We start from the raw sequence: 57,671 nt of genomic DNA on the forward strand, positions 1-57,671 counted from the left end.
CGCTTCGCTTACCGGAGCCGGGGCGCTAAACGTCCTCACCACAAACACCTCGCCCGAATAAAAATCTTTCGGCACGTTCGTCACTTCATGTCCCTTGCTCTCGTGAATCGCCCGCCAGTCCGGCGTATGATCGACCTCGGAGCGGATCGTCAGCGGCGACGCTTCAAGCGTCTTGGTGACGCGGCTTTCCGCGAAACCGTCGGACACCGTCAGCGTGACCGTGTACGTCCCCGGCACGGCGGTAAACGCCGGTACCGTTGTCGTTCCATACGAGCGGATCGTCCCGTCCGGCTGTCGGATTTCCCACGCCGACGTCAGCGCGTCGCCATCCGGATCGGTCGACAAATTCGTCAGCTGCACCGCGTCGCCTTCCCAGATCGGCTTTGGCGTCCAATCGAAGTCCGCCGTCGGCGGCCGGTTGGTGAATATCCATTTGTCTCCCGACCAGCCCGACCAGACGTAGCCGTCGAACGTCCGCGCGCGCACCCGCAGCTTCTGTCCGGCCGGAAGCGCACGTTCCACCTGATGGCTTTGCTCCATGGCCGTCGTCTGCTGCGAGCGTTCTCCCGTATCGTAGACGACCGTCGTATTGGCTTCGTTTACTACTTGAAGCTGGTATTTGGAGAACATCGTGTTCGGGTCCGGATCGTACTGGTTAAAGCGCAGCAGCGGCTCCGGGCCGTCAATCGTCGGATTCGCCTGCGTACCGGACGGATACGTCACCTCGGCGGTTGGCGCCATGTTAATGCGCAGCCAGCCGATGTTCGACCAGTCCGACCATAGCATCCCGTCGCTCACCTGCACCTGCACTTGCAGCGGCTCGCCGGTTGGCAAGTCTGCCGTCACGGTCATGCTCTGCGCGGTCGCCTGCGTCCACTGAGCAGCACCGTAGTCGTAGACGAGCGAACCGTCTTCACGGCGAATCTGCACCCGGTACTGCTGGAATACTGCGCCGTAAGGCAAATCCGGGTCGTACTGGTTCCACGTCAGCTGCGGGCGCCGGTTGTCCTGAATCAGATTCGCGGCCGCGGCGTTCGGTCCGTTCGGGAACGTCAGCACCGCTCTCGGCGGGCTGTTGACGATCATCCAGCCGATGTTGGACCAGTCCGACCACGTTTCGCCGTCACTAGCGCGGACCTGCACCTGCAGCTTGGTACCGGCCGGCAAATCGATCGGCACGTCCCAGGTTGCGTTGTTGGCCGTCGTCCATTGCGGCCGTTCGCCGCTCTCCGCGACGATCGAGCCGGAGGCGTCGGATATTTTGACATGATAGCCCTGGAAGACGGTTCCCGGCGTATCGTACTGCTCCCACGCGATTGTCGGCCGCGGTGTGAAGATCAGGGTCGGATTCGCCTGTGTTCCGGATGGGTATGTGAGCTGCACGGTTGGCTTGCCGTTCGGCGTTGGGATCGTCCCGACGTTTACCGTGGCGGATACCGGATAGCTCCAGGCTCCGTACTCGTCGCGTACCATAAGCCAGATTTCGTAAGGACCCTTCTCGGTCGGCCGCGTCAGCTTGCTCTCGACAAACTGGCCGCTTGGCGATACGTAGTAATATTTTCGCTCCATGATACCGCGAGTGACCCCATAGTCGATGCCGGTCGTATCCGGCGGCGAATAGTTCGTAGGACTGATCCAGCGGTCAGGATCATAGCTTTCGTCCGTGTAACCGATCGTGCCGTCCGCGTTCGCCCAGGCGGTCATGACGGCGATCGGCCGGCGATGGACGATCAGCCGTTTGGCATAGGCGTTCGAATCTTTCCGGTAGCTGTCGAACGTCATGTTCGGGTACAGATAGTACGGATTCGGGTCGTCACGTGCCTGAAGCGTAATCCAGTATTCGCCCACTTTATCGAAATACAGCTGCTCGCTGGAATACGTTTGCCCGTTCAGCGCGGAGACGCCATGGTTATTGAGAAACTTCGGCGTATGTGTCAAGCTCCAACGGAAGGAACCGGACATCGGATCGTTTTCGGGATCGCTGTAAACGATGTTCTCGTATCTGGCCTCCGCCCGGGCTGTATCGCTCTCCCAGATGGCGTACTGCGTCAGCCAATCGACGCTTTGCCTTGGAACGTTCTTCAGAGAGACGGCCTTGAAGTCTACATACGATTTGGTCGTAAACGGACCGATTTTACCGCTAGGGAACGTTCCGTCCGTCACGGACAAATAAGGGATGCCGCCAAGCGTTACATCCAGTTGATCGCCGGACATGCTTACTTTGAACGCATAGTCGGTTCCCGGCTGGAACGGGTACGGGATGCTTTGCAGCACCGTACGATTGCCGGCAATGTACCTCGATACGTACAAGGTGGAGGCGTCCATTTCGACTGCATACCGGTTCATCGGGTCTTGCATGCGGAACGAGAAACCGGCCAAGCCGGTGTCGATATGCGGACGATGCATATTAATCGTGAAGCTCAGCTGCGTATCGTCGTAGGATGTGGAAGAAACAAGCTGCCCGAGCTGGAAGCCATTGCGTACCACTTGGTTATTTACGGTTCCAGGTGCAAGATACATGTAGCGATCTGACGTCATATTGTCGTCGCCAAATGGCCCGGAAATGTTTTGCTTCCACGTCTGGTATATGCCCAGATATACCCCGTCGGCAATATATCCTCCGTTTACTAAATATCTCATTTGTTCTTGCGATAGAAAGTTTAGATCCTCCCGCTTGGAAATGAGATTTCCATTCCCCCATGTGCGGGTCGTGCCGGAATCGGCCGTGATCGAACTCGGTCCGCTTGCAGGGCCGTAGCTGCCGTCCGGATTAATGGTGAAGCCCGGTCCCATGTTATTGATCGCTGGACCACCCCAAGCTGTTAGTGCCCCTGTTGCGCCATCCAGCAGCTCCTGGTAATCCGTCACGGTTGGCGTAGAGCAGCCATTGCAATAGGTCTGCGTATAACTCCGTGTGATGAGCTGATTGGTCACCGGGTTGTAAGCCGCCACCTGCTTTGTTTCCCAGTTAGCCTCGTACGGACCCACGTCGCGACGGAAATCGGTTCCGCGCAGTTTCGTCATCCAAGCCACATCCAAGTCCGCATTCACCTTGAGTGCGTAGTACGCGGTTTTCACATAGCTAGTCTGGCTGCTCGCTTTGCAGCTTTGGTTTACAAAGGTGAAATATTCCCCGTTCAATCCTTTGTATAGCCCAGTAGCATTATGATATATACAACTTTTCCCGTTCTCGATGCTGACAGGGAGTGTGATGTCCTTTTTCCGAACCGTTTCCCCTTTCGGGCCAATCTCCAGCTGCCGGATCGTGAAATCCCCGCCATAATTGGTCCCCGGAGCGCTCAAAACAAGCAAGTTTTCTCCTTTATCCATTAACGTAAAGGATCTGCTCTGCCGTCCCGTCTCATAGAACGGCGCTCCGGCCATCGTGGCAAAGTCCGCGTTGTCCAGCTTCGTTGCTTTTAACGCCCCGGTGTAGGAGTCGTATATCATGACGCCGATAACGGGGAGCGCCGGCAATGTGGATGACTGATAAGAAGCGGTGGTCATGCAATTGCAGCCGGAATTGGACTCCTCATCGTAGTACTCGAAGGTATCGTAAAAGGCTTGGGACCGGCTGCCGCCGCTAACCAACTTGTAGATGTTCTCCCCTGCAACCTCAAAGCCTTCGCTGTTGTAAAACTTGTACGTGGTCGGCGACACGACACGTGCGCCGGAATAGTCGCCCTGGCGAATCTTCGCTTCATTTGCAGCAGCCTCACTCCAGCTCGTATAAACGGGAGCCCAATAGGTAACCGTCTTGGAGCCGTCCTCCGCAGCCTGGATGATGTAATCGTATGGGTTGCTCCCGAGCTCCGGCCATGTATACTCCAGATGTCGTGCAAATTGCGATGTCTGCACCGTCTTTGCTTCCATCTTCGGAATCTTAGACAAGTTATAACCGTACAAGGCCGTGCTGTACTTGTCCCAATTGTTAATCGTATCAAAGATCAGGTGCGTTTTGTTTGTTCGCACAAGGTTTCCGTATTGAACAGGTTCCAACACCGTCTCGTTGTTTTGCGTCTTTGGCACGAGTACAGGCTGCATCCGGGCCGTATCGACCGTGTCGATACCTTTGTACGGCGAAATGCGGTTTGCACCGAATCCGTTATCCTCGTAAGGATTGAAGTATGGACGGTACGTATTGATTTGACCCAGAGAAAATGACGCGGATACATCGACTTTGCGCTCCATTCCTTTGCCGAGCCCCGCGCTCAGGACCCCGTTGCGATTGGCCCAACCAAAAATCGGGTTGGCCAGCTGCTTGTTCGTGTTCACATCGTACAGCGTCCAGTTCATCATCGCTTGCGCGTTGAATGCTATCGGCACGTTAATCTCCGGCTGCTCGTTTTTGCCGATTATATCGAACGAAACGGTAGGCGCGAGATTGATCGTATCCAGCACGAGCAGGCTGATCGTCTGCGTGGCCGACGCGTACGCGCACATGCCGTAGTCCTCGCACACATAGACATCGAACAAATATTTTCCTACCCGGTTTGGCGTAAAGGTTGTCGCGTTTAACGTTCCGGGCATAGCCTGCCACGGATCGTCATCAAAACCATTGTTCCCCGCATCGTACTTGTACCGGTAGGCCGCGCTGACGATTATGTCGCCGTCTGGGCTGTACGATTTATTGAACAGGGTGTAGGTCTGTCCCCGCAAGCCGAGCGGCGGAACGTCAAGCTTACCGACAGGCGGCTGATCCGGCTGAACGACGATGTTGCAGGTGTCCGCAAAGAGTGACTTCAACCCTGCATTGTCATACACCCACAGACTGGCTTGCACGGTAATATTGGCCCCTGTCAAGTTGGTGTAGGCCGTTAGTCGATTCGTCCATTCACTGCGGCTATGATCGATCATGTGGCCGGCTGGGCTGTAGCTGCCCGCCGAGCTGAATTTCGTTTGATCGACCGGACGGCCGGATTTTACGGGTGAAGGGCATTTGGCGACAGGAATCGGGTTCGGCGGAATAACGTTCAGGAAGACGGTTTGGCTCGCGGATGCCCCGCGCCGATCCGTGCCGGTAACGCGAATGGCGAAGTTGCCGGCCTGATCTGCCGTAATGTTATAAAAATGATCCTCCCGGTTGTCGAACTTGTATTTGGCGGGAAGCCCTTGAATCCAACTGCTTGCGCTGCCCGCGAAATCCCAGCTCCATGTAATCGGATAATCATTTTCCGCATCGTACGGCGACGGCGGATTGGAATGCGGATCTTGAATGATCCGCAAGTTCACCTGCGAGCCGACGATAACTTGCGAGACAGGATACGTACCGGTACGGTCGTTTTCCAAAAAGAAGCCTGCTCGGAATTCTGGCGGGGTGTTCGGTCTATCCGATTCTTCCACCACCAGCGGTTTGTCTCTAATCCATCCAGAGTCTCCACAGCTTGTGTAAATTTGCATGGACACTATGCTTGTTCCCACCGATAAATTGTCCGGATAATTGGGATAAGCAAAGGGCGATGCCATCGTTTTCCCATTAACTCTCGGTGTAATCCATGTACTCCCGTTTTGAACGAAACGATATTGATGGCCTTTGTACGTGCACCCATTCGGGATATCCATGTCCTTGGGGACCACAGAAAAATTATCCGTATACTTTATTTTGGATGGAATGATATCAAAATCTCCATCGATACCTATATTGACGGGAAATTCGTAGTCAGCCGTGTTGTTCAGCTTTCCGTTCGGAGGCTGCTCGTCAATGTCATTATTGTAGTCAACAATCAGTCTAAACTTTAGAGTCTGTGGACTTGAAGCCGTAAAAGTAAAGGTACCGGATACTATTTGATTCGTAGCTGCTTGATTAAAACTAGCCTGAGTGACCTTCCCGCCCGTGTTTAGATTTTGAACGTAAACGACAAAGGACTTGTTAACGATGGACTTGCCGATGTTCGTAAAATTGAAAGTGTATGTTTTAGATTCGCCCAATTTCACCGGGCCGTTTGTCGTTATGCTGACGGGTGTCAAGTCTGGCAAGGCATTATCTAGTTGCTCGTACTCGACTTCTAGGGTGTAGGGGTATTGGTAGGTGTATGCTGTAATATCTACAGTGAATGCAGAGAAATACACCATCAGTTTAGCTCCATACGCTTGAAGGTTTTTTGCATACGGCGATACTTCCATAAAGCTTTGTGTAAAACGGACCAAAATGCTAAAATCCGGTGTTAAATGGACTGGTTTGTCGTGAAGGGTGATAGTGGAAGAGTTCACATACCCATCAACTCCTTCTGGACCCGGAACTTCTTGGCCATCTATAATTTTTGCAGTTCCATTGGCTAGAGAACGATCCACTACGTCCAAGTTCACTTTCTTCTGTGTAGCGTTAGTCGTAAAGAAATCTTTCTGTAGCGCACCCTTCATCGCCAGATTTGTATCTTCACACCCAGGAGATGCCGGCATTCCAATCTCATCCAATTCGTTTGATTTACATAAGCGATACTCCCCATACTCGGTATAGCTATCGTCCCATCTAAAAAAATTGGCGCGCCAATTGTCATTTCCGCTAGCCTTAGCATACCGATACCAGGCATAATATCCTTGAGTCGATTGATTGTTTTGGGATTTGATTTCAACCACTTCGCCAGTCAATATTTCAGCTACATTATACTGTAACTGCCCAGCAGCTCCATTCAACACTTTAGAAGGTGTGCCATTCTTTATGATGGTTACTTTTTTAATTTTATAACCGTCTCTGCCAATAGACGTATTTGTTGTTAAGGTTGCATATTTACTGAATTGTCCATCAGCCTGCCAACTGTCATTTGGTGAGTATGTAAGTGGTATGGACTCAGCAAAAACCGTGGAAGATGAGGAAGGCATCAGAACGAGTGTGCCAACAAAAAGTAGAACCAGCAAGATAGAGAGGCTGGATATCCACTTTTTTTTGATCTGCATAATACGGCTCCTTATCGGTTTTGTTTAATCGGATTCGCCCAAAGTAGCGTCTTACTGTATGTTGGGTTTGGCGGAATTGCGGATGACCGAATTTCTATGAATAAACTATCATCTGTTTTAACTTTCTTAGAAATTACAATCCCAGGAAATATACCATTGTTGAAATCTCGATAGGTAGTTGGAGCAAAACTAACCATGTTACCTTTTTTGGCTTCATCCCGTTCAAACTCAAAACCGATTAAACTAAAAAGTACGTATTCCTTTGTATTACTGTATATATTTGTATCTCGGTTGAATACAACTCGTCCTTTGAAATAGAGCAAATATGCTTCATTTATATCACTTACCGGCTGCACTTTTGATGTTGCAAGATTCAACCACTTCAAATCCGATAGGTTTACCAGTTGCCGATTAGGATCATTGGGATCGTCCAGATCGATTGCGACAAGTGCATCGAGTTCCCCCCTGTACAATCCATCCGAAGTTTCTACGAACATATCATCCGGATTCCATTTGCTAGATGAGTGTAGTTTCATAAAAAACTGTGGCATAACCGTAAATATATTCGTCTTATGCCAAGCCAGCTCCGCACGGTTGACTGCATACTTATCAACCTCCAGATTTCCCCCGCCGTTCACGGTCAAAATTCGCTCAATGACGGTGACCGACTGTGCACGTGTCGTCGCTTCGCCCTCCCCCAACTCGCCGCCGCTCAAACCTTGAATAAGTCCAGCCTTAGCCGCAAGATACAACAACTCGCTATCCGTTTTTTTCACATCCTCCTTCTGCAGCTCCTTATCGGTCGCCCGAACGATCATGCGAGCCATTTCCTGTCGCGTTATCGGCGTATTCCAATCCCCGGTAGAGAAATCGCTCCAACGATGTATACCGGCCTGGACCGCAGCATTGACGTATGGCAAATACCAGTCCGTACCCGATGTTGAGCCGCTTACCTTAAGCTTCAGTGCGGTTACGGCCATCTTCACGAATTCGGCACGCGTTACGGACATGTCCGGACGGAACGTCAGGTCCTCATATCCGTCCACGTAGCCTTTGCCAACCGCCTTTTGAATCGATTCCTTCGCCCAGTGACTGGTACTGTCGGCAAATGTTTTCGATTCGGCATGTGCGCTAAACGAAATGAGAGCCGCCCCCAACATAATAGGCACTGCAAGCTTTTTCCACATGATCTGTTCCCCTTTTCTCTTAAGTGTATTTGTAAACGTAGTATCACATGAACCCGCCAATTCGTCCACATTTTTCCACGTCAAGCGATTCATCGTACTCCCGGATTCCAGCTCCTATTGGAAAACAAAAAAGCCATTATCCGCGTTCTCTAGAACGCAGCATAATGGCGGTGCTTCCGCTAATAATTTCATATATTCCAAAAAATAGCATATCACTTGATATCTTGTCAAGAGAAAACGAAACTCTTCTATCATTTCGAGCCCAATCGACTAAGAATTACACTAAATACATACTATACCATATCTTCAACAATATTTCGATGAAATTTCACTGTCTTATTTTACCTTTATAGTTCTATCGGCTTATAGTATAATACATGTAATACCAGAGAAAGAAAGAGTAGATTGGGGAGTTTTTGGTATGAAAGTATTTTCGTTTTTGTCCGTTTCTATGATCGAATGGTTTGCGTTGATCACATTAGGTTTTACCACTTTTAAACTGGAAATTCGCGGGTATCGGGGTCAATTGATTTTTACATCGTTTTTGTTATCCCTTTTCTCCTACATCGCCATTGTTGTCCTTCAAATGAAAATATATTCAACCTTTCTTCAGCCTCCTATCGTGTTTTTGTTCCTATGGCAGATGTTTAGAATCCCTGCATTCTACGCCGGAGTCGTCACAACAAGCGGCTATTTGACTTATACAGTGCTGCAATCTTTCATTTTCTTTTTTTTCCAAAAATTCGGGGCAATCATTGAACCGGAAACATCAATTACGTATTTGGGGCAAATCACAACCGCAGCACTAGCTCTGCTTGGCTCTTGGATTATTTACAAGAAGAGAATGGGCTATACATTCATTCCATATGGAGAACGTTTGATCATCAAATTTTCCGGGATCAATTTAAAACTTTTACTGTTTACTGTGCTCGGTTATTTAATGATGCTCGGTTTTAATTACCTACTGTATAGCGATTTTACTTTGATCTTGCTTTGCATCCTTACTCTGGCTTTATTGCTCCTGCAATTCTGGGTAATTAGAAAGGAGTACTCCAATGATCGTTGAAGCATGGTCGGAAAAAATCGCATTACATATAAAAAAAGCAAATGAAGAAGAAACGGTTAGCATAGAAGTTATGAAGTTTGCTCTGATTATCCTTATTAATTTTATGATTCCTGTTTGTATTTCTTTGCTCATCGGTTTAATAACTGGGAAGCTAATGGCGACTTCTATTTCCATTCTAGCTTTCGTCCTTCTGCGCATGGCCTCCGGAGGGTTTCATTTCCAATCTCCCATAGTATGCATGATTTCAACAACTATAGTAACAGCGGCACCTCCTCATATCGCTTTATCGCATATATTTATATACATTTTCACAGCTATCAGCCTGCTTCTCGTACTCATCAAGGCTCCCTCCAATTTAAAAGGCTACAATCGGATGCCGGAACGGTTTTATCCTTACTTAAAGCTCGTTTCCGCCATTCTTGTATGCATAAATTTTATCTTTGTTTCTTCATCCGTAGCAGTTGTATTTCTGATTCAAGGCATCCTACTATTTAAGAATGTAAAGGAGGTGTGAATATGGCACGTTTAACAGCAAAAGTTGCGTCTTACTTTTTGAATGGAATAGCTCGTTTTTTTGTCCAAACTGCCTCACCCACGCAACATCGCCCAGAAATCCCTAATGAATTACGGTAATTTTGGTATGAGGCTGCCAGAGCTTCTGGCAGCCTAAGTTTCTTTTAACGGAGTTGACTTCCCGAATGGTCAAGTACCCTGTTACTCTCGACCCCCACAACTTTGAATCTGTGATCATGCTTGATCCCGAAGAAATTATTAAGATAGAGGTTCATGATCGCAGCATCACTTTTCATACAAAGACACAAACGTTTTATCCGCTTAGCTGGACTATCTCTACGCTTGAGCATCATCTAAGAAATCTCGACTTTCTTAGACTGGATAGAAACAATTTGGTTAATATGAATAAAATCACACATTTAGACGAAGAGCGGGCGCTCGTTTTTTTTGACCCTGAAATTACAAATTCAAGTAAATTTGCCACAATATCGAACAGAGAAAAAAATCGAGCTAAACAAGAAATCGAAGATCGCATTAGCAAAAATTCGGACAAAAATGATTCGAACTCTATAGACATTTGATTCGAAAATTGGGCCCTTCGGTGGCTTGCTATATAATTGTAGTTTCAGTTAACCAATTTTCAATTAACCAACTAAAACAAATGAACCTGAATTTCGGTACAAGAAACTGGGGCGGCTGGGCCGGTCGTGTTCTCAACTGCCGGCTGAACTGCGAATGCTGAATCTGAAGGGTTAACCTTGATATATAAAGCGACTTCCTGGGAAAAGCCCAGCCGCGTGGCGGTTATTCCCAGGCGCAAGTGCTTGAATTGCTTCTTACGTTTTAAGCCGCATCGCTCGCTTTTTCGTACAAACCGCTTCACCGATTGGTCATATGCCAGAAATTCCGGTAGAATTAAAGAAATGAGTACAGAATGGGCTGGCAGACATCTGTCAGCCTGACTTTCTTTTCTGGAGTTGACTTTCGTGATATTCCCAGCTACGCTCGATCCGGATAACTTTAAAGAGGTCATTCTCTTGAATTTGGCCGATATCGTAAAAATCGAAGTGAATGACAGCAGCCTAACGTTCCATACTTTGCACCAAGTCTATTATCCGTTGATCTGGACTATCTCCGCTCTGGAGCCCCATTTCCAACAATTCGGCTTCCAGCGTCTGGATAGGAACAATCTGGTCAATATGAGCAGTATTACCCACTACGATGAAGAGCGCGCGCTCGTTTTTTTTGACCCTAAAATTACAAATAAAAGTAAATTTGCAACAATATCGAACAGAGAGAAAATTAAATTGAAAAAGGAAATGAGCAATCGGGCTACACTCCACGGTCGTACGAGGCGTTCGAAAATAAGCCGTAGATGGAGCAAATGGTGAAGCATTCGATATCAGATATATATATAAAAAATATACTGCAAATCCAAACAACGTATAGTATGATGCATATAATTGCCATACATACTCGATGTTAGACGGAGAGTTATTCGATGAATGTGCTTATTTTTTTACTCGTGTCCATGTGGGAATGGTTTTCCGTGATCATACTTGCATTTGCGCTGTACCGCTTCCAAATACGCGACCATTTGGGCCAACTTATATTTGCATCGTTTCTGCTCGCCCTGTTTTCTTATATGGTGTTTAATGTATTCCATTTGGTTTTATTCGCTACCCTTATCGAACCTATTATGGTCTTTTTGTTTTTCTGGCTGATGTTTAAAATTCCTATCTATTACGCAGGCCTTGTTGTCATTAATGGTTATTTGACTTATTGCTTCATTACATCGTTTATCTACTATGGCATAGAGCAATTTGGAATCAAAACATACCCTTCGACTCCCACCGCTTATGCGGTTCAAATAAGTGCCGGACTGATTGTGCTGTTATTAACGCGATTATTTTTAAAGCTGCGGCTTGGATTTTCCTTCGTCCAATACGGACAGGAAATCAAAAATATGACCGGCATCAATAAGAAACTGTTACTGATCACGCTCTTAGGCTATGTTGCGCTCTCCAGCTTCAATTTTCTATACTTCGGCGCCAATTACACCGTTCTCGTCATCATTATCATGTTCGTCGCTTTCGGATTGATCCAATACTGGACTTTGAAAAAGGAGCACGAAGCGGCGTTCCGGCTTCGCCACAAAAAATACAAGTACGATATAGACGCTTAAACCAAACACCCCTATCTCTGCCTTCATCAAAGGTCAGGATAGGGGTGTTCTTCTCGGTCAAGATGCCGCTAAAAGGGTCTGCCCCTGGGGCAATTGAATCCAGTTGCTGCCCAGCCACGTATCGATCCGGTACCAGTCGTCGGCTTTCTCGCGAACGGTGACCGTCTGCGGCCCCAGATAAGCGCCAATCGGGACGAGCCGGCCGTCTGTACGATCGAACAAATAAGCATTGTCCGTCAAGTCAAGCCAGCCGACATACGGCTGCGGAAGCCAGGGCGATTTTCCCGCCACTTCGGTGATATACCGGTTTACGCCTTCGGCAATCCCTTTGGCCATCTTGCTCTGGTACTCGTCCGTGGAGAGCAGTCGGTCCTCCTCGGCATTCGTCATGAAGCCCATTTCGACGAGCACGTTCGGCACCGTCGACCAGTTGAAGCCCGACAAGTCGCTGCGCGGCACCGTACCGCGCGATTTGGCGCCTGTCGCCGCCACGAGCTCGTCCAGCACCAGCCGGGCCGCCGCTTCGCTTTGCCCATACTGTTCCGGGGAAACCGACACGGCTTTCGCCGGATACAAGACCGATGCGCCTTGGGTCTTCGACGATGCGTCTCCGTCGGCATGAATGCGCAAGAACAGATCGGCGCCGGTGTTATTAGCCACCTCGGCCCGCTCCTTGTTGCTGATGTCAACATCATGCGTCTCGCGCGTCATGACGACCGTATACCCCATCGCCTCCAGCTCGGTTTGGATGCGCTTCGATACTTCCAGCGTCAGCACGTACTCCGCTTTTCCGGTAGCCGTCCCCTGCGTGCCCGACGATACTTTTGGCTTCATCGCCCGGCTGTTCGGCCCCGTCGGCTCCAGCGCATTGTTGCCTTTGAGCTGATGGCCCGGATCCAAGCAAATGACCGGCGGCATGCTGCTTGCCGAATCCGCCGCTGCGGCGGGAGCTCCCCCCGCGAAGGGAGATGCAAGCAGGGCCAGAGCGGCCCATCCGAGCATCGCCGGCCGCAGGCCTCGTCTACCCTTTCGTTTCGTATCGGCCTGCCACGCCCGCACGTACCGGACGTCATGGATAGTCTGTTCCCCATTGTTGTTCATCTTGCGTTTCTCTCCCTTATCCCATGATGCCTATGTAATGCCACATGCGCCGGGCATGGTTGGTTAGGCTGTTGTACGGAATCTATTTGTTTGCACGAAATCTATTCTATAAGATTGACCGGCTTTTTACCATATGCCTGAAAAATACGTAGTCTGAACAAGGTGCCCGATGCCCAAGCGGCTGCCTTTGTTCAGGTGGGCAAGGCCCAGCAGAATCCGACGAATTTCGTCGCACGAAGCCTTTTGGTATGACCTGTGTCTGTTGTATAATGGGACCAACGATTATCAAGTGATCCGACGATACAAAGGAGACCGTACCGATGCCGACCGACTTCTCAGATTTGACCCACCGTCTTCCTGCCTGGGTGGACGCTTGCCGCGTCCATACCGCCCAGGGGAGCGTCGCCACCTACATACCGGAGCTTGCTCATGCTCCCCGCCATGCGCTCGGCATCACGCTGCACCACCGTTCCGGCAAATCCGTATCGGCCGGAGACAGCGATATGCGCTTTACGCTGCAAAGCATCTCCAAGGTGTTCACGCTGCTGCTTGCGCTGATGGACCGCGGCGAACAAGCCGTATTCGAAAAAGTCGGCATGGAGCCGACTGGCGACGTCTTCAACTCGATGCTGAAGCTGGAGCTGGTCCAGCCGGGCAAACCGTTCAATCCGCTGATCAATGCAGGGGCGATCGTCATCTCCTCGCTTATTCGCGGCGATACGCCCGAACACAAGTCGCAGCGTATCCTCGGCTTCATCCGCGATTTGGCCGGCGACGACAGCGCCGCTTTCAACGAGGACGTGTACCGCTCGGAAGCGGCGACCGCCAACCGCAACAGGTCCCTAGCCTATTTTCTTAAAGACAACAAGGTGCTGGATGCCGACGTCGAGCCTACCTTGGACGTCTACTTCCGGCAATGCGCTATCGAGGTGACGTGCGCTCAGGTCGCCCGCATGGGGCTTGTGCTCGCTTCCGACGGCGTCGATCCGGCTACGGGCCGCGAGCTGTTCCCGAAACGGTTCGCCCGCATAGCCAAATCGTTCATGGTCACCTGCGGCATGTACAACGCGTCCGGGGAATTCGCCATCCAGGTCGGCATACCGGCCAAGAGCGGCGTTGCCGGCGGCATCCTGGCTCTTGTACCCGGCGAGCTCGGTATCGGTATCATCAGCCCGGCGTTGAACGACAAAGGCAACAGCACGGCCGGCGTCCACTTGCTCCGCCAATTGTCCGAGCAGTACGACTGGAGCATGTTCTAGTACAAAGTCAGAGTTAATTCGGTGTATTCGGAAAAAGGCCCGACCTCTTGCTGTGCAAGGGAATGGGCCTTTTCATGTATACGGTTTGGCTTTGTACTGTCCAAAGCCAGATGTCCAATTGCACCGACGGTTCGGTATCAGATCGTCCATTGATCGTGGACGATGCCTATCAGGTAAAGCCTGCCGCCGTCTTTCTCGAACACGAGCCGCAAGCTTTTCCAGTCGATCCCCGCATATTTGGGATCGAACCCGCTGAAATGGTACTCCACAAACGCGTACCGGTCCGAAGGATACGCCTCGCTCATATTGTTCGCCATATTCCCTTTGCCGACCACCTTGTTGACTGCGGTCTGTTCAGGCTTGGCGAAATCGACGTCGTATATAAATTTGGCGTAATATTCGGCAAAGGTCAGCCGGATCGGCTCCCCTGATCCTTCGTAAATGCCCCACTCGTACTTCGTTGTATCCGCATACAGCTTCCCTAACGCGGCAGACGGGAATACCAGATCTTTATCGGTGTCGACGAAACCGTAAGGCGAGAACCGGATGCCCCGGTCCGGATGCGCCAATTCGGCCAGACGGCTCCAATCCTGGCGCTTGAGCGCTTCCACGGCGGCACTCGCTTGTTCCTCCACGCTGGCTGCGGCTGGCTTTGTCGTTTCTCCCGAGCCTGAACCTGAACCCGGGACAGGTGCAGGCTTGTCATCCGGCTTCTTCGCGCTGCCGCCACCTGTTCCGGACCCGCCGCCTCCGGTCTCCGCAGGCGTCGATACGCCTGAACCGGTCTTCACGTCGGGCTCTCCCGGGAGCAGCTTGTCGCCCGAGCAGGCGACGGCCACGAGCAGCGCAGCCGCCATCCACAATCCGAATACCTTGTTGGAACCAACCCTTCTCATGATTCATTCCTCCCGGCAAAAGTCCTGTTGCTGCGGCTTCACTCCTTTAGACGCCTTTAGGTTTCGGAATGTTACAGCGAGGCAAAGCATGCCACAGCACAAAAAAAGCCCGATTTCTCGGGCTTCCTTCGAATAGTTCCATAAAATATGCGCCGATCCCGGCACCTTTCTGGTTTTTCCGGCTTTTCCGGCTTTTCCCGCTCGTCCGGCGGACGCGCGTCGGCGTTAGCCGACCATTTTCTCGGACCCGCTCTCCTGATTGTCCGAACCGGACGGTTTTCTAAGCAGCGGCAGCATAATCACAATACCGACAAGAAACAGGACGACAGCCGCCTCATAGATCGTGACCAGCGAAAACATCTTCTTCAGCGCGCCCGACGTGCTCATCGTCACGACCATCGCGCCCATGAATAGCGGCGTCAGCGTCCCCGAGACGCGGCCGACGTAAGCCGAATCGGTATTGCGCAAGATCATCGTATTGATCCCGATCTGAATACAAGGCATGACGAGGCCGCTGACGAATTCGGCCGCAAGCGTGAGCCACAGGTTCGTGGACAGCCCCATGACCAGGATCGCAACCGCGCTGACCGACATGCCCAGAACGAGCAAGCTTTGCGGAGACGCCTTCTTGGCCAGCGCCAGCACGAGCCCGCCGCCGATAATCATGGCGACTCCGTTTGCGGCCATCAGCCATTGAAACTGCTCCTTCGGCAGGCCGAGACGCTCCGTTACTAGAAACACGGCCAGCGGCTGCGTCAGACCGAGGGCCAGTCCGGCCGCCGCGAAGCAGCCTCCGAGCGAGCTCAGCATGCGGCTATTCAGCACGTACCGAATCCCCGCCTTCATCTCCTGCCATACCGTCGTCTTCTCCTTGACCTCATCGTCGATGCGATCCGGCGGCAGCATGACGAGAATAACGGCCGACAGGATGAAGGCGACTCCCATGATCCCGATCGAGACGGCGATGCCGAAATGCTGGTAAACGAACGTACCGACGACCGGCCCCAAAATCATGAACATCGCGAACAGCGTCTGGTACAGCGACATGCCCATCTGCATCAGCTGCTCCGAAACGTGCAGCTTGAACAGCTTCATCCCGGACGGCTGCGAAAATTGCGACAAGATCGACGACGCCAAAGTGGCGAAAAAAATCACTTTCCAACTGCCGAACACGAGCGTCAGCAGCACGACGAATATCGAGACGGCACTGAGCAGATCGCACCAGACCATCGTAAGCTTCGGCCTCCAACGGTCGGCAAACGTGCCGCCGATAAAGGAAAACAAAAAAATCGGAGCGAACTCGGCTACAGAAATAAGCGAGACGGCTACAGCGTCCTCGTTCGTCTTTTCCATGACATAAAGCAAAATCGAATAGTTTCTTACCCATATGCCGATCTGTAAAAAAAACGTAGACAGCAAGATCGTTCGGATTACACGATTGCGGAACAAATCGGCCATCGAGGCTTTAGGCACCTCGGCAGTCATAACATTCCCCCGTTTCCTCATTGAGCGGTTGTACCGGAACACACCATAGCCAGCATAACCGATCCGCCCGTTCAGGCGCAAACGAAGGTTCCGTTATAACGAAACTGTAGCGATCCTCCGCTTAAAGAAAACGTTTACCTTTCCGACGGGACTAACCGGCCTTTATGGATTGAGCCGCTTTTGCCGTCTCCGCTTCGGGATAAGGCTTGATTCCCATCTGTGCTGCGATCGCCCGAATATCAAGCTGAGTTTTCCGCATATCGTCATTCATTCCAATTGTTCCCCCCGCTACAATGACAATCCATATCATCATAGTTATCGCATGAATAGGGTGTAAATACTGTAAAATCTTGTCGATCCATTCTTTAAAGATTTATATAAATTTACAATAAGAACACTTAAAATTTTATGCGGCTAGCCCCATGTTTCCGTTGAAGCGCCGTACAAGGAACTAGTCGAAAACACCCGATATACAACCAGCGATTCAGGTAGGAAGGTGCATATTTGTCTAAAAATAGCGCTTTTTCGCCAATTAGAGAGATAGAAAGGGTTATGGACAACGTTTCATACATTATGGTAAAATATGTATTCAAAGGATAAAACAAGGGTAAGTAGAAATTCCCCGAATATTGTCGGATTATTACCATGTTGAAGATTCTTCAAGCCCTCTTTAACCCTTGCTACTGGCGGTCTCCAAGGAAAAAAGGGGTTAAGGAGCGGTGCTTCTTTTTGCCGCTCTCCTCTTTCTGGTTCCAGCGAACCATTTTTATATGCCATAAATAGAGAGACGCATTGTGTCGAGAAATGGGGAGAAGGCGTCGGATTACGTGGACCTTGCTTGGAGTAGGGCGAATATGTCGCCATAGGGAGCATGGGATTTCGATAGACATCTCGGCTTGACCATACTATGCTAACGATAGAAGACGATTCCGGAAGCCGTGAACGGACGGCTGCCTGAATTGGATAAGGAGGGTATACGGTTATGAGCCAATCTATTGCCATCGTAACGGGCGCCAATTCGGGGATGGGACTGTCCACGGTCGTCGAGCTGGCGAAACGCGGCTACCGGGTAATCATGGCATGCCGCAGCCCGCAGCGCGGCGAGGCCGCACGCCTGGAAGCGATAAAACAAAGCGGGTCCGACGCTATCGAGCTCCTGGTATGCGATCTGGGGTCGCTGGAAAGCATCCGCCAGTTTGCCGGCCAATTTCTTTCCCGCCATGATACGCTCGATGTGCTGGTCAATAACGCCGGCGTCGTGAATCTGAAGCGCCGGACGACCAAGGACGGCTTCGAAGAAATGATCGGCGTCAATCATTTGGGGCATTTCCTGCTCGTCTATTTGCTGCTTCCCGCCCTGGAGCGTGCGAAAGCGGGCCGAATCGTCGTCGTGTCTTCGGGCGCCCACAAGGCGGGCTCGATCCGTTTCGACGACCCGCATTTGACCCGGGGGTTCAATGTGGTTATCGGCTACGCCCAATCGAAGCTGGCCAACATTCTGTTTACCCGGGAGCTGGCCCGGCGGCTTCAGGGAACCCGCGTGACCGTCAACGCGGTACATCCCGGTGCCGTTGCCACCAATCTCGGGGTCGACCGGAATACCGGCTTCGGCCAGTTTATCTACAAGCTGCTGCGTCCGTTTTTCCGTTCTCCCGCGGAAGGGGCGGCCACGGCCGTTTATTTGGCCACGTCGGACGAGGTCGCCGGGGTAACCGGGCACTATTACTACGACAACAAGCAAGCGTCCCTGTCGGCCAAAGCCCGCGACGACGAAGCGGCGCGACGGTTTTGGTCGTGGAGCGAGAAGGAAGTCGGGCTGGGCGGCTCCGGCGAATAAGCCGGGCGTCGCCCGGCCACACGTCCGTCCCTGGCCCTAAAGTTGTTTCGTATACCGGTGCAGCAAGTTCATTTTCAGCTCCCAAGCGGCTTCGCTCAAATCGACCGGATACGTCTCCGGATTCAGCTTGCGCAAATATTCCGGCCAGAACAGCTTCAACTGCTCCGCATGATAGGCACGGATTTCATCGAGCGTAGGCAGGTCGCCGACCAGCTCTCCGCCTTCGAATACCGGCCGCAGCAGCGGGCGCGCCTCGTAACCCTCGACATACTTGTGCAAATACGGATGCACCGGGTCGAACAGCTTGATGCGTTTTCCAACCCGGACGTCCTCTTCCTCATGCAGCGCCACATAATCCGCTTCGGCTTTGCCGGTTTGCCGGTTGACGATGCGGTAGACGTCCTTTAGTCCGGGCGTGGTCACCTTCTCCGGGTTGCCGGATATTTTGATGACCGGCACATACGCTCCGTCCTTCTCGCGCGCCACCAGCTTGTAGACGCCGCCGAGCGCGGGCTCGCTGCCCCCGGTAATGAGCTGGGTGCCGACGCCCCACGTATCGATGCGCGCGCCTTGCGCCTTCAGGTTGAAGATAAGCGTTTCGTCCAGATCGTTGGAGGCGACAATTTTCACATAAGGCAGCCCCGCCTCATCGAGCATCTCGCGCGCCCGTTTGGACAGGAAAGCCAGGTCCCCGCTGTCGAGGCGGATCGCATTCATCCGCTTGCCCTTGGCTTCCAGCTTCTTCGCCGTCCGAATCGCGTTCGGCACGCCGCTTGCCAGCGTATCGTACGTGTCCACGAGCAGCGTCACCTGATCCGGCAAAGCCGCCGCGTAGCGGTCGAACGCCTCCGACTCCGTATCGTGCCCTTGCACCCAAGCATGCGCATGCGTTCCTTTGGTGGAAATGCCAAACCGCATCCCGGCCAGCATGTTCGAGGTGGCGTGGAAGCCGGCGATATAAGCGGCACGCGCCCCCCATACCGCCGCATCCGCTTCTTGCGCCCGCCGCGTTCCGAACTCCAGCAGTACGTCGTCGCCGGCAACCCCTTTGATCCGCGAAGCTTTCGTAGCGATAAGCGTCTGGTAGTTCATGAAATTAAGCACAGCCGTCTCGATCAGCTGCGTCTCGAAAATTCGGCCTTCTACGCGAACGAGCGGTTCGTTCGGGAAGACGATCGTGCCTTCGGGAACGGCATCCATCCGGGCGGTAAAGCGGAACCGGCGCAGCTCGTCCAGAAAGGCCGGCTCGTAATGTTCCTCCTGCTCGGCCAAGTAGGCGATCTCCTCATCCCCGAACGACAAACTGCGAATATAGTCCACGATCCGCTCCAGCCCGGCGAAGACGGCATAGCCGTTGCCGAACGGGAGACGGCGGAAGTAAACGTCGAAGACGGCTTTGTCGTTTTGCGTGCCGTTCACCCAATGCGCGTACATCATGTTGATCTGGTATTTATCGGTATGCAAAGTCATGTTGCCGTTAACCATCGTCTTTCCACCCTTTCTTTATACCCGTACCGTCTGACCGTCTCTAAGCAATACGGCCCCAAGCGTATTCTGAAAATGCTGCAGCGCCCAATCGTGTCCCGCCGGATTGAACGAGGCGACCGCATCCTCGTGTACGAATACGGCGTAGCCTTTATTGTAGGCGTCGACGGCGGTATGCAGCACGCAAATATCCGTGCAAACCCCAACCAAATGTAGCTCGTCGATATGCCGCTCTCTTAAACGAAGCTCCAAGTCCGTGCCGCTGAAGGCGCTGTATCGCGTTTTATCCATCCAGTAGATGCTCTCCCGGCGATTGCGATAGACGTCGTCCAGCTCGCCGTACAGGTTCCGTCCGTCGGTTCCGCGGATATTATGCGGCGGGAACAGCTTGTGCTCGGGATGATAAGCATCGTCCCGCTCATGCAAATCGACCGCCATGACGACAAATTCGTCTTGCGCGGCGAACGACTCGGTCAACTCCGCGATGCGGCGCTCGATATCGATCGCCGGCTGCCCGCAGGGCAAGCTGCCGACTACAAAATCGACGGTGTAATCGATCACGATCAAAGCTTTCATCTTCATGTCCTCCTCTTGGGGTGCTGCGTATCCGTATATTTGTGTATCCGTCTATTTGTGTATTCGTATATCGGTCTATCCGTATATCGACAGCCTGGGTTTGTAATCGGTAAACCGGTACAGTTGGGCCGCGCGCTGCGAATACCGGTTGGACAGCTTGCCTCGTCCCTGCTCGTCCGTCACTTCCTCCAGAATACCCTGACGGCTTTGGGTGGACGTAATTTTGCGGATAAAGTTCTGCTCTGCGAAGTCCGGCACGACCGTGCGGATGACCTGGTACAGCTCCCCGATCGTAAATTCCGCCGGCAAAAATTCCTTTGCGATCGTCGTCGCCAGCATGTTCTCGCGTATTTTGGCCAAAGCGTCGCGCAGAATAACGCGGTGATCGAACGCCAGCTCCATCGCAAGCGCCTCGCTTACCGGAAACAATCGGACGTCGGCCGCGTCGTCCTGCGCCTTCCGCTCCGCCAAATACCGTTCATGAACGAGCGCGAAGAAGGCATGGGAGATCATCCAGCCGCGCGGATCTCGCTTCGGCTCGCTGTAGACGTTGAAATATTCCAGATGCACTTCGGCGACGCCGGTCTCCTCGGCCAGCTCGCGCCGGGCGCAGTCGTACATGCTTTCATCCTCGCCGCAAAATCCGCCCGGCAGCGCCCACTTGCCTTCGTAAGGCCAATTTTTTCGTTGGATCAGCAGCACCTGCAGGTCTCGCTCGGGCAATGCTTTCTTGCCCGCCGCCCTTTCGGTGGAAGTAATCGTGAAGATCACGATATCGCTAGGCGCGCCGTCCGGGGTACGGTACTTGCTCGCCGTATAATTCGATTCGTTCTCGATTTCGCTATCCGGATTAGGCTGCATGGTATCTCCTTGAATGTTTGTTTTGATATTATCATAATGACATATTTATTCGAAAGTGTCAAATGCATGTTTTTCGCGAACCATAAAGAACCGATCCAGGACGCCTGATCCCGAATCGGTTCCTTATTTGATGGTTTCCAGTATCGATCCCCGCGACAGCCGCTCCGTCAAGAGCCTTTGCCCGTCCCAGCGGGGCCCGCGTCCGTAATGACGACCTCTGCGGCTTGCGCCTGCACCGGATTCGACTCCATTACTTCTCCGGTAAACTTGACCTCCACCTTCTGCCCGGATTTCAGATCGAGCGGGGTGGCCTTCACCTTTTTGCCGTCCTGAAGCTTATACACCTTGGCGCTTTTGGGTACGCTGACGCTCGCATTGTCATATTTCGTATCGTCTTCCTTCTTGCCCTCTACCAGAACAAGACTGCCGCCCGGATCTCCGGGCAGCTCTCCCGTAGCGATCACCGCTCCGCGAACCGCCACGCCCTGATCGGCCGGCGCCTTACCTTGTCCGCAGCCTTGCGCCAGCAGCAGGCCGCTTAGCAGCAAGAGAGTCGCCGCTATCTTTCTCATCGTCTCTCCTCCTTCATTCCGTCTATCCTTATACAGCTTTCCCATATGGACGCAGAAACTATGCCGAAAGTTGCGGGCGAGCTCAAAAAGGTAGCTTCCAGCGGATTTCCTTGGACATGCGGGTATTGGCAGTGACCGATCCCGCCGCGACAACATTAACTGTAGTAGTTTCATAGAAAGCGAGGTGATTCGAGTGAGCAGCTTCCGTACCGATTTCGTCACGATCATATTTCGCCGGGTAGCCGGCGTCCGCATCATCCGCAGGTTTCGCATTGTAGGCACTGCCTTTCCATGCAGACGTTTCCTGTTCATAGGCGGCCGCGTCCTGAACGCAGAGCGCTGCCTGCTGGCTAACGGGTTTCGTATAATCTCGTCCAGACGCAACACGCTTGTTTTTGCCCGTAAAATTTTTCTGTAATTAAGCGATTCGGCAGCCCCTCCGGGCTGCCGAATTTTTGCCTAAAGCGCCGCCGATGTCCCCGCGTGCCGGAAACCGGTTGAATATTCGGGCGGTTTTGGTTAGCATAGTAACCAAAAGAGACAGGAGCTGTTCCGGATGAGAGACACCCGAAAGCGCATCGCCATCGATATGGACGAGGTCATGGCGGACACGCTCGGCAAGATGCTGGATTGCTACAACCGCGATTACAACGATACGATTACGCTCGACCATTTGCACGGCAAGAAACTGCGGCATGTGGCCAAATGCGGCGGCGACGTATCCAAATATTTCGACGATCCTCTGTTTTTGCGGGATTTGAAGCTGCTGCCCGACAGCAAGGAGGTCATCCGCGAGCTCCAGTCGCGTTACGAGGTCTTTATCGCCACCGCGGCCATGGAGGTTCCCGCTTCCTTCGCCGCCAAATACGAATGGCTGAAAGAACACTTCGACTTCATCCCCAGCTCCCATATCGTATTTTGCGGCGACAAAAGCATCATTGACGCAGACTACCTGATCGACGACCACGCTTATCAGTTCGAGCGTTTCCGCGGCCAGGGCATCCTGTATACCGCAAGCCATAACGTCGAAGAAACCCGCTATCCGCGCGTCAACAACTGGCTGGAAGTGGCCGAGATGTTTCTGAAATAAAACATTACTGCCCGTGAACGACAAACGCGCGATATTTTTCGTAGTCGGCTGTCGAGCATTCCAGCGCCAACTTCGTGCCGTTCTCCTCGTATTCGGTATTCAACACGTGGGCGTTCTCGTTGAAGTAGGCGACTAGCTTTCCCTGATCGAACGGGATCAGCATCTCGCACTGCATATAGTTGTCGAAAATGCGGTCCCGGATGCGCTGCATCAGCTCCTCCAAGCCAGTTTTCTGCATCGCGGAAACGTATACCCGGTCTTCTTCCTGCCCCTCCGCAGCATCTCCTGCCAAATCGGCCTTGTTGTATACATACAGGACCGGAATATGATCCGCCCCCAGCTCCTTGACTGTATGGCGGGTAACGGCTATCAGCTGTTCATGCTCGGGGTTGGAGCTATCGACCACATGGAGCAGCAGGTCCGATTCGGCCACCTCCTCCAGCGTCGAGCGGAAAGCCTTGATTAGATGGTGCGGCAGGTTGCGAACGAACCCTACCGTATCGGTCAGCAGGAACGACTTGTTATCCGGCAGCTCGATGCTGCGGACGGATGTCTCCAGCGTGGCGAACAGCATGTCGCGTGCCAGCACCGGCTTGCCGCCGGACGGATCGTATAGCTCCATCATCGCGTTCATCAGACTCGATTTGCCGGCATTCGTATAGCCGACCAGGCTGACGACCGGAACCCGGTTTTTTTGCCGCTGTTTGCGCTGTACTTGACGCTGGGCGACGAGCGTCTCCAGCTCCCTGTGCAAGGCGGTTATTTTCGATTCGATGCGACGCCGGTCCAACTCGAGCTTCGTTTCCCCGACCCCTTTGTTTTTCGTGCCGACGCCTCCGCTCTGCCGTCCCAGCGATTCGCGCAGCCCGATAAGGCGGGGAAGCATGTACTGCAATTGAGCCACCTCGACCTGCAGCTGCGCTTCCCGCGTCTGGGCGCGTTCGGCGAATATGTCCAGAATCAGAATGGTGCGGTCGATCACCTTGCAAGCAAGATCTTTCTCCAGATTGCGAATTTGCGAAGGAGACAGCTCGTCGTTGAAAATGACCACATTCGCCTCAAGCTGGGCAAGCACAATCTCCAGCTCCTTCACCTTGCCGCTGCCGATATAGTGCGACGTATTCACATGACTGACCTTCTGGGTCATCTCACCGACGACCTCTACGCCGCAGGCGGCCGCCAGATTGGCCAGTTCCGCCATTGATTCGGCAAAATCCGGCTGGTTGTTCAAATTGACACCCACGACTATCGCTCGTTGTTCCATATATAAATCATCCTTTCGTTACCGTTGTTTGGAAAAACAAAAAAACACAGACGACGGGGCCGTTGCCTGTGTAGAGGGCGAAGAGGACATATGCAGGAAAAAAATCCACAAAGTGCAAGCCGAGCCACTTGCCCGTTCCGCGGTCGATACCGGGAACGACAAGTCGGCAGACAACGCCGGCAGCCGACGGCCCGGCGAGATTGCCTCGCCTACCGCCGCTTCCGAACGTCTCGCCCGCATGGGAGCTTGTGGACAGACTTATCCTGAGTCCTCTGCACACAGGCAGAGCCTTTCACGCACCTAATCATTAGCGCAAAATTCTGACTCGGATAAAATCAATCACAAGCAACCCTCCGTTTCCTGAAAGTAAGTCGATTCTACCACATGTATGCACCCTTGCGCAATGCCGCATACCGTTATAGTCAAGTCAATCGCATTAGACACAGTTCGACTATGCAGAGAAGGCGAAGGGGAGCCTTTGGGTCCGCAAAAGCGAAGCGGTCGCCTTTGAAATCGGATTCCGCCTGCTACCACCCAAACAGGGAATCCGATTTCAAGTGCGATTGGAGGAGCAAAGACTCGCCGCAGCCTCGCTTTGCCGGCGCTTTTTCTTAGGCGATTGCCCTGCCGTAATAGTCAAGGTTGCCGCTTCCACCCGAACGGCGTCGCGTTAAAGAACAGGTTCGGGTTCGCCTGCACATTATGGGCCCAGAACGTAAAATGCAGGTGCGGTCCGGTCGAGAAGCCGGTAGTCCCGACAAGTCCGATAATGTCGCCCTTCTTCACCCGGTCTCCGGTCTTGACCCGCAGCTCGGACAGGTGCGCATATTGCGAGAACAGCCCCATGCCGTGATCGAGATAGATCGCATTGCCGGTCAAATACAGACTGTCGGCCAAAGCCACGATGCCGTCGTTCGTCGCCTGGATCGGCGTCCCTTCCTTGGCCGCCAAATCAATGGCCAGGTGCGAGCTGTCCAGCTTGCCGTTAACGTAGCGCGTATAGCCATACGGCGTCGTCAGAATACCTTGAATCGGCTGCACGAACGGGCCGGTAAACAGAAATTCCGGCTCGGACTTGCTGCGCGCCGCATCGACCTTCTTCTGGTCGGCCTCAATGCGGTCAGTATCCTGCTTCATGCTTTCCATCTGCTTCGATACTTGCAAATATTGCGTCTCAAACTTCTTCGCTTTAATTGTCAGCAGTTGATCCCCGATCGGATAGTCGCCGGGCTTGACCGACAGCGTAACCGGCAAATACGTATAATAGCCGGCGCCGAACGGCTGCAGCGGGTACGTCTTGCCTTGCCATTCCACCTGCCCCGGTCGATTGCCCCGCACCAGCACGGCGTCACCCGGCGACGCCTGGCTCGGCATAATCGTCCACGCGGAGCGGAGCGCCTGCCGCGCCTGCTCCGGCGTGGCGAAGAAGGCCGCTTCCTGCGCGGTTTGCTCCTCGCGCCTCTTCTCCGCCTGCACCGCATCCAACACGACGGCCGTCACCTTCGCCTGCCAAGTCGTTCCGCCGTCTGTCGTCACGAGCAGCGGAGCGGGCAGCTCCGCTGCGTCGGCCACAAGCGCCCAGCCGAGCCGGTCGGTCATAAATTGCGCCTGCTTGACCGTATACGGTGTCGCCTCCAAGACCACTGTCTCCAACTTCGCCGCCTCCGCAGGCGCCAGGCTCCATTCCGAACGGGCGGCTGGCGCCGCAACGCCTTCCCCCGCTTCTCCTCCCTGCGCGTGAGCATCCCGCCACGTTGCGCCTGCATCGTCCGTCGCCTTCACGGTTCCGTCCGAATAACGCAGCCAGCCGTGCTCGAAATCGCTCATGCGGAATTCGACCGCCTCCGGCGCGCGCTTAATAAACGGCAGCGATTCGATAAAAGTGCCGGGGGACGGCGCGTGCGCGGGGCGCTGCCCGTATACCAGCACGGTCGCTCCGGCGGCCAGCGCCACCGTTACGAGCAGCCCCAGACCGAGCCTGCGGCGGCTTCGCGCCCCAGAGCTTCCTCTTGAAGCATATTTACGAACATCCATGATCCGGATTAGCCCTCCCTTATGATGATGTACAAGATTCTCAAGATCTCTACTTTCTATAGTAATCAAGAAGCTGTCTTTTTTCCAATCCCCAGTCACATCGTGCCCCATACAATGGCTCCGTTCGGACGTCCCCTGTCACCAATGCGCCCATCCGCCCATATGCTGTAGGCAAGATCTTATTTGCGAGGAGTTTGAGCCGCATGATGAACGAGTTTCAAACGGAAGGCTTGCGGACAAGGACCCGGCCGGCATCTCCCTTCCCGGCTGGCGGCGGTCCGTCGTTCGGAACGATGCCCGTATGGTACGGAAATCGGCTGGTTATTGTCGTAGCCTGCTTCCCCGATGCCGAGGCGGCAGCCCGCTGCGGCGCTCCCCTGCTTGCCGCGCGCAGCGGCATGGAGCGCGCAGCTGTGCGCGCGATCCCGCTTTACCCGGTACAGGTCAAGACGAGCCGCGGCAACCTGTGGGGCTATATCGACGAGCGCGGGCGGGTCGTGCTAGCGCCGCAGTACGAGTACGCCCTCGATTTTCAGAACAACGGCCTGGCTATCGTTCAGACTCACGACAAGCAGGGCGTTATCGACGCATCCGGCCGGTTTGTCATTCAACCGGTCTACGAATCGATCTCCCCTTTCTCGGAAGGCCGGTCCGCGGCGATCGACAGCCAAGGCTTCCGGGTCATCGACGAACGCGGGCGCGTGCTGACACCGGGCGCTTATTCGTATATCGGATCATACCGGGAGGGGAGGGCGGTTTTCGCCAAAAGCGGCCACGAGGGGGAAAGCCGGTACGGCTATTTGGATCGCGACGGCAAAGAAGTCATTCCCGACCGCTTCGTGGAAGCCGGCGATTTCTCCGGCGGACGGGCGCTCGTCAAGCTCGGGGATAACCGCTATGCGTTGATCGACCCGAACGGCCGCCAGTTGGCGGCATTCTCTTACGCCTACGTAGGGCCGCCCGGGGAAGGACTGCTGGCCTTTCAACAGGAAGCGAACGGCAAGAACGGCTATATCGACGAGAAGGGCAACGTCGTCATCCCTCCCCGTTTTACCGCAGCGCTTCCTTTCCAGGACGGCCGGGCTGTCGTCAATACCGCCGAGGACTACCATAACCGTTACGGCCTGATCGACCGGAAAGGCTCGTTTGTCATCCAGCCGGTTTACAACGAAATCAACCCGCTGGGGGAAAAAAGGCTAGCCGTCGGCAAAGCTATCGATCCGCAGCAGCCGTTCATCGGTTCGACGTATGCGCTGGCCGATACGGACGGACGATTGCTGACCGATTTCCGTTTCCGTTCCATCGGCGAATTTCATCAAGGTTACGCCCCGGTATCGGATCGCACATCCACGTATTGGATCGATACGAACGGTCGGGCGGCAGCGAATTTGCCGAAAGCGGCGGGAAGCGGAACGATGGCTTTTATCGGCAAGCTGGTCAGCGCGAACATCGATCAGCGTTTGTCCTATTACGACCGGACGGGACGCCTCGTCTGGCAGCCGAGCCCGGTCATTCCGCTTAAGCCGCCTTTTGCCGTAAGAGAAGTGAAATTCAAACCGAACCCGGACTATCTCGTCTATTATCCGCAAGTCGAGGGAATGGCCGATCCGAACGCCGAACGGAAGGTCAACCTCCGGCTGAAGCAGCTTTCCGCCGTAAAGCCGGTTCCGGCGCACGAGCAGTTGGAGGCCAGCTACACGGGCGATTTTGCCGTAGCCTTCTACCGCAATCATCTGCTCGTCCTGCAGCTGGACGGCTACAATTTCCCGTTCGGAGCGGCGCACGGCATGCCGTCGAGAGAATACGTCCACGTGAATCTGCTGAACGGCGACATGTACGCGCTGAAGGACTTGTTCAAGGCCGGCAGCCCTTACGTGAACCGCATCAGCGATATCATCCGCAAGCGGATTGCCACCGATCCCGCGTACAGCTACGTATTCCCCGGCAGCTTCAAGCAGATCGCTCCCGACCAATTGTTCTACGTAACCGGGGACGCCTTGCACATCGTCTTCCCTCCTTACGAAATCGCCCCTTACGCCGCCGGCTTCCCGACGTTCACGATCCCTTATGCGGAGCTTGCCGATATCATCGACACGAGCGGCGCCTTCTGGAAATCGTTCCACTAAACCATAAAACCTCCAGTCCCACCGGAAGGGTGGAACTGGAGGTTATGGAATGCCGGAAGCCGCATCAGCCGCCGAAGTAATCCTTCAGTCCGGCAACGATGGCCTGTGCCGCTTTCTTCTGATAATCGTCCTTGCGCACAAGCGCCTCGTCGCCCGAATCGCTCAGAAAGCCGAGCTCCAGCAATACGGCTGGCCGGTTATTTTCCCGAAGCACATGGTAGTCGCCGAAGGAAATGCCGTTGCTTTTCAAGCCGGTGCCTTTGCCCAAGCGGGCTTCGATGCTTCTTGCGAGCGGACGGTCTTTGGATTCCGAGTAATAGTACGTCAGCGTGCCGGACACTTTTTTGGGAGACGCGTTATAATGAACGCTGATGAAAGCGTCCGCCCGCTTGCTGTTGCTGACAGCGGCTCGATCGGACAGATCGGGCTGCTCGTCGTCGCGCGTCCGGGTCATGACCACCTTCGCTCCGGCGGAACGGAGCTCCTCCGCCAAATACTTGGCGGTTTTCAGGTTGACGGTTTTCTCCGACGTCTTGTAGGTGCCTCCGATGACGCCCGGATCGTTGCCACCGTGTCCCGGATCGATCACGATCAGCTTGCCCTTGAGCCCGCCCTTGGGCGTTGGCGCTTGATCCTTCGTCTGCTCCTTGTACGCGGTTTTGGCGACCGCCGTATCGCTGGACTCGTCCACATAACGCGCCGACACCCAGCCGGCATTTCCTTGCGGCGTCTTCACCTGAAGCCAGCCGTCCTGCCGCTTGACAATCGCAAGCCGGGTTCCCTTCGCCACCAGCTCCAGCGCCTTGGAGTCGGTCCCGGGGCCGCTGCGCAGCCACAGCTGGTCTGCCTGGACGGTTCCGGACGTACTGCCGGAGGCGTTCGCCACCGATACGTCGGACTTCCCGCTCGTCTTCGATGCGGTAGTTCCCGATTTCGAGTCGGAGGTTGAACCCGCTTTCACCAAATAGTGGCCGGCCACCCAACCCGTCAGCTTGCCAGACTGTACTTTGGCCCAACCGTAGGATTCCGTCGAAACGCTGACGACCGCGCCCTTGCTTAAGGAGCCGACTACCGCCCCGCGGGCGGCCGGTTCGGCGCGAATGATCAGCGAGTCGGTCGCTACCCGGGCCGAAAAAGAGTCGGCATGCGCTTTTTCCGCCAATGGCAGCAGGAGGCCCAGCAGGCCGAATAGCAAGGCGCACAGGAAAGCCGCTTTCCGTACCATTCGATTCATAGTAGCCCTCTTGATTCCGTTATGCGTATTTTATTGCTATGCTTTAATCTACCATTTCCGACACGAGGACACAACCACCGACAGAACCGTTTTTTCGCCCTTCAGACCATAAAAACGGCTCGAAGAACGTCGAATGGACTCCGTTTCGACGTTAACGGCGCAGTTTTTCGAGAGACGCTGTCGCCTCTCCCAGCCGCCTGACAGCAGCAATGGCGGCGGTTATCGCCGCATTTCGGGCAGCCGCTTCCCGAGTTCAACAAATCCCGCCCCGACGGCACCAAAAAAATTGCAAAAAAGCGGCGAAACGTGTAAACTATTGCATTCAATATACCGTCAAATAGAGTATAGAGAACAGCGTGGCTGGTGAGAGAGGGACTGGGCTTATGGGAAGACGAAGAGGTTGGAAAGTAACGGTGATGAGTGCGGTCATGCTGTTGATTTTTACCGGCTACACCAGCGAAACGACGGTGCTGACCGGGGGCGAGCCTTTATTGGCCGGGCCCGGCATGACGGCGGATAACGCCGGGGAGGAAAGCGCAGTCGTTTCGGCGAAAAATCCGTCCGCCGCCACAGGCAAAGCGTCCCAGCCGGGGGCAACGACGAACGAGCGGGGTGCCGGGACGCCGGCTGCCGCGACGAAGGCGAACGGGGGCACGGTTGCCAATCCCCCGCTACAGCCGGCCAAAACCGACACGCCGACGTCCGGGAGCGTCAAGCAGGCGGGAACGCGCAAGCACGATGAAAAGCGGGTCGCTTTGACGTTCGACGACGGCCCGGACAAGAAGTACACGCCGCTTATCCTGGAGGTCTTGAAGAAGCAGGAGGTCAAGGCTACCTTTTTCGTCGTCGGCTTGCAAGTGTCCAAGTATGGGGATATGCTCAAGCGGATTTCGGAAGAAGGGCACGCCATCGGCAACCATACGTGGGATCATGCGGACTTGACCAAGCGGACTACAAAGGAAGTAGCGGAAGAAATCGACAAAGCCGATGAAGCCATTCGCCATGCGCTAGGCAAGAACACCGACTTGTTCCGCGCACCCTACGGAGCGACCAACGACAACGTCAAGCAAGCCGTAGGCCAGGAACGCCGTTCGATCGGCTGGACCGTCGATACCCGCGACTGGGCCGGTACAACCCCGGCGGAAATGCTGGAGAAGGTGAAGAAGCAGACGAAACCTGACGGTATTATTCTGATGCACTGCTTCGGCGGCAAGAACGGCAAGCTGGACAACACCATCGAGGCGCTTCCGCAAGTGATCGACTATTTAAGAGGGGAAGGCTTCACCTTCGTCACCGTACCCGAGCTGCTGGCCGAGCAAGCGTAACCGGCAAAGGTCTGTCCCAAAAACCAAACAAAGAAGCTTCCGGAGCCGCTCAGCGCGGGGATGGAAGCTTCTTTTGCCGATTTCGTTACGCAGGTGAGCCTCAATCGTCCTCAAGCTCCTGGTAGAAAAAATTCGGCGTGACGACCCGATCGGTATAATGTTTATGAAAAATCGACGTCGTGGCCGGAGAAACGGGAGGGATAAGCCAAGTCCAATCCCCTGTCGTCTCCCGGCCGCTTCGGCGCTCCCGCTCCTCGAAGCTGGCGAACTGTTTCGCGGCCGTATGATGATCGACGATCATGACGCCATGCTCGCGAAACGAGTGCAGCACCGCCACGTTCAACTCGACCAGCGCTTTGTCGCGCCACAGAGACGACTCCCGCGACGTATCCAGCCCCATCAGGGATGCGACGCGAGGCAGCATATTGTACCGGTGCACGTCGGCCAAATTACGCGCCCCGATCTCCGTTCCCATGTACCAGCCGTTGAACGGCGCCGCCGTATACGAGATGCCGCCTATTTCCAGACGCATGTTGGAGACGATCGGCACCGCATACCACTGCAGCCGCAAGTCCGCGAAAGCCGGCAGCTCCGGATGGGTCAACGGGACTTCCATCACCGTGCCCGGCGGAATCGGGAACAGACGCGGCTTGCGTCCGTCCGCTTGGACAACAAGCGGCAGGATGTCGAATGCGGTCCCTTCACCGCGCCACCCCAGCTCCATGCATCGCTTCGTAAACGATACCGAATCGGGATCGCCGACAATGCCATGCTCGGTCTCGTAGCCGGCGTAACGAATCAGTTGATAGTTCCATATGCGCACCTGCCGCCGAGGCCCGCAGAACGGACGGAAGACGGTAATCGCAGGCCGGATTTTGCCGCCGTTCGTCGCGTTGGCGATATGCGCGATCAGCGCTTCCGCCATCTGTTCTTCCGTCTCCAGCCCCCGGGCGTCCCACACTTCGAGCGTTTCCCAGAACAGCCGGCCGATGCACCGGTTGCTGTTGCGCCATGCCATCCTGGCGCCGTAGCGCAGTTCCTCCTGCGTATGCGAATAAGTGCCCGTCTCGGCGATTTCCCGTCCCGCCTCCCGCAAGCGCCGCTGTATCTCGTCTTCGCTCTTGCCCAGCTCTCTGCCGCAAGTCCGGATAAACTGTTCCGCTTCCTCCACCAGCATCGTCGTCGCCTGTATCGTCATGCGTGCTTGATCTCCGTTTCGTGTATGGCATGAATAGCTTTATTATACCTGAAACGGTCAAAAGCCAACAAACGAGCACTTTGTGAACCTTGCGCGCAAAGAAGCCCCTTTTGACAAGGAGCTTCCGTTTCGCTTCTATATAAGCTTACGCCAATTTCGGAACGAAAAGATCGCCCAGAAGCTTTTTTTGCGGACGGGGTGACGCTCGGATCGCGGGGCCATTATGGAGCGAGGCAAGCCGACCAGATAGCCGTCACCCTCTCCGCCGCCTTCGTACAGCTGCGTCGGCAACAACGTCGTCCATTCGGGCGTATTCTTGTCTGATCGATCCGGCATTCCGACCGAAAGCACTTCCTGAACGATGGAAATGTCCAGCAGAGGCTTTCTCCCCCGCTCCACCGCAAAGGGCGGCACATCCTCAACCGCAAGGGGCGGCATATTCCCGATCGTCGGCTCCTCTGCGGCGGCGGCTTCGGCGCGCCCGGCCGGATATACGGTCAACAGTTCCTCCAGCGCGTCCAGCCTGCCAAGCAGCAGACGGTTTTCCTCCTGAAGCTGCTCGATCCTTTCATTCAACACCCTCAAGGTAAGTCTTTGCTTCTGTTGGATTTCCCGCATGTCCTCGGACGGTTCGGACGGCTGCGCCAGCAGGGGATGGCCTGCAGCCATCTCCGTATGCAGTTGTTGTTCCACAATACGGCCTCCTTCATCAAGAAATACTAGAAAAGTGGTATCTCTCATCCTACAGCAATTCTATTAAGATTACTGTCGAAGGGTGCTGTCAAACCATCGGTAGTTCAGGGCAATCGCATCGGATGCAGTCAGACGCACTTTTGTCCCGCCCTCCCTGTTCCGTTATAATGAGGGGTGAGCATTCATAACGGACATGTACAAAGTCGGACTTGAGCGCGCATCGGACTTTGTACCAGCCGACTAATCGACTGGAGGAACAGCCATGTTTGTCGTAACGAACACGATCCGGATCAAAGCCGGTCACGGAAAACAAGTATCCGAGCGTTTCGCCGCCGCCAAAGGCGTTCAGCAAATGCCCGGATTCGTCCGGCTGGAGGTATGGCTCGGAGAAGGCAAGGAAGGCGAAGAAGAGCTGAAGGTATGTACCGTATGGGAGAACGAAGAAGCGTTCAAAGGCTGGACGGCCAGCGAATCGTTCCGTGAATCCCATCGCGGCGGCGGAGATACGAAGGAAGTCATGCTTGGCGCATCGCTCAACAAATACGAGCTGGTCGTCTCGCACGGCAACGTCTAAACTGTTTGCGGAGGATATCGGCGATCCGTGATTCGTGATCGTCGACCCTGCCAACTCCAACTGCCGGCTTGCATCGCCCGCCGTGAACTGCGCGCGGCGCGAACCGGCAGCAGCAATCCGCTCTACATACAAAACAGCCTCCACATCCGCGACGGGCGGATACGGGAGGCTGTTTTGGCGTTGCGGGAAAAAGCTTTATGACCGTTCCGACAAATGCACAAGCTCGCTCCGGACCGCTTCCGGCGTATCCAGCGCGGTCAGGCGGGCGGCCCATTCGCGGCATTCGCCGCTGTCCAGCCGGGACAGCGCCTGCTTCACCTTCGGAATCGAACCGATGTCCATGCTCCATTCATCGAGACCGTAGCCGAGCAGCAGCGGAGCCGCAATCGGGTCGGCGGCCATGCCGCCGCACATGCCGGTCCATTTGCCGTGCGTATGGGACGCTTCGATCACCCGTTGAATCAGCTGCAGCACAGCGGGATGGAAATAGTCGTACAGCGGGGCAACCTTCTCGTTCATCCGGTCGACCGCAAGCGTGTACTGCACCAGGTCGTTCGTGCCGATGCTGAAAAAATCGACTTCCCGCGCGAACGTATCGGCAAGCAGGGCGGCGGACGGAATCTCCACCATGATGCCCGTCTCGATCCGGTCGGCGATGCTCTGTCCTTCCTTGCGGAGGCTGGCCAGCTCCTCCTCGAACAGCGCTTTTGCCCGCCGCCATTCGCCAAGCCCCGATATCATCGGGAACATGACTTTGACCTCCCCGTGCGCGCTGGCTCTGATGATGGCGCGGAGCTGGCTGCGCAGCCAGTCTTCGCGGTCCAGACCGATGCGGATCGCGCGGTAGCCGAGGAACGGATTGGCTTCCTTGGGCAAATTCAGATAAGGCAGCGCCTTGTCTCCGCCGATGTCCAGCGTGCGGATAATGACAGGCCTTCCGTCCATCCGCCGCACCACCTCGCTGTAAGCCGCGTACTGCTCCTCCTCGTCCGGCAGACGCTCGGCGTGCATAAACAGAAACTCCGTGCGGTACAGCCCGATGCCGTCCGCTCCGCTGTCGGCGGCGGCTTCCGACTCGGCTGCCGCGCCGATATTGACGCCGATCTCGACGCGACGTCCGTCCGCCGATACGGCGGGGCGGAATCGTCCTTCCCGCTCCGAGGCGATCCGGTCGCGCTCTTCGGCCATACGCACCTCGTACGCGCGTAGCGTCTCCTCGTCCGGACGGACGATGCACAGGCCGTTCGCGCCGTCCACGATCAGCGTGTCGCCGGTTCGTACGGCGTCGAGCGGCTCGCCCGCGCCGACGATGGCCGGGATGCCGAGCGAGCGCGACAATATCGCCGTGTGCGACGTCTTTCCTCCGGTGCGGGTGACGAATGCCAGCACATACCGCTTGTCGAGCTGTACGGTCTCCGACGGCGACAAGTCCTCCGCCACGAGAATCGCTTCCTCGCGCAGACCGGCCAGGCCGGACTCTTCCCCTCCGCCTGTCAGCGCGAGGAGCAGGCGCTTGCCCACGTCGCGGATGTCGGCGGCCCGCTCGCGCATATAGGCGTTGCCGAGCGCCTCGAACTTCGCGGCGAACATCTCGACCGTATCATTTACCGCTTCCTCCGCCAGCCATCCCTCGTCCCGCACCCGCTTGGCAATGGCCGGGTAAAACGCCGGGTCGCTCAGAAAGCCGCGCTGCCCGGCGAGAATCGCCGCTTTGTCTTCGCCAAGCTCCGCCCGCGCCCGCTCGGCCAATGCCGTCAGCTGCTCGGCGCACCGCTCGCGCGCCTGCTCCAGCCGTCCGATCTCCGCTTCGGCGTTTCGCGACGGCCCATCCGATCCGCCAGGGAGGCCCGACTGCGCCCGATCCGTGCCGGCGTTCCCGTCCTTCTCCGCCGTACGCCCCGATACGCCAGATACCGGCTCATCCAGCCGGTAAGCCCGCCCGATGCGGATGCCTTCGGACACACCGATGCCGGCAATGGTCGTTGCGGCCGCCATCACGCTTCACCGAATCGGCCGTCGATCAGCTCGGCCAGCGTCTTCAGCGCCTCGGCTTCGTCCGGTCCGTCCGTCTCCAGCGTCAGACGCGAGCCCTGCGCAAGCCCCAGCGTCATCAGCTCCAACATGCTTTTGCCGTCCGCCTCCCCCGCTTCGCCGCGCACGCGTACGCTCGATGCGAAAGCGCCCGCCTTTTCCGCGAACAGCTGCGCGGGACGCACATGGAAACCTTGCTCGTTCAATACGGTCATCTCTTTGCTGATCATGATGCTTCCTCCTTATGTCAAGACAGCAGCGGGATGCGTTCGCGATATTGCGCGATGAGCGCTTCGTTATGCGCATCCGCTCCGTCAATATTTCCGCTCAAATAGACCGGCGGCTCCACGCCGCGTTCGGCCAGATCGGCGATGGCTTGCGCCAGCACCGCATTCAGGATCGTTGCCCCGATTACCGTCGACGCGGGCGTAAACGGCACCTTCACCCGCTCATGCGTCAGCACGGCGTCGCCGACCGGCGCGTGGTTGTCGATAACCAGATCGACCGCGTCCGACAGGCGCATGCCGCTCGTATGACGAGAAGGCTGACTGCTGGAATAGGCAATAGAAGTAATGCCGATCGCGAAAGCGCCTTTCGCCTTCGCCGCCAGCGCCACATCCACCGGCACCGGATTGCGCCCGGACGTAGACAACACGAACATGACTTCCCCTTCGCGTATATCTTGTCCGGCCATGAAAGCGTCCGCCAAACCGTTGCTCCGCTCCAGCTCCGAGGAACGGACCGCCCCTTCGTGCAGCATAAGCGGTTCGTAGAAAATCGGCCGGATCGGGACGAGCCCGCCTGCCCGGTAAAACACTTCCTCCGTCAAAATATGCGAATGGCCGCAGCCGAACAAATGAACGATTCCGCCGCCGGCAATACAATCCGCAACCTTCGCGGCAGCCTGCTTCATAGGTCCTTCTTCAGCAGCACGTACGTTCCTCAGCATCTTCTCCATCGTCCGAAAATACGTATCGATCATAAGTCTCTCACTCCTTCTCGATCCTTGCTCTTTCTCTAACTTGCTCACTCTCTATGCGTATCCGTTACGATTCGTCTCTGGCTGCCGCCCGTTTGGCCTTGTTGACAATTTCCGTCATCACGTTCAAGCTCGTCTCCAGGATCGCTTCGCCCTTCTCGCGCGTCGCCAGCGTGGCGTCGCCCAGCACCGCCGTCTTCGTAAAGGTTTCCCAAGGGGTCGGCGTACAGTCCGCTTCCTCGCCGATATTCGGAATATCGCAGATGGCTTTGTCCATGTCCACCAGCTCTTCCGCCAAATAAAGCATATAAGACGTCTCGATCTCGCAAGCGTGGAAATACGCGCCGTGCGCGGAGGACGACTCGCGGACGCGGGCTGTTATTTCTTTGACGCCAGGGTAGAAAAAGTAATATACCTTCAGCTCCGGCACCTTCTCGTAAAGCCTCCGGGCCGCTTCCTTCAACGCCGTGCCGTTGCCCAGATGGCCGTTCAGCATGACGAATACGCCGAATCCCTGCTGGTACAGGCTTTCCCCGATATCGCTCAGCAGCATGATCAGCGACTCGTTCGATACGCTCAAGCTGCCGGGAAAGCTGCGCAAGCTCCACACTTGGCCGTAAGGCAGCGTCGGCAGCAGATAGGCGTCCGTCCGCTCGGCCAGCTTGGCCCCCATCCGTTCGGCCAGCACGTTGTCCGTGCCGAGCGGCAGATGCGGACCATGCGCTTCCACGGCGCCGACGGGCAAAATCGCTACCCGCTTCTCGGCGATGCGCTCCTTGACATCGTAGGCGTTCTCGTATTGAAAGTGCATGAGCGCTCCCTCCTTACTTCTTGAACGAAAAGCAGGCAGCCGGATTATGGACGAAAAACTTCTCCGCCAGCTTCTCTCCGTCGAAGCCGCTCCGATTCGCTTCATCGACGAAGCGGGGCAGCCATTTCGCTTTAATGTATTCCAGACCGAGTCCATGGTCGTAATGTTTGTAGTACGTTTTGCGCGCCGTATCGCCGCTGATCAGGATCTGGTTCTCATAGCCTTTGCGCACCAGCTCCAGAATAAGCGCGATGCGCGTGCTTTCCGGGGCGTATTTGATTTTGCCGATCCCGTCGAAGCTCAGATACACGCCTGTCCGGGCAATTTGCTCGTGCAGGTAAGGGTCCGGGTTGCGGTCCATATGGCCGAGGCTGACGAAATTCAGGTCGACGCCCTCGCTTCTCAGCAGCTCAAGCTGCTCCAAGGCCATCGTGCCGACCTCCGTATGGGAATGCACCGGCGCTTTCGTCTCGTGATGCGCCCGCGCTACGGCCCGTAGCGTCTTCTCTTCGAGCGGCGTAATCCGATTGTAGCCAGTGCCGAATTTCACTTGTCCGGCTTTAAAGGGCGTGCCCTCCAGCCCTTCCTCCACCTCGCGGACGACAAACGCGGTCAATTCGTTGATCGAAGCCCGGTCGATCCATTCCGCATACGTGGCATAAGATCCGATAATCGGCTTCAGCTCTTCTTTGATACGGGCGTCCCACAGGAAGCTTTTGTTGAATCCGGCGGTTCCGACGATATGAATGCCCGTCTCCTGCCCGATCCGGCGCACCGCTTCCACATCGCGGCCGTAATCGACCGCCGTTGCGTCTACGATGGCGGATCCCCCGCATGCTTTGAAGTCCTCGACGTCCCGCTGCGATTTCTCCGGATCGTCCAGCAGCAGGTCGGATTCGCCTCGCTCCGCCCAGAAAGCCGGTCGGCAGACGATATGCTCGTGCGAATAGGTGAACCCGAGCGATTGCGGGCTTATATCTCCCTCCAGCGTTCGAATAAAGCTCATGATGATCTCTCCTTCTCTTCAAAATAACCGTCTCCGGTCCGGGCGGGACAAGCGGCCGCTTTCCGCAAAGCCGCTCCTCCCGCCCCCCGAGCCGGTTTTTCCGCTTAGAACAACAGCTTAGCCAGGAAACTGATGATCGGCCCGATAATGAACATATCCGAGTCGGCCGCCCACATCGCCGTGTCCGGGATCGTCGACGTAATGAGGAATTTCACCATAATGAATTGTCCCCAGGCGACAACGGTAGCCGTGGCGAAACCGCCGAGCAGCGCGCCGCGCGTGCCGCCTGTCGCATTGCCGAATACCCCGGCCGTGGCGCCGTGGAAGAACAGCACGATCATCGTCGGCACGAACACGTAAGATACCGTGTTGCCGAGCACGACGAGCCAGATCAAGGCGCCGACGAAGCCGCCGATAAAGCCGAGGATAACCGCGTTCGGAGCGTATGGGTACGTAACCGGGCTATCCAGCGCCGGCTTGGCGCCGGGAACGATTTTGGTAGCGATCCCGTTGAACGCGGGCACGAGCTCCCCGATAAACATCCGCACGCCCATCAACACGATGGCGATCCCGCCGGCGAACGTGAACGACTGTATGATCGAGTAAATAATAAAGTTTTGGTCGCCGGCCTTCTTGATCAACTCTTCCGCGCCGGGCGTTCCCTTCAGCATGACGACGATCGCCCCGATCAGGAATAGAGCTCCCATGCTGAGGGCCGTAATGACATTGGAATCGCGTAAAAATTCAAGACCTTTCGGCACCTTAAGCTTCTCCGAGTCGTTCTCCTTGTTGCCGAACAGCTTGCCGAGCAAGCCGCCAAGCAGCGCGACCGATGCCGACGTATGGCCGAGAGCGATATTGTCGTTGCCGGTAATTTTGCGCATCAGCGGCTGCGTCAGAGCCGGCTGGAACGTCCAGTACACGCCGAGTATGACCGCCAGGAACAGCACGAGCTTCCAGAACGCCACATCGCCTGCCGTATGAACGACGACGCCGGCAAATACCGTTGATGTCCAGAACATCATATGCCCGGTCAAATAAATGTATTTGAACTTCGTAAACCGGGCGAGCAGCACGTTGATCAGAAAGCCGAGGAACATCGCCAGCGTTACGGCGCTGCCGTACTGGGCGTTAAACTTCTCTTGGCCGAGAAATTGCCCCAGCGTTTCCGATTGCAGCCCGAATACTTCCTTCCACATCGGCTCGAACACGTTAAGCGCATTCACGATGACGCCGGCGCCGGCGCCGATGATCAAGAAGCCGATGATCGCTTTGAACGTGCCGCTGACGACTTGGCTGGTCGTCTTCTTTTGCAGCAGCAGACCGATCAGCACGATCGCGCCGAGCAGGATGGCCGGTGTTCCGAATATGTTCGTGGCAATCCAGAAAATAATGTCCATCGCGTGAACCTCCTAAGGGTATGGTGATTACTGGACAGCCGCGCTTAGCTTGCTCTTGATTTCGTTCAGGTCGAAATAGTTGTCGATGATCACGATTTGGGCGGAATGGCCCTGCAAGCTTTGCGCCAGCTCGTTGCTGGTCAAAATGTAATCGGCCTTCACTCCACTGGCGGACGAGACGTCCATATGCTCGACATCCGCTTGCACGCCGAGATCGCGGCACACGGTCTCCACATTCATCCGCAAAATCAGGCTCGTTCCTTGTCCGAGTCCGCATACGCACAGCAATTTGATCATGTGGGTAGTCCTCCTTGGGCGTCGGCGCGTACGCTCGATCGCCGGATAGTTTTGTAAGTGCCTCAAAGCGGGGTAAGGAATCTCTCTCTTTCTAAACGAGCAATGCCTGTATATCCTCCGGCTTGCCCGCCTTCCGCAGCGTAGCGATATTGGCGGGATCGTTCAGCAGAAGCGTCAGCTTTCGCAGCATGGCGATATGATCGGCGCTGGAAGAAGAGCCGAGCGCAAAGACAAGATCCACCGGATCGTTCGACGCGTGTCCGAACCGGACCGGCTGCTTCAACCGGACGAACGATACCGACGCCTCATTTACTCCGCTATCCGCTTTCGCGTGCGGCAGGGCGATACCGGGAGCGAGAACGAAGTAAGGCCCCTTCTGCCGGTACGACTCGACCATCGCCTCCGTATACGAGCGATCCGCGACCCCAGCCTCCGCCAACAGCTCCCCGGCCGCTCGGATGGCGTCCTCAGGCGTATTCGCCTCGACATCCAATGCTACCAGCTCCGCTTGCATAAACTTCATTTCCTAGTTTCCCCTTTCTCCATCAGTCGTCTTCAGCGGCGGAATGCTCTATCCATGCAGCCAACGTCTGCGCGCTGTCCGCCTCCACCATGCGCCTCCGCCCCGTTTCGTCCCGAAGCAGCAAGGTCAGCTGCCCCAGCGCGGTCAGATGCGATTCGCCGTCCGCGCTTGCCAGGACGAACAGTGCCCGCACCCGGTGTCTCGGATCTGCCGAGAAGCCTACTCCCTCCCGTACGAGCAGCAAGCTCATGCCCGTGCCCAGCACGCCTTCGTCGGGCTTCGCGTGGGCGATCGCCACATCGGGCGCTATGACAATGTACGGTCCCATCCGCTCCACCTTGTCGATCATCGCCCCGACGTACCGTTCCTCGATGAGCCCGTCTTCCAGAAGCGGGGCCGCAGCCTGTCCGATCGCCTGCCTCCAGTTTTCCAGCGTCCGGACGAAACGAATGCGCGACACCGGAAGTATACGCGGCAAATCCGGATTGTCCGGCTGCGCGTACTCAGCTCTGCCCGCCGATGTCCAATAGCCGGCCAGAGCTTCCGTCAACCCGCTTTCATCCTTCACGTCGGCGTACCGCTTGATCAGCTCGATCATGCCGTTAACCGGGTTAACGTTTCCGCCCGCCGCCTCCAGCCGGCGGTTCACCTCGTGCAGCAGATGAGCCTTTTCCCGGTCGGTCAGCACCGCATTGACTACAAAGACCGGCGCCGGCGTGTCCGGCAGCGGGACGGTGGAGAAAAAGACGTCCACCGGCATGCGGAACCGCTCGTATTCGCGAAGCGACATGACCGCAGCAATGTCCAGGTACGGAAACAGACTTTCCAGCTGAAGGCGCAGCATGCGCGACGTCGAAACTCCGTTGACGCAGACGATCGCCGCTTTGCGCCGCCGCACCGGCACCGCGTTCTGCCGGCGCAGCCAGCCCCCGAAATGCATGGCCAGATACGCCGTTTCGTCGTCGTTGACGCTCCGTTTCAGCTTTTCCTCCAGCGGTTGAACGGCCTTGCGGGTCAGCTCGAATATTTCGCGGTATTTCGAACGCATCGTATCGAGCAACGGATGCTCGACCTCCAGCCCGTACTTGATCCGGTAATAGGCGGGCTTGACGTGCAAGTAAAGCTGCTCCTCCATCTCCCCGCGCCGTTCGAAGAACACGCAGGCGTACTGCTCGAACAGGTCTATCATCCGTGTGGTCAATGCCTTGATCGCGGCGGCCTCCCCGTGCTGCGGCGCATCCGCGCCGTTAGTCGGAGCGGCGAGCCGGTTCAGCTTCGCCCCCAGCAAGTGCATCGTCAAATAGCAAACCTCGTCCTCGGGAAACTCGACCTCGAACAGCTTCTCTAGCCCTTGCGCCAGCCGCCGAGCCCCCTTGTGCTCCGGCATGCGCGACAAAATCGCCTTCTCGTCCTCGTCCAGCTTTACCGTTTCGCCCTGCTTTAACCGATGTGCGAACATGAACAGCCGGGATGACAGCATGAACACCGTCTCGTCCGTAAACTCTCTGCCGAGCGATCGTTCGCATTCCCCGACAAGCCGGTACAGCTCGGCCTGCCGCTCCTCGTCGACGAGCAGCGAGAACTGCCGTTCGGCCAAGGAGCTTTGCACCGCCCCTTGAAACTGCGAATTGAATCGCTTCCAATTGGCGTGAGCCATCACCTGCGGCAAATAATGCGCAAGCGCCTTGCGCTTTTCGCCCTCTTCGCCGGACACGACATATCCCGTTTTGCGCTCGACGTCGATCTTCAGTCCGTACGAGGCCAGTTCGCGGCGAAGCAGCTTCATATCCTGCAGCACCGTCATGCGGCTCACTTGCAAAAATTCGGTCAAATCGTGCACATAGACCGCATCGGGTCTAGTAAATAGCACGATCGCTATCCATGCTTTCCGCTCCCTGGGGGACAAAGCATACTCGTACGGCCGCATTCGGCCGGCCATTTCCGGCATGCCCGCTCTGCTCGCGTCCGACAGACGGAATCCCGCCCGCCGCACATGCTCGACCGGCTCCAGGCCGCTATCCGCCAGCCAGTCGTTCACCTTGCCCATATCGTAATAAATCGTGCGCCGGGACACTTTCAACCGCTCCATCATTTGCTCCGCCGTCACAAAGCCCGGCGTTTCCTGCAGCATGGCCAGCATCGCGGCCCGACGTTCGTCCAGTATCGGTTCATCCCTCCCGGGAGTGTCGAATTTTGTCTGCGTACTACTAGTATATGTAGCGGGGATTTATTCTAACAGAACAAGTATTGTTCGCTGCAATTTGCAAAAGTGTACGGTTTCGTCAAAACGAAAGAGGAGCTTCCCTTCGGAAGCTCCCCTACTGTTCTTCTCCGTTAATTGATTATTTCGTCAGCCGCAGTCAACCTATAAGACCAAATTCGCGCAATGCGGGTGCCCTGAAACTGAGAGCCGCACCGGTCGCCGTACCGCCCGCTCTCGGCTTGACCGTCACGGCCGTACCGGTGATGTGCAGAATGGTGAACGCATCGGTCAATCCCGCAACGCTGACTACGTTACCGACTTTGAGCGAGCTTGAGTCGCTCACGGTCATGACCGAGGTGTTGAATGCGATCGAAGCGGTTACTCCGGTTAAGGTGCCTGCGGTTCCGCTTTCTATTACTTTATAACCGGCCACGCTCGTCCCGGGGGTAACCGCGCCGGTGTTCCATACCATATCTCCAGCGGTGTAGTCGCCGCTGACCGGGGGATAGACCGCGCTGAATTTGAATGCGATCGGCGGCAAATAATCGATCTTGCTGTCTACATAATCGAGCCGGTATCCTCCCTGTTTCGCAGTGATTTGATTGTTCCGGACCGTTACATCTTTGAAATAGGCGCCGGGCTCCATGCTAAATGCATAGTACCCTCGCATCGTATCCCAATCGTCTCGGATGATGTTATTCTCGATCACTACGTTCTCCAATCGCTTCGCCATTATGGCGGCTTTAACGATCGAGGTGGCCAGCACGTTTTGCCCGGAGTTGATAATGTGATTGTTGCGAATGCTGATGTTTTTGCTGATGGTTGTGGCGGCGCTGCTTTTTTGGATGCTAATACCCGCCGCCGGCGAGTTGACGATCTGATTGCCTTCCACAATAACGCCGTCTATGCCGTTCGGATAGTCTAATAAAATACCTCCTGTGCCGTATACTCTCCGAGTCGAGCTTCCCGTCGTTTCCGGCTTGAACAGAATCTGGTTATTCGTAATGCTTAATTTTTCGATCGTTCTGCCGGGAGTCTGAATTACATCGATGATGCGGATTCCCGCTGTCGTCCCATCGCTAAAGCTATAGTAGGCGAGTTGATCCATCGCAATCACGTTGCTGTCGATCAGCACATTTTTCAGAGGCATGTTCGACATATGCAAATAAATGCCGTTGTACACATCGTTAAAGGTGTTGTTCGCCACTACGAAATTGCCGAAGTCGTTATAACTGTCCCAAGCCGAGCAAAGCTGAATGCCGGCAATGTAGCGATGAATGAGATTGCCTGAGGCCACGCAAGGCGAACCGTGCAGCTCGATGGCTCCGGTCGCAAACCCGACACTGGCGTCGGTAGCCGAGAAATGGTTATCCTGTATGCGGTAGTCGCTGCATTCGCAATACACGACAGTATTGTCGTAATACACGTCACCGGTTCTTTTGGCAAACTGAAAATAATTGTTTCTGACGGTGACTTGGGAGCTTTTGCTGGAGTTGAAGTTGAGCGCATTGCGGCTGGACACCGGATCGAAGATGCAGGATTCCACCGTGATGTTTTTGAAGTTGAAAAACGTTAGGATGTGACTGCGCGTCGTATTGGCGGTCTGAATGACAGCTCCGTTGTTATTGGCAAAATTGTGATCGAATTTGAGGCTGCGGATGGTCAAGTTTTGCACCATGCCTCCGCAAAAATACGGCTCGATCGGTCCGCCCATGACCGTCCCGTAGTTGCCCGCGTTGTCCTTGACTTTAATGACGCTGGAGGCGCCTTCCCCGAGCAGCGTAAGGTTGCTCCGCAGCTGAATGTAACGGGTAATGCCCGAAGGCAGGACGATGTAGGTGCCTTTCGGAAAATAAACGGTCTGTCCAGGGGACGCCGCATTGATGCACGCCTGGATCGCATCCGTATCGTCGGCGAGGCCGTCGCCCTTCGCACCAAACCACTGCACCTTCAGCACATCGTCAACCACGCGCTTCCATCTGCGTCCGAAAGCGTCCACTACTACGGTTCCTCCGTTGTCCGCCGATGCCGTGTCAGCGGTATCCCAGACGAAGACTCCTTCGCGAAGCGAATCTTTGACAAAAAAAACAGATGTGCATGGTCCCGATGAAAGCGCTTTTAATTCTGCGATCGTCGTGATGCCGATTTGCGCAGCACAGCCTTCCGGGTCTCCCTCTCCGTTCGAATAGGTAGCATAGGTCACGGTATTCGATCCTGCCGAGGCGAGGCTCCATCCGCCCGCGGTCGCCGCGAGCCCGGCGATGCCAAGCGAGGCAAGCAGTTTTCTTCGGCTAATCTCTACTTGCATCCCCCGATTTCGCTCCGTCATTTCCTGCGTTTCCTGTTCATTCATCACAAACACCGCCTTTGTGTAAGATGTTCGCGCCCGTGCGTTCGCAGGGCGCGGATCGGTCCGGTCAAGTTACTTAGGCTGCGCCGCAATGTCTCGATTGGCGGCTTCTTCCGCTTCGCGCAGCGCGCTGTTGATATCGGTTTCGCCATTTGTCACTTTTTTCACGGCTTCGTTTAGACGGGTGATGACAAAGGAATCATACTTCGTTGGCGGGAACGGCGGCGAGAACGCGCTTTTGAATACCGCTTTGATATCTTTGCCTTGCATCGATTTCATATTTTTGCCGTAAAGCGACTTGATCGTTTCATTCTTGAGAGAAGTAAATCTTCCGTTTTCCGTGATCAGCTTCTGGATGTCGTCGCTGGTCAGCAAATCGACGACCTGGAACGCCTCTTCCTTATGCTTGCCCAGCGAAGAGACGATCAAGAAGTGGCCGGATGACGCCAAACTCACATTCGGTTTGTCCGGATAGCTTGGATACTGGGTGACGTTCCAGTTGAACTGCCCGGACGTGCCTTGCAGCTTCTCTAACGCCGCGAACCGCGCATCGTAGCTGGCCACCATCGCAAGCGTCTGATCCTTTAAGAAATGATCGAGAGTGGCCCCTTTATTCCCGGGAACATCGTTTATGGCCTTCAAGAGATCTAGTAAGCGCTTCCAACCATCCGTTGTCAGTTGAGCCTTGTTTGTGCCGGCATTGACGTAAGGAAGCGATAGCTGGGTACTGAGATCGCTTGCTCCATTCGTCATCAAACCACGGTACGAGATGTTCTCCAGCGTTCTGTCGAAGCTTTTGGATAACTGAATCGCCTCATCCCAGGTTATGCCTTCCTTCGGATAGGCGACTCCGAACTTATCGAACAAGTCCTTGTTATAGAAAGTGGCCAGGAAATTCAGCGAGAAAGGCAAGGCAAACAAATGGTCGCTGTTTCCGTATATTTTCGAGGTTTGGAGGGCAGCAGGGTCAAACTTGCCGGTATCCATTTTGAATTTTTGGATCATATCGTTCAGGTCTTGCGCCGTGCCCAATTCCCGATTTATCTTGATTTGCGGGTACGTCGTAAAGATCAAATCCGGAAAGGAGCCCGACGAGATCAGGTTCGATAACCCTTCGTTGCCCTTGTTGTTCCGCATCATCGTGATCGTAATATGCGGATATTTGGCTCGCACCGGAGCAGCGATATAATTGGCAAACTCGTCATCCGTAATCGTCGCCCCGTCCTGCAGCATAACCAGCTCGATCGGTTCTGGCGGACGCTCCTCCGATTTGACAGTGCCAGTGCCAGCGCCTGTACTACTACCGCTAGAATTGCAAGCGCTTACAATCATTGATATTCCCGCAAGTACAACCATGCTTTTTCTAAGCATTCCGATTGCTCCTCCCTAAAAAACAACGTTTTTTTAACAAGTCCCTCTGTCAAACGGTTCTGCGATGCATTGCCATTCGGCCTGCTCTTAAAGTCCCTCCCCTTCTGAATTTGCCAAATCGGACAATTTCATGTGGTTATGGTTAATCGATTGCTTGTTGTCTCAAGGACTTGCAACCAGACTATAACACCGGGTTATTTGGGGTGTCAACTCCAAAAAACGTCGGGATTAAATTTTGTTGATTTTCTGTTCTGACCATAAATTCGGATAACTGGAAAGTCGAAAATGGATGTTGTAGTTCAGAAAAACCAAGCTACAATTGACTTAAATAAACGGGTATAATGGGGGGGCGGGAAAGCACATGATCAAAGTTGCCATTATCGGTTGCGGCACGATCGCAAGCAATAAACATATCAAAGCCTATATGGCCAATCCCGAAGCGGAAATCAAGTATTTTTGCGACATCAACCGGGCTAGGGCGGAGAAAGCAGTCGCCGATTTCAAATGCGGCATAGCTGTCGAGGATTACAGCATCGTGCTCGATGACCCGGATGTGGAAGCGGTTTCAATCTGCACGCCCAATCATCTGCACGCCCCGATTTCCATCGCTTGCATGAGAGCCGGTAAGCATGTCCTGTGCGAGAAACCGGCAGCCCGAACGTACGCCGAAGCACTGGAAATGCGGAAGGTTCAGCGCGAAACCGGGAAAACGCTCAACATCGGCGTAGTGAACCGTTTCAATACCGGAGTCAATCTGATCCGCAATATGGTGCAAAACGGGGATCTGGGCGAGCTGTATCATGTCTATGCCAGCTTCCGCTCGCATCGCTCTATTCCCGGGCTCGGCGGTGCATTTACGACAAAAGCGATCGCAGGCGGAGGCGCACTCATCGATTGGGGCGTTCACTTTCTCGACATTGTCATGTACTGCTCCGGCGATCCGAAGCCGCTGACGGTCAGTGGTCAGACTTTCAGTAAGCTGGGGAAAGAGATTGGCAATTATGCGTATATCAATATGTGGGCGGGCCCTCCCAATCCGGCCGGGACGTATGACGTAGACGATTGTGTCACTGCGCTAATCCGTACCGAAGGACCGGTCATTACGATAAACGGGGCTTGGGCGCAAAACATCGGAGTCGAGGAAATGTATATCGATTTTCTCGGCGATAAGGCGGGGATCCGTCTGCAGTATGGCAAAGATTTTAAGATTTACGGCGCACGCGACGGTGCTCTTCTGGAAACAACGCCGGTCTTCAACTCCCGGGATATGTTCCAGAACGAAATCGATTCCTTCCTGCGCGGCATCCGCACCGGGGAAAAATCACCGGCTCATATCGATACCGTCATTTTGTCCAGCCAGGTGATTCAAGCGATCTATGATTCTTCCGAGCAACATGCAGAAGTCATATTGAACCGTTAGTCTGTGAAGGGGTGGAGACTCAATGAATCGTTGCAATTATGTTGCTTCACTATTCAAAACCGGTAAGCCCGCCGCCGCTTCTGCCCCAACTGAAACGATCGTCTCCAACATCGGCGAGGAGGCTCGGATTCCAATGCCCGTCTCGCTATTCGAGCCGGACCCGCCGGCATACGGTGTCCCGCATGTCTAGCGGATCCAAAGATTTGAATCGTAACGAGCAGGCGGGCTGCTTGTTTCATTTTGACAATTTATTTATCAGAAAGCCGAGGATATTCGGAAGCATCGACTTGCACCAGATCGGTGAAATCTGTTGCGAATCCGGCTATGAGATCCCTTTGCACCGGCAATATTGTCTGGAATTGAGCTACATCGTGTCCGGGCGCGGCTACTTTGACTGCGAAGGCGTTCCGCTCCTCGTGCAGGAAGGCGACCTCATTTGCAATGCAATCGGCTCCACGCATGCCATTCGTACCGAGAAAAACAGCATGCTGCGCTTCCTGTATATGGGTTTTAAAATCAATAATACGGCGGATGAGGATATGGCGAGCATTCAGGATTTTCTGCAATCGACGCCCTACTATCACGCCAAAGATACATATGGAATCATGATCCCCTTTCTCCGCAACATAGATGAATTTTACTCCCATAAACCGTATTCGCGTACGATGATCCGAAACTATCTGGAAGAAGTAATCGTGCTGTCTTATCGCTCCTTTACCGAGACGAGCGGAGCCGTGCAGCATTATGCCCCTCAGAAGTCGGAGCATTCTGTCGGACATACGGTTTACGCGGTCATCCGCTACGTGGAAAAAAATATTCTGGAATTGAAAAGCATCCAGACACTCGCCAAAGATCTGGGCTACAGCTATACGTATTTATCGCATGTATTCAAACAGAAGACGGGCATGACGCTGCAGCGATATATTAATACGAAGAAAGTAGAGAAAGCAATGGAAATGATGAAGTACGGCAATTTGTCCATCGGTCACATCGCCGAACGGTTGCAGTACGAAACCATTCAATCGTTCAGTAAAGCGTTCTCGCGCATTATGGGCTGCTCGCCCTCTCACTATATCGCCGCCAATCGCAAGGAAGCGACGCCCGAACCGTCCGCTGTTCGCGTGTCGGGTACGGCCGCACAATCCGATCTGCAAAGCAAGCCCCTGCGCTCCCTATGAACATGCATAGGCAGACGGGGGCCTTTTGCTTTCCTTGGATATAGTTACATGTTACAACTTCCCGTTGATTGCCCCGTCACCGCTCGAGCCGGAATACGTTTCGCACCGCTTCCCAATACGCCATCCCGTTCACCGTATCCGGCTCCAGGTAGATGCCTCCCACGGATTCAACAGAACCAAGCATTTTTCGCTGCAATTTTGCAAAAGTGTACGGTTTCGACTTCACAATAAGTTAACCTTACCACAGTCAGTTTATTTGTTGATATTTACTTTTAAACATGTTAATATATCACTCATGGAAACCTGACTACAGTCAGGCATATTGAAATCTCAAGGATGCGGGGAGACTATCATGAGCCGAAGAGAAGAGATCAAGAAAGCCGCGGTCGTCCATCTTCTGCAATACGGCTACGAAGGAACGAAGCTGGCCGATATTGCAGATGCGGTCGGTATCAAGAAGCAGTCGATGTACGCCCATTTCGAGAACAAGAAGGATTTGGTCGTAGAAATTCACGAAGAAGCGACCAAGCAGGAGATTGCTTTTCTGACCTCGTTTTTCGACGAGCACAAGGGAGAGCCTTTGCGGGAGCTGCTGGATCAATTCATGCTCGAGATGCGAGACCGTTACGCGGCCAATCAAAACGTGAAGCTGATGTTCCTGATGGCCTTCATGCCGCCCGAGCCGCTGCAGGAGCTGTTCCTGACCATGTACGAACTGTATTCGCATCATCTGCTTCATCTGATCGAGCTCGCTTTCCGGCACGATACCGCGATCCGAGTAAACGCCAAGGACGGCGCGCTAGCCGTTCATACGATATACGAGGGATTGACCGCGAAACTTATTTTCGGCAACCCGGACTATTTTATTCAGGCTTCCCATGCGACCTTCTCCTTGCTTTGGCAAGGGCTGCTTCACGGCAGCGACGAGAGGGAAACCGGGCGAACCGCCCGATAAGAAGCTCATTCGAGGTGCGACATGCTTAATACCGACAATAACAACAAGCTGTTATCCATGGAAACCGATTCCGTTGGAAAAGTGTTTATCCGCTATTTGATCCCTTCCTTGATCGGGATGCTGATGATGTCCGTCAACGTCGTTGTCGACGGTATTTTCGTCGGCCGCCGATTGGGGGAAATCGCGCTGGCCGGCGTCAACGTTGCCGTTCCGGTATTCTCCATCTATATGGCGATCTCGCTATGGGTCGGGATTGGCGGCGCCAATCTGTACTCCCGGCATCTGGGAGCGAGACAGGTACGGGAAGCCCGTACCGTCTTCACCCATTCGCTAACGTTGATCTTCAGCCTGACGCTGCTGCTGGCCGCCGTCGCTTTCCTGTTCCGCGGAAAGCTGGCCCTGTTCCTCGGTGCCAACGATGAGACCATGCCGTTCGTCATGGACTATATGAACGTGCTGCTTGTCGGAGGATTCGCCATTACCGTGCAAAATGCCTTCAGCGTCTTCGTGCGCAATGATGGCAATCCGAACCTGTCCATGGCTTCGCTGATGGTGACGGCCGTGTGCAATATCGTGTTGAATTACGTGCTGCTGTTCGTCTTGGACTTCGGGGTAGCCGGTTCGGCGCTGGCCTTGGTTATAGGCGCGACTATCGGCGCCTGCGTGCTTTTCCTGCACTTCCTGCGCAAAGACAGCATGCTGCGTTTCGTCGCGCCTCGCCTGTCCTGGGCGCTGGCCAAGCGGACGCTCGCCATCGGCTTTCCGAGCTTCGTCGCCGAGATCGGCCTAGCCGTCTTTACGGCCGGGTACAATATCGCCATGGTCCACTGGGCCGGTACGGTGGGCGTCTCCGCCTTCTCAGTCCTGAACTATGTGCACAGCGTGATGCTGATGATGTTTCTCGGGCTCGGCGCCGCGGTGCAGCCGCTCGTCAGCTATTACCGGGGAGCGGGACTGCAGAGCAGACAGAAAGAGACGATCCGCATCGCCGTCCGTACCGCTTTCGGCGTCGGGCTGTTCATCTTCTTGGTCGGTCTTATCGCCGCCGACGGCATCGTCTCGCTGTTCGGCTCGTTCGCGGAAGACGTTCACCGGATGGCCGTTACCGGCATTCGTCTGTTCTTCATCGGCTATTTGTTCATGGGCTCCAACTTTGTCATGATGACGTATTTCCAGGCAACCGATCAGGTCAAGATGGCCACCTGGATTACCGTCGCACGGGAAATGCTGCTGATGGTCGCCTTGCTGTTCACCCTGCCCCACATCCTCGGCACCGCAGGCATTTGGCTGGCGATCCCACTTTCGGAGCTGATCGTGATGCTTACGGTATTTGTTTATGTACGCCGACGGTCGGGAGGAACGCTCGCGGCCAGCCCGTCGCCTTGATCGTTAGGCCAAAATAGTTCAAGCAGCAGTGGTAGATTTGTAGGTAAGACTACATTAACGGTTACGACAGTAGAGGAGCTTCCTATATGGCAGCTCCTTTTTTTCTATTGGGAAAGACGCCAGGAAAGCTTAGACTTCACTCATTTTGTGTAAACAAGTATGTACACTCAATTTTGAAAGGAGACATAACCGATATGCCAAATGAAGTGAAGCTGGAGACGGAAGCGCAGAAATTCGTGGAAGCAACGGCGAATCCTCCGTACCTGTATGAACTGACACCCGAGAAAGGCCGAAAGACGGTGGATGAGGTGCAATCGACTCCTGTCGCAAAGCCGGATGTGGACATCAAGGAGCTTGCGATACCGGGGGGACCAAACGGCGAGGTGCCTGTAGTAATCCTGAAACCGAAAAACGGCCAGGAGCTGCTGCCCGTTATAATCTATATCCATGGTGCAGGCTGGGTGTTCGGAAATGCGCACACCCATGACCATTTGATTCGCGAGTTGGCTGTGGGATCTCAATCCGTAATCGTTTTCCCGAATTACAGCTTGTCCCCGGAGAACAAATACCCGACTGCGATTGAAGAGATTTATGCCGTCGTCAAATGGGTCGCCGAGAGCGGTGCGGAGATCGGAGCCGATCCTTCCAGATTGGCGGTTGGCGGCGACAGCGTCGGCGGCAACATGACCGCTGCCGTCACGTTGATGGCCAAGGAACGCGGAGGGCCGGTCATCCATAAGCAGCTGCTGTTCTATCCCGTTACGGACGCTTCATTCGATACGGACTCCTACAAGCAGTTCGCAAAGGGCTATTTCCTGAGCCGCGAAGGCATGCAGTGGTTTTGGGATCAATACACCACTGACCCCGAGGAACGGGCCCAGATTACGGCGTCGCCGCTCCGCGCCTCCATCGAACAGCTGAAGGGGCTGCCGTCAGCGCTTGTCATCACCGGCGAAGCCGATGTGTTGCGTGACGAGGGAGAATCTTATGCCAACAAACTCCGTGAAGCCGGCGTACCCGTGATGGCCGTACGCTTTCAGGGTATCATCCATGACTTCGTCATGCTGAATGCACTGGCCGAAACCGCGGCGGCAAAAGGCGCGCTATTGCTGGCGAACGCCTGGCTGAAGGAAAAATGAACGGATCGATCGAATTCACACACCATTGCTGATAGCACGGCTCAAGCCGCTTACATCCCATTAGGGAGCTCTAAGCGGCTTTTTGAATACGAAAAAGGCCCGCTTTCTCGTTTGGATTTCTCGCAACAAATACAAATCAAAGGGGCGGCCGACCGGCTGCCCCTGCTGTACTTCACCTTCATCGTACTTCAACCTTCATCGTGCTGGATGTGTTCCTCTATCGGTCACAAATCTTGCGCCAGCCGGACCATGTCCCGAAGCAAAATGCCGTTCTCGTAAATGGCCTCTTCGTAATGCCGGGTGAAAAAATCCCGGTCAATGCCGGTCATGCGAAAGCCGCACTTCTGGTACAGCGCCAGCTGGGCCACCCCCGTGCTGCCGGTACCGACCTCGATCGTCCGGTAGCCGAGAGCCTTCGCCGTCTCTACCGCATGGGTAACCAGCCGCTTCCCGTTCCCGCTTCCCTGCTCGTCCTCGGCGACGGCGACATTGACCAATTCGAGCGTCTCCGGCCGGGTGGGCAGCAACACGTACACGCCGATCGTCCGGCCGTTCCGCTCGCCGACGAAGCACTGCCCTCTGCCGATGTATTCCGCGACCAGCGCCGGAGAAGGATCGGCGAGCAGCAGCAGCTCCATCGGCGGCTGTTCGTGGGGAGCTAGCTTTCGGATATTCATCGGGATCTGTCTCCTTCGTTATGGGGCATCCGGACCGCCTCGCCGGACACGCTTAAACCGGCTTCTCCCATAGCTTAAACAGAGCTTGGGTGCCCTTCTCCGCATAGCCCTTCTCCGCCAGCTGCCGGTAAAGCGATTCGGCCAGCCGCAGTCCCGGCGTGTCCAGTCCCATCTCCTTGGCCGATTCCAAAGCAATTCCCATATCTTTAATAAAATGCTTCACATAAAAGCCGGGCTCGAAATTGCCGGCGATAATGCGCGGGCCGAGATTGCTCAACGACCAGCTCCCCGCCGCCCCGGACTCGATGCTGCGGAGCACGACAGCCGGATCGAGCCCCGCCGCTTCGGCATAAGCCAGTGCTTCGCAGACGCCAAGCATATTAGTGGCGATCGCAATCTGGTTGCACATTTTGGTATGCTGGCCAGCGCCGGCCGCTCCCTGGTGCACGATATTCGTGCCCATCAGCTCAAGAAGGGGCAAGGCGGCGGCGAAATCTTCCGCCGATCCGCCAACCATAATGGACAGTCTGCGCTCGCGCGCCCCGACGTCGCCTCCGGACACCGGCGCATCCAGCGCATGCAGCCCTTTGACGGCAGCCGCTTCATGAATGCGCTTGGCCAGCAGCGGGCTGGACGTCGTCATGTCGATCAAATACGCGCCAGCCTTCGTATGGGCGACCAGCCCCTCGTGGCCGAGATATATCTGCTCCACGTCGGCCGGATAGCCGACCATCGTAATCACCGCGTCGCAGGCGGCCGCTAGCCCGGCCGGCGTCTCATGCCAGACGGCGCCCTTGCGAACCAGCTCGTCCGCTTTGGCGGCCGTACGCGTATAAACGTGCAGCTCATAGCCGGCTTCGCGGATATGCTCCGCCATGCTCGCTCCCATGACGCCGATGCCGATAAATCCGATTGCCGCTTCACCTGGCTTGATTGCCATTGTTCGTTCATCCTCCCCAAAGCTTGCCGAATGGTATGCGTCGAGAAATGTTTTCCTAAAAAGAATGTCCGGCCGCCCGAAGGGCCGGGGGTTGCGCCAAACGGCGTACGCCTGCGCGGTTAAGCCATCGTTTCCAGCATCTCGACCTTGACCTCGTACCGCAGCGGCTCGCCCTTCAAATAACGGCCGCACTCCTCGGCCATATACCGGCCCATGCGGGCTACCTCGCGGCTAATGCTGCCCGCGATATGCGGAGTAAGCACGACGTTGTCCAACCGCAGCAGCTCGCTATCCTCCCTGACCGGTTCCGGATGCGTAACGTCCAGCAGAGCCGTACGCGTCGGCACCTCGCGCAGGGCGCGGATCAAATCTTCCTCAACGACCTGGGCGCCGCGTCCGGTATTAATAAAGGTCGCATGCGGCAGCATCCGGTCAAAATGCTCCTTATGCAGGATGCCGACCGTAGCGGGCAAGTTCGCAAGATGATTGGATATCGTGTCGCAGCGGGCGAACAGCTCGACCAGTTCGGCCTTGACGACGCCCATCTCGCTTGCGCGCTCCTCCGACAGGAACGGATCGAATACATCGATCGTCAGCTCGTAGGCCCGCAGCCGCTCGATGACGTTGCGCCCGATCATGCCCGCGCCAAGAATCCCGACGCGTGCCCCGAAGTTGCCGGGATACCGTTCCGACGTTTCCCGCGCTGTCCCAAAGCTTTGCTTGTAGTGACGCGATGCCTGGTAAAAGCCTTTGTTCGCCAACACGATCTGGGCGACGGTATATTCCGCCACCGGTATCGCATTCGCCGCCCAGGCGCTGACGACCCGGATGCTGCGGGCCAGAAAAGGTCTGGCGAACGCTTGGACGGTACCGGCCGCGTAGAAGACAATGCGCAGGCTCGGAAAATAGCTTTCCAGCTCCTCTTCGGTAAAGAGCGGCATGCCCCACGTCGAGAAGGCGACTTCCACATCCCGAAGCGCGTCCCGGTGCGCCTCCGCGTTGTCCCGGTCGATCACGAGCGGCACCCATTCGAGATTGGCCTTGCTCCAGTCATGGAAGGCTTGGTCAAACACATTCCCGATATGCCCCCGGTCGGGAGGTCCTAAGAAAACCGCTTTTTTATTCGTCATATCCTCTACCTCGATTTATTCATTATTGGAAGCGTATCAACAGGACCAGTATACCAAACCTGACGCCGCGGGAGAAGACGCCGGGGGAGACTTCGCATGCGATTGCGCTCGTTCTTGGGGTTCGCGCCGGCCAGTTGGCCACTCCTTCATTCCCTCGATTCATTGCCGATTTGACCCGGCGGACCTTCCAGCTCCTCGGCGAATAGTCATCATAATGCCAAAAATAGTCATCATTTTTCTTGTTTGTTGAAACCGCTCCCAACTATAATTGAGAACGTATTCAAAACGACTGCATAGGAAGGTGAATTATGAGAACGACATGGTCCAGATTGAACGCGCTCCTTATCGTATGTCTGCTCGTAACGCTGCTTCCGTCCTTCGGAACGGCGGCGCTGGCAGCTGATAGCGGAAGCGGATCGGTGACCGGCGACGTGTATGCCGTATCCCCCGACGGCAGCAAGAGGCTAAAGCTGAACTATGTGAACATGGACGTGGATCATCCGCAGCGAAGCGATTATGTAGCTCTTTTTACAAGCGGAACGGTCATCACGAATGTGGCCAATGACAGCAATGCGGTATATGTCAAGCAGAACAATACCGCGATTCAGGTCGATGCCCAGGGCGTCGTGCTGAAATTGGTAGGTCCGAAAAACGTTGTCTACGGGACGCCCGGAAGCTGGGACGTCGCTCAAAACGTTGCGATTCCGCCCGGAGGCTATGTGCTCCTCGCCTCGGACAATAGCTGGGCCAACAAAAACTTTCGCAAGGCTCTGTACAATCTGTTCCCGGTCGGCGATACGATAGCCCTCGAGCGCGGAGGCGCACGGGTCACCGCAGCCGATTTCCTGGGGATGCCCGGGCTTAAAGTGACCGGGTCCGGGGCTACGGTATCCTCGGCTACCTACACGATTCAGGGCAAAGTATTGAACTATGAGCCCGACAATGGCTTGGCCGTAAAAGTAGGCGACGCGGATGCGGCCGTTCAGGCAAGCGGCTCGTTCAGCCAGACGGTCACGCTGACTGAAGGGACCAATACGATCACGGTCAAGCTTCTGAAAAACGGAAGCTTCGTGCAAGAAATCCCTTTTGAGCTCACGTATGTGAAATCTAACGGCGCCCTGATCGAGATCGAGGCGCCGCCGGATGACATTACGATCATCGTGGAAGGCCCGAAGAAGACAATCAACTATGTCGATAAGGACGTAACCGGCATCTCGAACATTATTGCCTTGTTTACGAACGAATACGGCACGAAAATATCCATTCCGGCCACCAACGTCGCTATTCAAGTCGACGCCAACAACAAGGTGACCAAGATGATCAACCCGGCCAACGGCAACAGCGCCCCGTCGTGGATCGGCGGAGACCTGGACATCCCGCAGGGCGGCTATGTCGTGATGGCCCAAGACAGCAGCTATAATACCTACGATATCAAGAAGTATTTGGCAACCAAATTCAAGGTCGGCGACGTCGTCAAGCTGCGCAAAAACGGCAACGTCGTTTCCGTATCCGACCTGATGAGCGGCGTGGGCGCTACCCCGCGCATGCAGCTCGACGGCATCGCGACGTATACGACGGCAGCCGCCTCTACGACGATTGCCGGCAAAGTTACGAATCCGCTCGGCGCTTCCGTAGCCATCGGCGGACAGGCGGCCGTCCTGCAAGCGGACGGCACCTTCCGTCACGAAACGGCGCTTGCCGCCGGCCCGAACTATATCGACGTCGTGCTGTCCAAGAACGGCCAAGAGCTGGACCGCAAATCGGTCGTCGTCTACAGCCGTCCGTCCTTGACGTCGGACAAGCAAGTCATTTTGTGGGTGGACCAGGCGTCCAATGCGAAGAAATTGCAGTCCAGCGCAAGCGTCCTGAATTTCCTCAAGCATGCCAAGGACGCGGGCGTAACGGATGTCGCTTTTGACGTCAAAGGCGTGGAAGGCTTCGTGTCGTACAAGAAAAACGATCTGTCGCACCGCCCTTATGTCAGCGAGATGACGGCCAACGACCGCAAAGGCTCGAATCCCGATATCGACCTGCTCGAGCTGTTCCTGACGCACGGGCACGCGCTCGGGCTGAAAATCCACGCGGCGTTCAACGTATTCGCCGAAGGGTCCATCGCCCTGAGGGATTATGCCGTGATCGATCAGCATCTGGACTGGGAGGAACGGGTATTCCGTCCGGAGGACAACGGCGAAATCAAGCGGCTGAGAGAAAGCGAATACGGCAAGAAAGGACTGTCCGACGCATCCGGCGGCGCAGTCGTGCTGTTCGTCAATCCGTCGAACGACGAAGTGCGCGACTACCAGCTGAAGACGTTCGAGGAGGTCATGAAAAACTATGACGTCGACGGCATCATTCTTGACCGTGGCCGTTACGACAACGAAACCGCCGACTTCAGCGACTTGACGAAAGCCAAGTTCGAG

The 57,671-nt window shown here is 55.3% G+C and carries 46 protein-coding genes and 1 pseudogene (2 of these 47 cut by a window edge); 19 read left to right on the forward strand and 28 right to left on the reverse strand.

From position 1 onward, the window contains the following. Together ABD796_RS28610 and ABD796_RS28615 are read right to left on the reverse strand one after the other, a co-directional pair. Positions 1-5,289 carry the 5' portion of a PKD domain-containing protein gene (locus ABD796_RS28610; protein ID WP_344914824.1) on the reverse strand. It extends 264 nt beyond the left edge of the window, so only the first 5,289 of its 5,553 coding nucleotides appear in the window; the start codon lies at positions 5,287-5,289; its stop codon lies beyond the left edge, outside the window. A gap of 1,616 nt (positions 5,290-6,905) precedes the next feature. Beyond that, positions 6,906-8,081, reverse strand: coding sequence for an S-layer homology domain-containing protein (locus tag ABD796_RS28615; RefSeq protein ID WP_344914826.1), 1,176 nt, complete (start codon positions 8,079-8,081; stop codon positions 6,906-6,908). Between the two features lie 421 nt (positions 8,082-8,502). Here ABD796_RS28615 and ABD796_RS28620 point away from each other — a divergent pair, with 421 nt between their 5' ends. The 6 genes from ABD796_RS28620 (at position 8,503) to ABD796_RS28645 (ending at position 11,845) form a co-directional block, all read left to right on the forward strand. Further along, on the forward strand, positions 8,503-9,147 hold the full coding sequence (locus tag ABD796_RS28620) for a hypothetical protein (RefSeq protein ID WP_344914828.1): 645 nt from the start codon (positions 8,503-8,505) through the stop codon (positions 9,145-9,147). Further along, positions 9,137-9,661: an accessory gene regulator ArgB-like protein gene (locus ABD796_RS28625; protein ID WP_344914830.1), complete on the forward strand. Its 525-nt coding sequence runs from the start codon at positions 9,137-9,139 to the stop codon at positions 9,659-9,661. Before ABD796_RS28620 ends, ABD796_RS28625 begins: the two co-directional genes overlap by 11 nt. A gap of 2 nt (positions 9,662-9,663) precedes the next feature. After that, entirely contained in the window at positions 9,664-9,780 is a 117-nt protein-coding gene (locus tag ABD796_RS28630) for a cyclic lactone autoinducer peptide (RefSeq protein WP_344914832.1), read from the forward strand. 65 nt (positions 9,781-9,845) lie between these two features. Continuing rightward, positions 9,846-10,241 (forward strand): LytTR family DNA-binding domain-containing protein, encoded by a 396-nt coding sequence (locus ABD796_RS28635; RefSeq protein WP_344914834.1) that lies wholly within the window; start codon positions 9,846-9,848, stop codon positions 10,239-10,241. A gap of 456 nt (positions 10,242-10,697) precedes the next feature. After that, positions 10,698-11,051, forward strand: a complete 354-nt coding sequence (locus ABD796_RS28640) for a LytTR family transcriptional regulator DNA-binding domain-containing protein (RefSeq protein WP_344914836.1) — start codon at positions 10,698-10,700, stop codon at positions 11,049-11,051. A 110-nt stretch (positions 11,052-11,161) separates the two neighbouring features. Next, entirely contained in the window at positions 11,162-11,845 is a 684-nt protein-coding gene (locus tag ABD796_RS28645) for a hypothetical protein (protein WP_344914838.1), read from the forward strand. A 57-nt stretch (positions 11,846-11,902) separates the two neighbouring features. Here the strand turns inward: ABD796_RS28645 and ABD796_RS28650 are convergent, their stop codons facing one another. Next, positions 11,903-12,946, reverse strand: a complete 1,044-nt coding sequence (locus tag ABD796_RS28650; RefSeq protein ID WP_344914840.1) for an N-acetylmuramoyl-L-alanine amidase — start codon at positions 12,944-12,946, stop codon at positions 11,903-11,905. A 320-nt stretch (positions 12,947-13,266) separates the two neighbouring features. Here ABD796_RS28650 and glsA point away from each other — a divergent pair, with 320 nt between their 5' ends. Beyond that, positions 13,267-14,205 carry a glutaminase A gene (gene glsA, locus ABD796_RS28655; RefSeq protein ID WP_344914842.1) on the forward strand — a complete coding sequence of 313 codons (939 nt, stop codon included), beginning with the start codon at positions 13,267-13,269 and terminating at the stop codon, positions 14,203-14,205. A gap of 137 nt (positions 14,206-14,342) precedes the next feature. On the opposite strand, the gene ABD796_RS28660 is transcribed toward glsA, so the two are convergent. Both ABD796_RS28660 and ABD796_RS28665 read right to left on the reverse strand, forming a co-directional pair. Next, positions 14,343-15,101, reverse strand: coding sequence for a hypothetical protein (locus tag ABD796_RS28660; RefSeq protein ID WP_344914844.1), 759 nt, complete (start codon positions 15,099-15,101; stop codon positions 14,343-14,345). A 225-nt stretch (positions 15,102-15,326) separates the two neighbouring features. Next, entirely contained in the window at positions 15,327-16,586 is a 1,260-nt protein-coding gene (locus ABD796_RS28665; RefSeq protein ID WP_344914846.1) for an MFS transporter, read from the reverse strand. Positions 16,587-17,568: 982 nt separating this feature from the next. On the opposite strand from ABD796_RS28665, the gene ABD796_RS28670 reads away from it, so the two are divergent. Beyond that, on the forward strand, positions 17,569-18,423 hold the full coding sequence (locus ABD796_RS28670; protein ID WP_344914848.1) for an SDR family oxidoreductase: 855 nt from the start codon (positions 17,569-17,571) through the stop codon (positions 18,421-18,423). 36 nt (positions 18,424-18,459) lie between these two features. Here ABD796_RS28670 and ABD796_RS28675 read toward each other — a convergent pair whose 3' ends face one another. From ABD796_RS28675 to ABD796_RS28690, 4 genes are all read right to left on the reverse strand, one after another. Continuing rightward, a complete protein-coding gene (locus tag ABD796_RS28675) occupies positions 18,460-19,908 on the reverse strand; it encodes a nicotinate phosphoribosyltransferase (protein ID WP_344914850.1) in 1,449 nt (482 codons plus the stop codon). Positions 19,909-19,926: 18 nt separating this feature from the next. After that, the gene (locus ABD796_RS28680; protein ID WP_344914852.1) at positions 19,927-20,484 is read right to left on the reverse strand and encodes a cysteine hydrolase family protein; all 558 of its coding nucleotides are present in this window, start codon (positions 20,482-20,484) and stop codon (positions 19,927-19,929) included. 75 nt (positions 20,485-20,559) lie between these two features. Next, positions 20,560-21,345 carry an NUDIX domain-containing protein gene (locus tag ABD796_RS28685; protein WP_344914854.1) on the reverse strand — a complete coding sequence of 262 codons (786 nt, stop codon included), beginning with the start codon at positions 21,343-21,345 and terminating at the stop codon, positions 20,560-20,562. Between the two features lie 167 nt (positions 21,346-21,512). Next, positions 21,513-21,917, reverse strand: coding sequence for a DUF3221 domain-containing protein (locus ABD796_RS28690; protein ID WP_344914856.1), 405 nt, complete (start codon positions 21,915-21,917; stop codon positions 21,513-21,515). 193 nt (positions 21,918-22,110) lie between these two features. Here ABD796_RS28690 and ABD796_RS28695 point away from each other — a divergent pair, with 193 nt between their 5' ends. Together ABD796_RS28695 and ABD796_RS28700 are read left to right on the forward strand one after the other, a co-directional pair. After that, entirely contained in the window at positions 22,111-22,335 is a 225-nt protein-coding gene (locus ABD796_RS28695) for a hypothetical protein (RefSeq protein WP_344914858.1), read from the forward strand. Positions 22,336-22,473: 138 nt separating this feature from the next. Continuing rightward, on the forward strand, positions 22,474-23,007 hold the full coding sequence (locus ABD796_RS28700) for a 5' nucleotidase, NT5C type (protein WP_344914860.1): 534 nt from the start codon (positions 22,474-22,476) through the stop codon (positions 23,005-23,007). A gap of 4 nt (positions 23,008-23,011) precedes the next feature. On the opposite strand, the gene hflX is transcribed toward ABD796_RS28700, so the two are convergent. Then, positions 23,012-24,271 (reverse strand): GTPase HflX, encoded by a 1,260-nt coding sequence (gene hflX, locus ABD796_RS28705; protein ID WP_344914862.1) that lies wholly within the window; start codon positions 24,269-24,271, stop codon positions 23,012-23,014. A 636-nt stretch (positions 24,272-24,907) separates the two neighbouring features. After that, positions 24,908-26,305 carry a M23 family metallopeptidase gene (locus tag ABD796_RS28710; RefSeq protein ID WP_344914864.1) on the reverse strand — a complete coding sequence of 466 codons (1,398 nt, stop codon included), beginning with the start codon at positions 26,303-26,305 and terminating at the stop codon, positions 24,908-24,910. A gap of 203 nt (positions 26,306-26,508) precedes the next feature. Here ABD796_RS28710 and ABD796_RS28715 point away from each other — a divergent pair, with 203 nt between their 5' ends. Beyond that, the gene (locus ABD796_RS28715; RefSeq protein ID WP_344914866.1) at positions 26,509-28,431 is read left to right on the forward strand and encodes a WG repeat-containing protein; all 1,923 of its coding nucleotides are present in this window, start codon (positions 26,509-26,511) and stop codon (positions 28,429-28,431) included. A 64-nt stretch (positions 28,432-28,495) separates the two neighbouring features. Here ABD796_RS28715 and ABD796_RS28720 read toward each other — a convergent pair whose 3' ends face one another. Further along, a complete protein-coding gene (locus tag ABD796_RS28720) occupies positions 28,496-29,665 on the reverse strand; it encodes an N-acetylmuramoyl-L-alanine amidase family protein (protein ID WP_344914868.1) in 1,170 nt (389 codons plus the stop codon). Between the two features lie 383 nt (positions 29,666-30,048). Here ABD796_RS28720 and ABD796_RS28725 point away from each other — a divergent pair, with 383 nt between their 5' ends. Then, positions 30,049-30,990 carry a polysaccharide deacetylase family protein gene (locus ABD796_RS28725; protein WP_344914871.1) on the forward strand — a complete coding sequence of 314 codons (942 nt, stop codon included), beginning with the start codon at positions 30,049-30,051 and terminating at the stop codon, positions 30,988-30,990. 100 nt (positions 30,991-31,090) lie between these two features. On the opposite strand, the gene ABD796_RS28730 is transcribed toward ABD796_RS28725, so the two are convergent. Beyond that, positions 31,091-32,167: a nitric oxide synthase oxygenase gene (locus tag ABD796_RS28730; RefSeq protein WP_344915381.1), complete on the reverse strand. Its 1,077-nt coding sequence runs from the start codon at positions 32,165-32,167 to the stop codon at positions 31,091-31,093. Positions 32,168-32,323: 156 nt separating this feature from the next. Further along, the gene (locus ABD796_RS28735; RefSeq protein WP_344914873.1) at positions 32,324-32,881 is read right to left on the reverse strand and encodes a hypothetical protein; all 558 of its coding nucleotides are present in this window, start codon (positions 32,879-32,881) and stop codon (positions 32,324-32,326) included. Positions 32,882-33,143: 262 nt separating this feature from the next. On the opposite strand from ABD796_RS28735, the gene ABD796_RS28740 reads away from it, so the two are divergent. Further along, positions 33,144-33,455 (forward strand): antibiotic biosynthesis monooxygenase, encoded by a 312-nt coding sequence (locus tag ABD796_RS28740; protein WP_344914875.1) that lies wholly within the window; start codon positions 33,144-33,146, stop codon positions 33,453-33,455. A gap of 195 nt (positions 33,456-33,650) precedes the next feature. Here ABD796_RS28740 and ptsP read toward each other — a convergent pair whose 3' ends face one another. From ptsP to ABD796_RS28795, 11 genes are all read right to left on the reverse strand, one after another. Continuing rightward, positions 33,651-35,450 (reverse strand): phosphoenolpyruvate--protein phosphotransferase, encoded by a 1,800-nt coding sequence (gene ptsP / locus ABD796_RS28745; protein ID WP_344914877.1) that lies wholly within the window; start codon positions 35,448-35,450, stop codon positions 33,651-33,653. After that, positions 35,450-35,716: an HPr family phosphocarrier protein gene (locus ABD796_RS28750; RefSeq protein ID WP_344914879.1), complete on the reverse strand. Its 267-nt coding sequence runs from the start codon at positions 35,714-35,716 to the stop codon at positions 35,450-35,452. Before ABD796_RS28750 ends, ptsP begins: the two co-directional genes overlap by 1 nt. A 17-nt stretch (positions 35,717-35,733) precedes the next feature. After that, positions 35,734-36,468: an SIS domain-containing protein gene (locus tag ABD796_RS28755; protein ID WP_344914881.1), complete on the reverse strand. Its 735-nt coding sequence runs from the start codon at positions 36,466-36,468 to the stop codon at positions 35,734-35,736. A gap of 64 nt (positions 36,469-36,532) precedes the next feature. Further along, positions 36,533-37,276, reverse strand: a complete 744-nt coding sequence (locus ABD796_RS28760; RefSeq protein ID WP_344914883.1) for a creatininase family protein — start codon at positions 37,274-37,276, stop codon at positions 36,533-36,535. A 13-nt stretch (positions 37,277-37,289) separates the two neighbouring features. Continuing rightward, positions 37,290-38,282, reverse strand: coding sequence for a phosphotriesterase family protein (locus ABD796_RS28765; RefSeq protein ID WP_344914885.1), 993 nt, complete (start codon positions 38,280-38,282; stop codon positions 37,290-37,292). 104 nt (positions 38,283-38,386) lie between these two features. Beyond that, a complete protein-coding gene (ulaA, locus tag ABD796_RS28770; protein WP_344914887.1) occupies positions 38,387-39,682 on the reverse strand; it encodes a PTS ascorbate transporter subunit IIC in 1,296 nt (431 codons plus the stop codon). Positions 39,683-39,709: 27 nt separating this feature from the next. Next, on the reverse strand, positions 39,710-39,976 hold the full coding sequence (locus tag ABD796_RS28775) for a PTS sugar transporter subunit IIB (protein ID WP_344915383.1): 267 nt from the start codon (positions 39,974-39,976) through the stop codon (positions 39,710-39,712). Between the two features lie 94 nt (positions 39,977-40,070). Next, positions 40,071-40,502, reverse strand: a complete 432-nt coding sequence (locus ABD796_RS28780) for a PTS sugar transporter subunit IIA (protein ID WP_344914889.1) — start codon at positions 40,500-40,502, stop codon at positions 40,071-40,073. A 22-nt stretch (positions 40,503-40,524) separates the two neighbouring features. Beyond that, positions 40,525-42,642: a BglG family transcription antiterminator gene (locus tag ABD796_RS28785; protein WP_344914891.1), complete on the reverse strand. Its 2,118-nt coding sequence runs from the start codon at positions 42,640-42,642 to the stop codon at positions 40,525-40,527. Positions 42,643-42,862: 220 nt separating this feature from the next. Then, complete coding sequence (locus ABD796_RS28790) at positions 42,863-45,058, reverse strand: glycosyl hydrolase family 28-related protein (RefSeq protein ID WP_344914893.1); 2,196 nt, start codon at positions 45,056-45,058, stop codon at positions 42,863-42,865. A 69-nt stretch (positions 45,059-45,127) separates the two neighbouring features. Beyond that, positions 45,128-46,426 (reverse strand): ABC transporter substrate-binding protein, encoded by a 1,299-nt coding sequence (locus ABD796_RS28795; RefSeq protein WP_344914895.1) that lies wholly within the window; start codon positions 46,424-46,426, stop codon positions 45,128-45,130. 361 nt (positions 46,427-46,787) lie between these two features. Here ABD796_RS28795 and ABD796_RS28800 point away from each other — a divergent pair, with 361 nt between their 5' ends. From ABD796_RS28800 to ABD796_RS28820, 5 genes are all read left to right on the forward strand, one after another. After that, positions 46,788-47,846 carry a Gfo/Idh/MocA family protein gene (locus ABD796_RS28800; RefSeq protein WP_344914897.1) on the forward strand — a complete coding sequence of 353 codons (1,059 nt, stop codon included), beginning with the start codon at positions 46,788-46,790 and terminating at the stop codon, positions 47,844-47,846. A 287-nt stretch (positions 47,847-48,133) separates the two neighbouring features. Then, complete coding sequence (locus ABD796_RS28805; RefSeq protein ID WP_344914899.1) at positions 48,134-49,024, forward strand: helix-turn-helix domain-containing protein; 891 nt, start codon at positions 48,134-48,136, stop codon at positions 49,022-49,024. A 352-nt stretch (positions 49,025-49,376) separates the two neighbouring features. After that, positions 49,377-49,979 (forward strand): TetR/AcrR family transcriptional regulator, encoded by a 603-nt coding sequence (locus tag ABD796_RS28810; protein ID WP_344914901.1) that lies wholly within the window; start codon positions 49,377-49,379, stop codon positions 49,977-49,979. Positions 49,980-50,000: 21 nt separating this feature from the next. Then, entirely contained in the window at positions 50,001-51,365 is a 1,365-nt protein-coding gene (locus ABD796_RS28815) for an MATE family efflux transporter (protein ID WP_344914903.1), read from the forward strand. A gap of 194 nt (positions 51,366-51,559) precedes the next feature. Further along, positions 51,560-52,504, forward strand: a complete 945-nt coding sequence (locus ABD796_RS28820) for an alpha/beta hydrolase (protein WP_344914905.1) — start codon at positions 51,560-51,562, stop codon at positions 52,502-52,504. Positions 52,505-52,728: 224 nt separating this feature from the next. Here ABD796_RS28820 and ABD796_RS28825 read toward each other — a convergent pair whose 3' ends face one another. The 3 genes and pseudogenes from ABD796_RS28825 to ABD796_RS28835 all read right to left on the reverse strand — a co-directional run bounded on the left by ABD796_RS28825 (position 52,729) and on the right by ABD796_RS28835 (position 55,194). Beyond that, positions 52,729-53,181 (reverse strand): GNAT family N-acetyltransferase, encoded by a 453-nt coding sequence (locus tag ABD796_RS28825; protein ID WP_344914907.1) that lies wholly within the window; start codon positions 53,179-53,181, stop codon positions 52,729-52,731. Positions 53,182-53,233: 52 nt separating this feature from the next. Further along, a pseudogene (locus ABD796_RS28830) lies at positions 53,234-54,124 on the reverse strand (NAD(P)-dependent oxidoreductase); the annotation flags it as partial. A gap of 116 nt (positions 54,125-54,240) precedes the next feature. Next, the gene (locus tag ABD796_RS28835) at positions 54,241-55,194 is read right to left on the reverse strand and encodes a hydroxyacid dehydrogenase (protein ID WP_344914911.1); all 954 of its coding nucleotides are present in this window, start codon (positions 55,192-55,194) and stop codon (positions 54,241-54,243) included. Positions 55,195-55,559: 365 nt separating this feature from the next. Here ABD796_RS28835 and ABD796_RS28840 point away from each other — a divergent pair, with 365 nt between their 5' ends. Further along, a protein-coding gene (locus ABD796_RS28840) for an S-layer homology domain-containing protein (protein ID WP_344914913.1) crosses the window boundary here: on the forward strand, positions 55,560-57,671 show its beginning. It continues 2,811 nt past the right edge of the window; only the first 2,112 of its 4,923 coding nucleotides appear in the window; its start codon is at positions 55,560-55,562; the stop codon falls past the right edge of the window.

Origin of the sequence: Paenibacillus hodogayensis (assembly GCF_039536325.1) — a bacterium.
Lineage (GTDB): Bacteria > Bacillota > Bacilli > Paenibacillales > NBRC-103111 > Paenibacillus_AB > Paenibacillus_AB hodogayensis.

Excerpts from the sequence above, each read along its gene's own strand:
- ABD796_RS28730 (WP_344915381.1), bottom strand. The coding sequence starts at position 32,167 with ATGCTGGTGGAGGAAGCGGAACAGTTTATCCGGACTTGCGGCAGAGAG.
- ABD796_RS28680 (WP_344914852.1), bottom strand. The coding sequence starts at position 20,484 with ATGAAAGCTTTGATCGTGATCGATTACACCGTCGATTTTGTAGTCGGC.
- ABD796_RS28820 (WP_344914905.1), top strand. The coding sequence starts at position 51,560 with ATGCCAAATGAAGTGAAGCTGGAGACGGAAGCGCAGAAATTCGTGGAA.
- ABD796_RS28815 (WP_344914903.1), top strand. The coding sequence starts at position 50,001 with ATGCTTAATACCGACAATAACAACAAGCTGTTATCCATGGAAACCGAT.
- ABD796_RS28675 (WP_344914850.1), bottom strand. The coding sequence starts at position 19,908 with ATGGTTAACGGCAACATGACTTTGCATACCGATAAATACCAGATCAAC.
- ABD796_RS28710 (WP_344914864.1), bottom strand. The coding sequence starts at position 26,305 with ATGGATGTTCGTAAATATGCTTCAAGAGGAAGCTCTGGGGCGCGAAGC.
- ABD796_RS28790 (WP_344914893.1), bottom strand. The coding sequence starts at position 45,058 with ATGAATGAACAGGAAACGCAGGAAATGACGGAGCGAAATCGGGGGATG.
- ABD796_RS28795 (WP_344914895.1), bottom strand. The coding sequence starts at position 46,426 with ATGCTTAGAAAAAGCATGGTTGTACTTGCGGGAATATCAATGATTGTA.
- ABD796_RS28750 (WP_344914879.1), bottom strand. The coding sequence starts at position 35,716 with ATGATCAGCAAAGAGATGACCGTATTGAACGAGCAAGGTTTCCATGTG.
- ABD796_RS28720 (WP_344914868.1), bottom strand. The coding sequence starts at position 29,665 with ATGAATCGAATGGTACGGAAAGCGGCTTTCCTGTGCGCCTTGCTATTC.
- ABD796_RS28660 (WP_344914844.1), bottom strand. The coding sequence starts at position 15,101 with ATGAGAAGGGTTGGTTCCAACAAGGTATTCGGATTGTGGATGGCGGCT.
- glsA (WP_344914842.1), top strand. The coding sequence starts at position 13,267 with ATGCCGACCGACTTCTCAGATTTGACCCACCGTCTTCCTGCCTGGGTG.
- ABD796_RS28825 (WP_344914907.1), bottom strand. The coding sequence starts at position 53,181 with ATGAATATCCGAAAGCTAGCTCCCCACGAACAGCCGCCGATGGAGCTG.
- ABD796_RS28740 (WP_344914875.1), top strand. The coding sequence starts at position 33,144 with ATGTTTGTCGTAACGAACACGATCCGGATCAAAGCCGGTCACGGAAAA.
- ABD796_RS28645 (WP_344914838.1), top strand. The coding sequence starts at position 11,162 with ATGAATGTGCTTATTTTTTTACTCGTGTCCATGTGGGAATGGTTTTCC.
- ABD796_RS28665 (WP_344914846.1), bottom strand. The coding sequence starts at position 16,586 with ATGACTGCCGAGGTGCCTAAAGCCTCGATGGCCGATTTGTTCCGCAAT.
- ABD796_RS28760 (WP_344914883.1), bottom strand. The coding sequence starts at position 37,276 with ATGCACTTTCAATACGAGAACGCCTACGATGTCAAGGAGCGCATCGCC.
- ABD796_RS28615 (WP_344914826.1), bottom strand. The coding sequence starts at position 8,081 with ATGTGGAAAAAGCTTGCAGTGCCTATTATGTTGGGGGCGGCTCTCATT.
- ABD796_RS28765 (WP_344914885.1), bottom strand. The coding sequence starts at position 38,282 with ATGAGCTTTATTCGAACGCTGGAGGGAGATATAAGCCCGCAATCGCTC.
- ABD796_RS28685 (WP_344914854.1), bottom strand. The coding sequence starts at position 21,345 with ATGCAGCCTAATCCGGATAGCGAAATCGAGAACGAATCGAATTATACG.
- ABD796_RS28635 (WP_344914834.1), top strand. The coding sequence starts at position 9,846 with ATGGTCAAGTACCCTGTTACTCTCGACCCCCACAACTTTGAATCTGTG.
- ABD796_RS28780 (WP_344914889.1), bottom strand. The coding sequence starts at position 40,502 with ATGAAGTTTATGCAAGCGGAGCTGGTAGCATTGGATGTCGAGGCGAAT.
- ABD796_RS28785 (WP_344914891.1), bottom strand. The coding sequence starts at position 42,642 with ATGCTGGCCATGCTGCAGGAAACGCCGGGCTTTGTGACGGCGGAGCAA.
- ABD796_RS28670 (WP_344914848.1), top strand. The coding sequence starts at position 17,569 with ATGAGCCAATCTATTGCCATCGTAACGGGCGCCAATTCGGGGATGGGA.
- ptsP (WP_344914877.1), bottom strand. The coding sequence starts at position 35,450 with ATGGCGGCCGCAACGACCATTGCCGGCATCGGTGTGTCCGAAGGCATC.
- ABD796_RS28690 (WP_344914856.1), bottom strand. The coding sequence starts at position 21,917 with ATGAGAAAGATAGCGGCGACTCTCTTGCTGCTAAGCGGCCTGCTGCTG.
- ABD796_RS28810 (WP_344914901.1), top strand. The coding sequence starts at position 49,377 with ATGAGCCGAAGAGAAGAGATCAAGAAAGCCGCGGTCGTCCATCTTCTG.
- ABD796_RS28620 (WP_344914828.1), top strand. The coding sequence starts at position 8,503 with ATGAAAGTATTTTCGTTTTTGTCCGTTTCTATGATCGAATGGTTTGCG.
- ABD796_RS28715 (WP_344914866.1), top strand. The coding sequence starts at position 26,509 with ATGATGAACGAGTTTCAAACGGAAGGCTTGCGGACAAGGACCCGGCCG.
- hflX (WP_344914862.1), bottom strand. The coding sequence starts at position 24,271 with ATGGAACAACGAGCGATAGTCGTGGGTGTCAATTTGAACAACCAGCCG.
- ABD796_RS28700 (WP_344914860.1), top strand. The coding sequence starts at position 22,474 with ATGAGAGACACCCGAAAGCGCATCGCCATCGATATGGACGAGGTCATG.
- ABD796_RS28650 (WP_344914840.1), bottom strand. The coding sequence starts at position 12,946 with ATGAACAACAATGGGGAACAGACTATCCATGACGTCCGGTACGTGCGG.
- ABD796_RS28630 (WP_344914832.1), top strand. The coding sequence starts at position 9,664 with ATGGCACGTTTAACAGCAAAAGTTGCGTCTTACTTTTTGAATGGAATA.
- ABD796_RS28800 (WP_344914897.1), top strand. The coding sequence starts at position 46,788 with ATGATCAAAGTTGCCATTATCGGTTGCGGCACGATCGCAAGCAATAAA.
- ABD796_RS28755 (WP_344914881.1), bottom strand. The coding sequence starts at position 36,468 with ATGATCGATACGTATTTTCGGACGATGGAGAAGATGCTGAGGAACGTA.
- ABD796_RS28725 (WP_344914871.1), top strand. The coding sequence starts at position 30,049 with ATGGGAAGACGAAGAGGTTGGAAAGTAACGGTGATGAGTGCGGTCATG.
- ABD796_RS28625 (WP_344914830.1), top strand. The coding sequence starts at position 9,137 with ATGATCGTTGAAGCATGGTCGGAAAAAATCGCATTACATATAAAAAAA.
- ulaA (WP_344914887.1), bottom strand. The coding sequence starts at position 39,682 with ATGGACATTATTTTCTGGATTGCCACGAACATATTCGGAACACCGGCC.